Origin of the sequence: Enterococcus raffinosus (genome assembly GCF_001886185.1) — a bacterium.
GTDB lineage: Bacteria > Bacillota > Bacilli > Lactobacillales > Enterococcaceae > Enterococcus_A > Enterococcus_A raffinosus.
The window spans coordinates 1-57,671 of sequence record NZ_JXLA01000025.1; the positions used below are offsets into that span (position 1 = coordinate 1).

General features: G+C 37.0%; 58 protein-coding genes (1 of these 58 running past the window's edge). 53 read left to right on the forward strand and 5 right to left on the reverse strand.

The genetic code is table 11. The features are described from left to right. From RV13_RS13425 to RV13_RS13440, 4 genes are all read left to right on the forward strand, one after another. On the forward strand, window positions 1–427 hold a 427-nt coding region (locus tag RV13_RS13425; protein WP_211276172.1), incomplete at its 5' end, for a hypothetical protein. 59 nt (window positions 428–486) lie between these two features. Further along, window positions 487–720, forward strand: a complete 234-nt coding sequence (locus RV13_RS13430; protein WP_060789470.1) for a hypothetical protein — start codon at window positions 487–489, stop codon at window positions 718–720. A 180-nt stretch (window positions 721–900) separates the two neighbouring features. After that, complete coding sequence (locus RV13_RS13435; RefSeq protein ID WP_060789471.1) at window positions 901–2,289, forward strand: recombinase family protein; 1,389 nt, start codon at window positions 901–903, stop codon at window positions 2,287–2,289. Beyond that, window positions 2,276–3,970 (forward strand): recombinase family protein, encoded by a 1,695-nt coding sequence (locus RV13_RS13440; protein ID WP_060789472.1) that lies wholly within the window; start codon window positions 2,276–2,278, stop codon window positions 3,968–3,970. Before RV13_RS13435 ends, RV13_RS13440 begins: the two co-directional genes overlap by 14 nt. A gap of 219 nt (window positions 3,971–4,189) precedes the next feature. Here RV13_RS13440 and RV13_RS13445 read toward each other — a convergent pair whose 3' ends face one another. The 3 genes from RV13_RS13445 to RV13_RS13455 form a co-directional block, all read right to left on the reverse strand. After that, window positions 4,190–4,900 (reverse strand): GntR family transcriptional regulator, encoded by a 711-nt coding sequence (locus tag RV13_RS13445; protein WP_060789473.1) that lies wholly within the window; start codon window positions 4,898–4,900, stop codon window positions 4,190–4,192. A 16-nt stretch (window positions 4,901–4,916) separates the two neighbouring features. Further along, entirely contained in the window at window positions 4,917–5,786 is an 870-nt protein-coding gene (locus RV13_RS13450; protein WP_060789474.1) for an ATP-dependent 6-phosphofructokinase, read from the reverse strand. Between the two features lie 134 nt (window positions 5,787–5,920). Continuing rightward, window positions 5,921–6,937, reverse strand: coding sequence for an SIS domain-containing protein (locus RV13_RS13455; protein WP_060789475.1), 1,017 nt, complete (start codon window positions 6,935–6,937; stop codon window positions 5,921–5,923). A gap of 173 nt (window positions 6,938–7,110) precedes the next feature. On the opposite strand from RV13_RS13455, the gene RV13_RS13460 reads away from it, so the two are divergent. From RV13_RS13460 to RV13_RS13575, 24 genes are all read left to right on the forward strand, one after another. Further along, window positions 7,111–9,834, forward strand: a complete 2,724-nt coding sequence (locus RV13_RS13460; RefSeq protein ID WP_060789476.1) for a sigma 54-interacting transcriptional regulator — start codon at window positions 7,111–7,113, stop codon at window positions 9,832–9,834. 131 nt (window positions 9,835–9,965) lie between these two features. Then, window positions 9,966–10,388, forward strand: a complete 423-nt coding sequence (locus RV13_RS13465) for a PTS sugar transporter subunit IIA (RefSeq protein ID WP_071875970.1) — start codon at window positions 9,966–9,968, stop codon at window positions 10,386–10,388. Window positions 10,389–10,407: 19 nt separating this feature from the next. Continuing rightward, window positions 10,408–10,878, forward strand: a complete 471-nt coding sequence (locus tag RV13_RS13470) for a PTS sugar transporter subunit IIB (protein WP_048720666.1) — start codon at window positions 10,408–10,410, stop codon at window positions 10,876–10,878. A 17-nt stretch (window positions 10,879–10,895) separates the two neighbouring features. Then, window positions 10,896–11,678 (forward strand): PTS mannose/fructose/sorbose/N-acetylgalactosamine transporter subunit IIC, encoded by a 783-nt coding sequence (locus RV13_RS13475; RefSeq protein ID WP_065423080.1) that lies wholly within the window; start codon window positions 10,896–10,898, stop codon window positions 11,676–11,678. Then, window positions 11,665–12,492, forward strand: a complete 828-nt coding sequence (locus RV13_RS13480) for a PTS system mannose/fructose/sorbose family transporter subunit IID (protein WP_048720665.1) — start codon at window positions 11,665–11,667, stop codon at window positions 12,490–12,492. Before RV13_RS13475 ends, RV13_RS13480 begins: the two co-directional genes overlap by 14 nt. Before the next feature lie 27 nt (window positions 12,493–12,519). Further along, on the forward strand, window positions 12,520–13,518 hold the full coding sequence (locus RV13_RS13485) for an SIS domain-containing protein (protein WP_060789478.1): 999 nt from the start codon (window positions 12,520–12,522) through the stop codon (window positions 13,516–13,518). 16 nt (window positions 13,519–13,534) lie between these two features. Continuing rightward, window positions 13,535–14,398, forward strand: a complete 864-nt coding sequence (locus tag RV13_RS13490) for a PfkB family carbohydrate kinase (RefSeq protein ID WP_060789479.1) — start codon at window positions 13,535–13,537, stop codon at window positions 14,396–14,398. Window positions 14,399–14,838: 440 nt separating this feature from the next. After that, the gene (locus tag RV13_RS13495) at window positions 14,839–17,499 is read left to right on the forward strand and encodes a sigma 54-interacting transcriptional regulator (protein WP_071875967.1); all 2,661 of its coding nucleotides are present in this window, start codon (window positions 14,839–14,841) and stop codon (window positions 17,497–17,499) included. Between the two features lie 69 nt (window positions 17,500–17,568). Further along, complete coding sequence (locus RV13_RS13500; protein WP_048717770.1) at window positions 17,569–18,045, forward strand: PTS sugar transporter subunit IIB; 477 nt, start codon at window positions 17,569–17,571, stop codon at window positions 18,043–18,045. 13 nt (window positions 18,046–18,058) lie between these two features. Next, window positions 18,059–18,847, forward strand: a complete 789-nt coding sequence (locus tag RV13_RS13505; protein ID WP_060789481.1) for a PTS mannose/fructose/sorbose/N-acetylgalactosamine transporter subunit IIC — start codon at window positions 18,059–18,061, stop codon at window positions 18,845–18,847. A gap of 1 nt (window position 18,848) precedes the next feature. Then, window positions 18,849–19,646: a PTS system mannose/fructose/sorbose family transporter subunit IID gene (locus RV13_RS13510; RefSeq protein WP_060789482.1), complete on the forward strand. Its 798-nt coding sequence runs from the start codon at window positions 18,849–18,851 to the stop codon at window positions 19,644–19,646. An 18-nt stretch (window positions 19,647–19,664) separates the two neighbouring features. Beyond that, window positions 19,665–20,060, forward strand: a complete 396-nt coding sequence (locus RV13_RS13515) for a PTS sugar transporter subunit IIA (RefSeq protein ID WP_060789483.1) — start codon at window positions 19,665–19,667, stop codon at window positions 20,058–20,060. A 1-nt stretch (window position 20,061) separates the two neighbouring features. Continuing rightward, window positions 20,062–21,183: a glycoside hydrolase family 172 protein gene (locus tag RV13_RS13520; protein WP_060789484.1), complete on the forward strand. Its 1,122-nt coding sequence runs from the start codon at window positions 20,062–20,064 to the stop codon at window positions 21,181–21,183. A gap of 19 nt (window positions 21,184–21,202) precedes the next feature. Further along, window positions 21,203–22,072, forward strand: a complete 870-nt coding sequence (gene scrK, locus RV13_RS13525; protein ID WP_060789485.1) for a fructokinase ScrK — start codon at window positions 21,203–21,205, stop codon at window positions 22,070–22,072. A gap of 193 nt (window positions 22,073–22,265) precedes the next feature. Further along, on the forward strand, window positions 22,266–22,511 hold the full coding sequence (locus tag RV13_RS13530) for a DUF4279 domain-containing protein (RefSeq protein ID WP_010747022.1): 246 nt from the start codon (window positions 22,266–22,268) through the stop codon (window positions 22,509–22,511). A 689-nt stretch (window positions 22,512–23,200) separates the two neighbouring features. Beyond that, window positions 23,201–23,977 carry an acetoin reductase gene (locus RV13_RS13535; protein ID WP_010747021.1) on the forward strand — a complete coding sequence of 259 codons (777 nt, stop codon included), beginning with the start codon at window positions 23,201–23,203 and terminating at the stop codon, window positions 23,975–23,977. 87 nt (window positions 23,978–24,064) lie between these two features. Continuing rightward, the gene (locus RV13_RS13540) at window positions 24,065–24,550 is read left to right on the forward strand and encodes a PTS sugar transporter subunit IIB (protein ID WP_010747020.1); all 486 of its coding nucleotides are present in this window, start codon (window positions 24,065–24,067) and stop codon (window positions 24,548–24,550) included. Window positions 24,551–24,563: 13 nt separating this feature from the next. Next, window positions 24,564–25,358, forward strand: coding sequence for a PTS mannose/fructose/sorbose/N-acetylgalactosamine transporter subunit IIC (locus RV13_RS13545; protein ID WP_010747019.1), 795 nt, complete (start codon window positions 24,564–24,566; stop codon window positions 25,356–25,358). Window positions 25,359–25,360: 2 nt separating this feature from the next. Further along, window positions 25,361–26,215 carry a PTS system mannose/fructose/sorbose family transporter subunit IID gene (locus tag RV13_RS13550; protein ID WP_010747018.1) on the forward strand — a complete coding sequence of 285 codons (855 nt, stop codon included), beginning with the start codon at window positions 25,361–25,363 and terminating at the stop codon, window positions 26,213–26,215. A 4-nt stretch (window positions 26,216–26,219) separates the two neighbouring features. After that, window positions 26,220–26,627 carry a PTS sugar transporter subunit IIA gene (locus tag RV13_RS13555; RefSeq protein ID WP_167325167.1) on the forward strand — a complete coding sequence of 136 codons (408 nt, stop codon included), beginning with the start codon at window positions 26,220–26,222 and terminating at the stop codon, window positions 26,625–26,627. 3 nt (window positions 26,628–26,630) lie between these two features. After that, a complete protein-coding gene (locus RV13_RS13560) occupies window positions 26,631–27,764 on the forward strand; it encodes a mannitol dehydrogenase family protein (protein ID WP_010747016.1) in 1,134 nt (377 codons plus the stop codon). Window positions 27,765–27,878: 114 nt separating this feature from the next. Next, entirely contained in the window at window positions 27,879–28,277 is a 399-nt protein-coding gene (locus RV13_RS13565; protein ID WP_010747015.1) for a PTS sugar transporter subunit IIA, read from the forward strand. After that, window positions 28,270–28,698: a PTS sugar transporter subunit IIB gene (locus tag RV13_RS13570; RefSeq protein ID WP_010747014.1), complete on the forward strand. Its 429-nt coding sequence runs from the start codon at window positions 28,270–28,272 to the stop codon at window positions 28,696–28,698. The genes RV13_RS13565 and RV13_RS13570 overlap by 8 nt, the downstream gene beginning before the upstream one ends. 15 nt (window positions 28,699–28,713) lie before the next feature. Beyond that, window positions 28,714–31,398, forward strand: coding sequence for a PRD domain-containing protein (locus RV13_RS13575; RefSeq protein ID WP_010747013.1), 2,685 nt, complete (start codon window positions 28,714–28,716; stop codon window positions 31,396–31,398). A 1,222-nt stretch (window positions 31,399–32,620) separates the two neighbouring features. Here RV13_RS13575 and RV13_RS13580 read toward each other — a convergent pair. Continuing rightward, complete coding sequence (locus RV13_RS13580; RefSeq protein WP_010747012.1) at window positions 32,621–34,522, reverse strand: BglG family transcription antiterminator; 1,902 nt, start codon at window positions 34,520–34,522, stop codon at window positions 32,621–32,623. 226 nt (window positions 34,523–34,748) lie between these two features. On the opposite strand from RV13_RS13580, the gene RV13_RS13585 reads away from it, so the two are divergent. Genes RV13_RS13585 through RV13_RS13610 form a run of 6 tightly spaced genes read left to right on the forward strand, consistent with a single transcriptional unit; the run spans window position 34,749 to window position 39,197 of the window. Then, on the forward strand, window positions 34,749–35,177 hold the full coding sequence (locus tag RV13_RS13585; protein ID WP_035015713.1) for a PTS sugar transporter subunit IIA: 429 nt from the start codon (window positions 34,749–34,751) through the stop codon (window positions 35,175–35,177). 43 nt (window positions 35,178–35,220) lie between these two features. Further along, on the forward strand, window positions 35,221–35,712 hold the full coding sequence (locus RV13_RS13590) for a PTS sugar transporter subunit IIB (protein WP_010747010.1): 492 nt from the start codon (window positions 35,221–35,223) through the stop codon (window positions 35,710–35,712). A gap of 29 nt (window positions 35,713–35,741) precedes the next feature. Further along, entirely contained in the window at window positions 35,742–36,497 is a 756-nt protein-coding gene (locus RV13_RS13595; RefSeq protein WP_010747009.1) for a PTS mannose/fructose/sorbose/N-acetylgalactosamine transporter subunit IIC, read from the forward strand. Continuing rightward, a complete protein-coding gene (locus RV13_RS13600; RefSeq protein ID WP_010747008.1) occupies window positions 36,497–37,351 on the forward strand; it encodes a PTS system mannose/fructose/sorbose family transporter subunit IID in 855 nt (284 codons plus the stop codon). Before RV13_RS13595 ends, RV13_RS13600 begins: the two co-directional genes overlap by 1 nt. Before the next feature lie 31 nt (window positions 37,352–37,382). Continuing rightward, window positions 37,383–38,531, forward strand: coding sequence for a mannitol dehydrogenase family protein (locus RV13_RS13605; protein ID WP_010747007.1), 1,149 nt, complete (start codon window positions 37,383–37,385; stop codon window positions 38,529–38,531). A gap of 9 nt (window positions 38,532–38,540) precedes the next feature. Further along, window positions 38,541–39,197: an HAD family hydrolase gene (locus tag RV13_RS13610; RefSeq protein WP_010747006.1), complete on the forward strand. Its 657-nt coding sequence runs from the start codon at window positions 38,541–38,543 to the stop codon at window positions 39,195–39,197. Window positions 39,198–39,840: 643 nt separating this feature from the next. Here RV13_RS13610 and RV13_RS13615 read toward each other — a convergent pair. Next, entirely contained in the window at window positions 39,841–40,587 is a 747-nt protein-coding gene (locus RV13_RS13615) for a DeoR/GlpR family DNA-binding transcription regulator (RefSeq protein WP_249024483.1), read from the reverse strand. 225 nt (window positions 40,588–40,812) lie between these two features. Between RV13_RS13615 and RV13_RS13620 the strand changes: the two genes are divergently transcribed. The 19 genes from RV13_RS13620 to rpe (RV13_RS13710) all read left to right on the forward strand — a co-directional run. Beyond that, window positions 40,813–41,331, forward strand: a complete 519-nt coding sequence (locus RV13_RS13620) for an RpiB/LacA/LacB family sugar-phosphate isomerase (RefSeq protein ID WP_010747004.1) — start codon at window positions 40,813–40,815, stop codon at window positions 41,329–41,331. Between the two features lie 31 nt (window positions 41,332–41,362). Further along, the gene (locus tag RV13_RS13625; RefSeq protein WP_010747003.1) at window positions 41,363–42,727 is read left to right on the forward strand and encodes a PTS galactitol transporter subunit IIC; all 1,365 of its coding nucleotides are present in this window, start codon (window positions 41,363–41,365) and stop codon (window positions 42,725–42,727) included. 38 nt (window positions 42,728–42,765) lie between these two features. Then, window positions 42,766–43,056, forward strand: a complete 291-nt coding sequence (locus RV13_RS13630; RefSeq protein WP_010747002.1) for a PTS sugar transporter subunit IIB — start codon at window positions 42,766–42,768, stop codon at window positions 43,054–43,056. Between the two features lie 9 nt (window positions 43,057–43,065). Beyond that, entirely contained in the window at window positions 43,066–43,515 is a 450-nt protein-coding gene (locus RV13_RS13635; protein WP_010747001.1) for a PTS sugar transporter subunit IIA, read from the forward strand. A 61-nt stretch (window positions 43,516–43,576) separates the two neighbouring features. Continuing rightward, the gene (hxlB, locus tag RV13_RS13640; protein ID WP_010747000.1) at window positions 43,577–44,116 is read left to right on the forward strand and encodes a 6-phospho-3-hexuloisomerase; all 540 of its coding nucleotides are present in this window, start codon (window positions 43,577–43,579) and stop codon (window positions 44,114–44,116) included. 296 nt (window positions 44,117–44,412) lie between these two features. Further along, window positions 44,413–46,476 (forward strand): BglG family transcription antiterminator, encoded by a 2,064-nt coding sequence (locus RV13_RS13645; protein ID WP_143142295.1) that lies wholly within the window; start codon window positions 44,413–44,415, stop codon window positions 46,474–46,476. Between the two features lie 215 nt (window positions 46,477–46,691). Next, on the forward strand, window positions 46,692–47,159 hold the full coding sequence (locus RV13_RS13650) for a PTS sugar transporter subunit IIA (protein ID WP_010746998.1): 468 nt from the start codon (window positions 46,692–46,694) through the stop codon (window positions 47,157–47,159). 14 nt (window positions 47,160–47,173) lie between these two features. Further along, entirely contained in the window at window positions 47,174–47,470 is a 297-nt protein-coding gene (locus RV13_RS13655) for a PTS sugar transporter subunit IIB (protein ID WP_010746997.1), read from the forward strand. Between the two features lie 166 nt (window positions 47,471–47,636). Next, window positions 47,637–48,890: a PTS transporter subunit IIC gene (locus RV13_RS13660; RefSeq protein WP_010746996.1), complete on the forward strand. Its 1,254-nt coding sequence runs from the start codon at window positions 47,637–47,639 to the stop codon at window positions 48,888–48,890. A gap of 42 nt (window positions 48,891–48,932) precedes the next feature. Beyond that, window positions 48,933–49,577 carry a ribulose-phosphate 3-epimerase gene (gene rpe / locus RV13_RS13665; protein ID WP_010746995.1) on the forward strand — a complete coding sequence of 215 codons (645 nt, stop codon included), beginning with the start codon at window positions 48,933–48,935 and terminating at the stop codon, window positions 49,575–49,577. A gap of 54 nt (window positions 49,578–49,631) precedes the next feature. Beyond that, on the forward strand, window positions 49,632–50,384 hold the full coding sequence (locus RV13_RS13670; protein ID WP_010746994.1) for an SDR family NAD(P)-dependent oxidoreductase: 753 nt from the start codon (window positions 49,632–49,634) through the stop codon (window positions 50,382–50,384). A gap of 16 nt (window positions 50,385–50,400) precedes the next feature. Beyond that, window positions 50,401–50,955, forward strand: coding sequence for a 6-phospho-3-hexuloisomerase (hxlB, locus tag RV13_RS13675; protein WP_010746993.1), 555 nt, complete (start codon window positions 50,401–50,403; stop codon window positions 50,953–50,955). A 130-nt stretch (window positions 50,956–51,085) separates the two neighbouring features. After that, window positions 51,086–51,703, forward strand: a complete 618-nt coding sequence (locus RV13_RS13680) for an HAD family hydrolase (RefSeq protein WP_010746992.1) — start codon at window positions 51,086–51,088, stop codon at window positions 51,701–51,703. Window positions 51,704–51,793: 90 nt separating this feature from the next. Next, complete coding sequence (locus tag RV13_RS13685; RefSeq protein WP_010746991.1) at window positions 51,794–54,232, forward strand: sigma-54-dependent transcriptional regulator; 2,439 nt, start codon at window positions 51,794–51,796, stop codon at window positions 54,230–54,232. 199 nt (window positions 54,233–54,431) lie between these two features. Beyond that, complete coding sequence (locus tag RV13_RS13690; protein ID WP_010746990.1) at window positions 54,432–54,857, forward strand: PTS sugar transporter subunit IIA; 426 nt, start codon at window positions 54,432–54,434, stop codon at window positions 54,855–54,857. Further along, complete coding sequence (locus tag RV13_RS13695; RefSeq protein WP_010746989.1) at window positions 54,857–55,330, forward strand: PTS sugar transporter subunit IIB; 474 nt, start codon at window positions 54,857–54,859, stop codon at window positions 55,328–55,330. Before RV13_RS13690 ends, RV13_RS13695 begins: the two co-directional genes overlap by 1 nt. A 15-nt stretch (window positions 55,331–55,345) precedes the next feature. Then, complete coding sequence (locus tag RV13_RS13700) at window positions 55,346–56,104, forward strand: PTS mannose/fructose/sorbose/N-acetylgalactosamine transporter subunit IIC (RefSeq protein ID WP_010746988.1); 759 nt, start codon at window positions 55,346–55,348, stop codon at window positions 56,102–56,104. 22 nt (window positions 56,105–56,126) lie between these two features. After that, the gene (locus tag RV13_RS13705; RefSeq protein ID WP_010746987.1) at window positions 56,127–56,951 is read left to right on the forward strand and encodes a PTS system mannose/fructose/sorbose family transporter subunit IID; all 825 of its coding nucleotides are present in this window, start codon (window positions 56,127–56,129) and stop codon (window positions 56,949–56,951) included. Between the two features lie 117 nt (window positions 56,952–57,068). Beyond that, window positions 57,069–57,671 carry the 5' portion of a ribulose-phosphate 3-epimerase gene (gene rpe / locus RV13_RS13710; RefSeq protein WP_010746986.1) on the forward strand. The gene runs 69 nt beyond the window's last position, so the window shows 603 of its 672 coding nt (coding positions 1–603); the start codon lies at window positions 57,069–57,071; its stop codon lies off the right edge, out of view.

Below are 57,671 nucleotides of genomic sequence, written 5' to 3' on the forward strand. Positions count from 1 at the left end.
AAAAATAAAAGGATGGGAAGAAACAATGGTAGCGAAAACGTCTCCACGATCAGTAAGAACGCTTAACCCAAAGTCTATCTCTTGGCGCGTACACGAAGTAATTGCGAATTATGCAGAACAACCAAATCTTGAATATTTACCAACAATAATCAACGATCAGCTGAAAAGCGAGCATGGATTAACAGATTCCGATATCAGTAGCTATTACTATGCCAAAAAGAAATCCGGTTATTTGGACAATCGCGAACTTAGTCCTAAGGAATCCGAAAAAATGAAAAAGTCTGTTCGGGTTTGGTGGACAACGGATCTTTTCTGGGATGTTTACGAAGCAACAAAGGAGCGGATCGCAAGTGAAAAAACTAAACAATCTTCTGTTTTGACCTCGGTTGTTGAAGAATCGGCAAGTACAGATGAAGAAAGCGAGTAATGCATTCAACAGGTTTTCCAGTATCAAGTAATCAAAATAACTGTAAAGGCGGTAATTAAATGAAAAAAACAAATGATCAAAAAGTCTATGAATATGTGTATAGGGTGTATGGGGAGAATCCCTTCACTACAGAGCAGATTTACAATTCAGCAAACGTTATTGGTATTAATCCAGCAAGCATAGGTGCAGCATTAAGTAGCCTAAAGAAAAAAGGATTGCTGAAGAACTATGGTAAACGCGAAACAAAAAATGGTCATATCCAAAAGACTTGGAGAGTCGTAACAATTAAATAGAAAGTGGTGATTAAATGAAAACAGAAAACAGCCATCATCTTCCACTAGATGAGGAGTATACCCAACAGTTTGAACCTTTGGCAAAGGAATTGGCCAAAGGGCTAATGTACTACTTACAACCATAGAACAAACGTGAAAAGGGGACAGATAGTCCTCTTTTTTTGTTAGGAGGGAACCAGGATGAACGTCGCTTATTGTAGAAGCTCTGATTGGAAAAAGGGAAAAGTATCCTTACAATCTCAAAAAGGTCTGTGCGAAACAGAAGCAAAAAAGTCCAACTTGATCATTCCGAAGGAGAATTTCTTGTTTGAAAAAGGACAATCTGCACGAAATTTGAATCGCCCAAAAATGAAGATATTACTAGACTGGATTCGCTCAGATGTATTGGATCATGGTCATTTGTTCGTTCCTAGTTACGATCGGCTGACTAGAGAAATAACCGACTTAAACTATTTACTCAATCTATTTGATCAACATGCTATTACCGTTCATTCGGTGAAAGAAAAAATCCCTGATACAATGTCACGCTCAACACGTACATTCTATATCTATTCGCTAGGTGCAGTGGCCCAAGCACATTTAGAGACGAGTCGGCAACATGCTTTACGTAATAGTGATCGACGAAGAAAAGAAGGAAAACCGATTGGGAGTGCCCCTTTTGGATATACCTATACGAAAGAAAAATTGATTCTCGTTCCTGCAGAAAGCGGCGTTGTGAAAGACATATTTGACCTCTATCTTTCTGGTTTGGGATACAAGAAAATTTGCCAAGTACTAACCGAGAAAGGATTAACTATATATGGAAGATCCTTTTTAGATCTAGATATTTCTAGAATACTGAAAAATCAAACCTATGCAGGATTTTTAGGAAAAGGAAGTACCACTTACAAAGGCAATCATCAACCGATTATTTCACTCGAAGCGTTTGAACGGGTTCAGAAAATCCGTAAACAACGACAACAGCCTAAGAAACATGATGCTCAGTATCCTTTAAGAAGGAAATTATTTTGCTCATGTGGGTGGCATATAGGAGTGCATAACTACGCAAGTAAAAATGGAAAAATAAGGCGTTATTATGAGTGTGCGAATCCCATTCATCGTGAAAAGAAATTGGCTATCCGTTTGTCAGCAGATCATTTGGAAGAGACGGTTTTACAGACAACAAAAACTTTTTTGTCCAATGTAAAGTTTTTAGATCAACTTCTTCGCCAAATAAAGCGTCAGCAAGCATCCAAGCAGAAGCAGGAAGAAAAACAACAAGAATATCTTCAACGCCGAAAGAAAAAACTGTTCTTACAATACGAAGGGCAACATATTGATGCGAAAGAATTTACGCAGCAACTATCACAATTGAATGAAGAAAAAGTACTGATTAACAATCGCTCAACTATTACGGTGAGCGAAGTCAAGGGTCTATTCGTTACGGACAGCAGTTTACCAGATGCATTTTTCTTTCAATTGATTGATCATATTCGATTGTCTGATTTGAATGAGCTACAAGAAATTTATCTTACTAAATTACCAGAGCACAACCTACTAGAATGGAGTGAAGAAAATGAAAGAAAGTAAATTATCACCTAATCAGCCACAACTACTTAACCGACAACAACGCCGAAAGCTTGGAGTGAAAGTTGCTGTAGGATATGTGCGCGTATCCACAGATCGCCAGAAAAATTTTGGAATCAGTTTAGTGACCCAAGAGACAGAAATTAAAGAAAAGGCTGAAAGTTTAGGCTATGTTTTCGGTCAAACCTATGTAGACGGTGGGATATCAGGAGCAGATATTGATCATCGTTTGGGAATGCTTCAATTATTAGAGGATGCAGCCAAAGGATTATTTGATGCTGTTATTATTTATTCGGTATCGCGAGCGAGTCGCGATTTGGAAGATTTTCTTTTAATTGTTAGCACGCTAGAAAGTTATAATATTGAGTTAATCAGCATTACGGAACAGTTAAATGAAGAAGGCTCATCTGGAAATTTGACGAGAAACCTGTTTGCGATTGTAGCACAGTTCGAAAGAGAACGCGGCAGTGAGCTAACTGCTGAGGGGATGAATACGCTAGCAAAAGAAGGTCGGTTCACTGGCGGGAAAATGCTGGGATATAAGAGTGGCATAGACGAGCAGGGAAGGAAAACATTGCTCATTGTGCCGGAAGAAGCGGAGATTGTAAAATACATCTTCTCTACATTTGCATCAGGAAAGGGCTATCTAGCAATAGCTAACGATCTTAACAAACGTGGTGTTAAAACTGTTAAAGGAAACAGCTTTAGTGCCGATTCAATCAAAACGATCTTGAAAAATCAAAAGTATGGCGGTGTTATTCAATACGGAAAGTATCGACAGTGGAAGAAAAAACGCCGACGTGGTTTGAGCAATGACGTGATTGTTACAGATTCTATTCACGAAGCAATCATAGAAAAAGAACTTTTCGAAAAGGTCCAAGAACGATTGGAAACAGAGTCGATCCAGCCAACATGGAACCATAGGGGAGAGAATCTTCTCACGGGTATTCTAAAATGTCCCCGCTGCTCTGGCCCTACTGCAGCATCCAATGTAACAAACACCTTGAAAGATGGCACGAAGAAGAAAATCCGCTATTATTCATGTGCGAATTTCAGAAGAAAAGGGAAGGCTGGTTCGGGATGTAGTGCTAATTCTATTCGCGCTGATTTTATTGAAAAGTTTGTGGCTGATAGATTAGTTGAAATTATTACTGTACCTGGATTTTTAGATGTTCTAGTGAGGGAAATCAATGCAAGAATTCGTGAAGAAATCAAACCTTTGGAACAAGAATTAGCAGTGCTTGAAACAACTATCCAAGATATTAGTGAGAAGCTTGAAAGCTGGAAGCAATTTGAGGCCATTGCAAATGAGTTCAGCGAGGATATCAACCAAAGAAAGGAAGAATTGACTGAACAGTTGATTTTTTCTAAGCAACGAGAACGGGAGATACTTTCGGTCTTAGATCATCAAGATCAACTAGTAGAAGTTACTGATGTCGAGAAAATACTGAAGGCTTTAAAAGAGATGCTAGAGCATGCAGAGAAAGCGGTAATCAAACAAGTCTATCGTTCCTTTATCGAGAAGGTAGAGTTTGATCCATTGAACAAAGAAGATGTCAGAATTACCATGAGGTTTGACGAAAATGTCATCCAACAACTAAACCAAATATACCAAGAGGCTGTATCCAATCCTATGGATACAGCCTTATTTGTGCTTAATCGTCCATTTACGTTGATTGTCTAACAACTCGCTATGTAATTAGTTTGTTCCGTAACGAACCCCTAGCTATTCTATGTAGCTAGGGTGATTGTTATGGAGGGGCGTAACATCAACATGGATACTTGTAACTCTAAGCCAATTTTTTTTCCATCAAAAACACCTAAAGCACTAATCCTTTTTATATAGACGTGATGACTTGGTGTAACTATCACTAAGCTTTCTTGCATGGGTTATTGATATTCTTTATTTTGAAACAGTGCTTTCAAATTTTGTTTTATACGCTGGATATTTAGAAATTTCATACTCAAATGGTTTATGTTCTTTAGTAAACCCAATACTAGTAAAAACAAAAACGGGTTCGTGATCTTCTAGTTCAAGATAGAGATTTTCCAGATTATTTGGTGGAGTGACCTCGATAGAACGCTTAGCGAAAGCCAAACTGATGCCTTTATCCTCTAAAACTGAGAATAATGATTCTTTAGAAAAATCATGTTCGACGATTTCAGGTAGTACTGCTAAAGGGATGCATGATTTTGCAATACAGGTTGGAAGATAATCGATATAGCGGATTCTTTCCAAAACTAAAATAAGATCTCCCGGATCAATTTCTAAATAAGCACTAATCGTTGAGTCTGCTGGTACGACTGTTTGCTGGAGAATCTTTGAGCTGATTTTTCTTCCTTGTTGAATAGCATCTTGAAAGAAGCCGATAAACGAGTCTAGTTCATGGTCAATATATTTGTCCGGAGCAGCTTTCGTTTTGATAATGTAGCCGCGTCCTTCACTTTTAAAGATCTGTCCTTCTTGTTCTAAAGTCGCTAGCGCTTTTCTGACAGTAGGACGACTCACTGAAAATTCCTTCGCTAATTCACGCTCCGAGGGTAATAAATCGGAGGTTTTACCAGTTGTAATATACTTTTCTTCTATTTTTTCCTTTACTTTATCAAAAATCATTATCATTCATCCTTTTTTACCAAGGTATGATGATAATTTTACCATTCTTTTGACTTAAAATCCCAAATTTATTTTCTAAACTAGCTGTTATGGCTAATTTTCCCCATCTATATCCCATATAGCGATCGTAGTAACTAGGCGAAGCACCGCGTTGAAGATAAGCCATGTTCATATATTTAGTTTCCATTGGTAAGTTTTTTGTGAGGAATTCGACTGTTTTTTGTTTGTTGGGCAATCCCTCGGGTAGTAGTAGGATAGGAGAATACATTGATGAGTGATACTTTTTGCATAATCCGTGTAAGTATTCTTTATCGCTGTTTTTGATCCATAAGGTAGAAGTCGCAATTGCCGCATTTTCTGCTAGAGCAAAGCAGTTTCTGCCCATCACTTCTACGATCATGATCCGATTATGCGAGTTGGCAGTGGTTGTTAGCTCGTCAGTTGCTTTGATCAATGTATTCAAAGCGGTATCGAATCCCAATGTATAGTCTGTCTCAGGAAAATCATTATCGATTGTACCGGCTATGACAGAAATATTCATGTCTGATTCCTCTTTTAGTAATGCAGCACCTTTGAGAGAACCATTACCACCTATAACGATCAATGTCTCTATCCCTTGATTTTTCAGATTTCCGATGATTTTTCGTCTAATTTCAGCTTCTCGCATTTGTTCAAAACGAGCGGTACCGATTGCGGTTCCTGCTTTACTCATATCAATAGTATTCGTCTCAATGGAGATCGTATGATTCTCATAGATCCCTTGATAGCCGTTTTGAAAGAATACTTCTTCTAAATTCCTATTTGCTTCAATCGTTTGCTTTATTCCTAAAATGGCAGCATTCATCCCAGGAGAATCACCACCGCTGCAGATTACGCCAATTTTCATAACCAATACTCCTTGTTTGTCTTAGTTTATTTGTTACTTGTGCCTAGAAAATATAGGTATTCTCTTTAAATTTAAAAAGAGTCACCACAAGGATAAAGACTTTGTGGTGAACACCTAAATTTCTGTTTGCTTATTTAATATTCCATCTTTTTGTAATAACGACGAGTTGTTAAAGGATGATTTCTTTCATCTTCTAAGAAGGCGCTGATACGCTCAAATACTGTGGCCAAGACAATAGAAGAGATGATTTTTCTTGTATCTGTAGAAATACCTGGTAACTCATAATCTTTGGTGTCAATCACAATAGAAGTATCAGTAAATTTAGGAACAAAGTTTTTAACGCGTTCGGAGAGCACACGAGAGTCATCTTCACCTTCAGTGATAATCACACTGACACCTTTTTCGATCAATTCAAGTGTTCCGTGGAAAAAGTCAGCTGCGTGTACAGGTCTTGTTTTGATCCATTGCATTTCTTCCAGGATACACATGCCATAGTAGTAGGCTTCAGCGAAGCTATCTCCAGCACCCGTCAGGATATGATAAGGGGTATCTTTATGCTGTTTAGCGAAGTCTTGGGCCATAGGTTCTGCCTGTTTTTTCGCATGAACTAATGCTTCTGGTAGTTTTTCAAAATCTGTTACATAGGTATTGTACATAGCCTCATCGATTTCATTCCTTTGCTTCATCATGTATAAAGCAATCATCAATCCCTGTAAGTAATAACTTTCTGAAGAAGTATCATCTAACACATCGTTGTAGACAGAATAAGTTGCAGCCTCCTCAAGTGGAGTATTAGGGCTTCCAACAAGAGCAAGAGTGTCAACATTTTTTTCGTTACAATAAGCAACTAGTTCAAGTGTTTCTTTGGTAGTTCCTGAGAGTGAGGGGATCACAACTAATGATTTTTTAGAAAAAGTTTTGTTCGGATGGAGCATAAACTCTGCTGCGATTACGCGATGAAAAGCGAAGCTACTTCTCGTACGGGCAAATTCTACTGTAGAATCAAATAAAATACCAACTCCGCCAGAGCCAATGAAGTAAATCTCATCTAAATCAGTAGCTAAGGAATTCAAAATCTCTGTGATTTCTTTGTTTGCTGCGACTGCTCCTTTTTGTGTCTTCAAAAATCGTTCTTGATCAAAATTAAACATGTAAACCTCTCCTTTTTTACCATTGGTAATTTATTTTGCAAGATAAAAATACCACAGGTTAAAATATGTGTCAATGGTAATTTTATAAAAATACCTTTGGTTTAAAAAGGACAGCATTTTTTTTCAGAATCAAGTATATTAGAAGTAAGATGATTCAAGAAGGAGGGATCGCTATGAAAAAAAACATTTTAAAGGAACTGTCTTCTTTATTGGAGAAATGTGATTTTCCACGAGAACTACCTGAAAATTGCAATGCTCAATATATTGCGCAAACGTTTGGAATCCAGCGTAATACAGCGAGTAAACATTTAAATGAACTTGTTGAGCAGGGAGAAGCAATCAAAATTAATAGTCGTCCTGTCTTGTTCATTCCGATGGAATTTCTGAATGAACAGATCAATTATTCAAGTATCGAAAAAGAATTCGCAACAGTTGATGATTTTAAGAAAAAGCTGATCGGTGATCCGAAAAAGAAAATTTTTTCTAATTTAATTGGTTATCAGCAAAGTTTAAGAGAGCCAATTCAACAAGGAATATCAGCTATGAAGTACCCAGAAGGCTTGCCGATTATGTACTTTGGTCCTTCCGGTGTCGGAAAAAGCTTCTTAGCAGAGAAGTTGGCTGAGTATTGTCGTGCAACGGGGATTATTGCGGAAGATGCCCCGTTTATGGAACTGAATTGCGCGCAATATTTTAACAATCCTGAGCTTTTAACGAGCCAGCTGTTTGGGCATATGAAGGGGGCTTTTACTGGTGCCGAAAATGATCATATAGGAATTATCGAAGCCGCTGATGGGGGAATCGTATTTCTCGATGAAATTCATCGCTTGCCTCCAGAAGGGCAAGAAAAACTATTTACTCATATGGACAAAAGTGTGTTTCGACGGGTAGGAGAGAGCGGTCCTTGGCGCAAATCTAAGGTTCGTTATATCTTTGCGACAACGGAGCAAAAGGAGGATCTGTTCTTAGATACCTTTAAACGTCGAATTCCCTTTATTTGTACTTTACCAACTTATCAGGAACGCAAAGCAAACGAAAGAAAAGAGATCATTTTTCATTTATTGGAAAATGAATCTGCTCTGATTCAAAAAGAAATTTTGGTATCAGAGGCGGCGTTAACCTATTTGATTCGGCTGAAGCTGTTAGGGAATATTGGTGAGCTAGCCGGTTTGATTAAGCAAACCATTGCCGGAAAGATCGCTTATGATGATGGTAAAAAATACATTGAGATTCATATCGCTGATTTACCCAAGAGATACTTAACCTTTGACAATCAACAGTATCCAAATCGTGTGTATAGTCAACGATTCTACATTTTTAGCAATGGGAACTATGTACATGATGAAGAAAATACATCCACTTTTGCGAATCACTTGCAGAAATTGTTTAATAAAATTTTTACTTGCTATGAAAGTAGTCAAACATGCAGCATCTCCGACGAGGAGTTTCGCCAAATCACCAGAAATTATTTGTCTGAGTTCAATGAACATTTTATCTATGAAAATAAAACGGAACTTTTAACGAAGTATTATTTACCAGAATTGCAAAAGGTCGTTCAAAAAATTGCCCCTAGTTTATTCATTCATTTATCTGGGTATACTGTCCAATCGATTGCTAATTATTTAGCCATGCGAGATCCTTGGGAGAATGCATTACCAGATGAGACAGAAGCGTATATCGAAAAGTTGTTAGAAAATCTTAAACAAAAGTACTTAAGAGACCTAGATATTTTTCTGGTATTCTTTGAAAATTCGTTAGACACTAAATTGACCGTGTGGGATCAGCTGTATATCACGCTTTGTATTATCTGTGATACGAAAAGCGATAACAATAAGATCAATGCAATTATCTTGGCTCACGGTTTTGCCACTGCTAGTAGTATTGCGAATGTCGCAAATCGTTTAGTGGAACAGTTTGTTTTTGATTCAATCGATATGCCATTAGATATTTCGGTCAAGGAAGTAATTGAGCGCTTGATGCACTATATCGAATTCCGTAACCCAAAAGAGGGTCTAGTGATATTTGTAGATATGGGAAGTCTTGTACAAATCAGAAAAGACATTGAGAATTTGGTGGAAGTTCCGACAGTCATCATAAATAATGTGACGACAGAAATGGCCATAGAAACAGCTAATTTGATCCAACAATCCGGTGATATACAAAAAATTGTCAAAGAACTACCTTTTTCTCAATTTGAAAAGCAGGTGATCTTTCCAACTAAATCACGAAAACGTACAATTCTAGTTTCTTGTAGTACCGGACTAGGGACAGCAATTAAAATTAAGGAGATGCTGGAAAGAAATTTACCAAAGCAATTAGGAATCGAGTTCATACCTTATGAAAATGATTCACTAACAGATAGCAAACAAGTAGATTTTTTGCTTAAGACCAAAGAGATTATCGCAATTATTGGTACTGACGATCCCAAAATCGAACACATTCCTTATATCACGTTAGAAGAACTATTTGATGGTGAAGTCGGAAAGCTTTACGAAGTACTTTTGCGTTTGTATGGTAAAGAGACTGCCAATTCGATTAATGAGAATATTGTCAAAAACAGTACATTGAATCGCTTGATCGATAGTCTGACGATTTTAGATGCCGAAAAAGTTGTCAATCAAATTGAGGATTGTTTGAATGAGTATCAGTTGTTTTCCGGTAAACAGCTATCATCAATGAGCAAAATCAATCTGTATGTGCATATTAGCTGTATGATCGAACGTTTGATCCGGAATCAGGGAGTTAGCAGTTTTCCAGAGCTGGAGATTTTTCTCAAGAATAATGAACAGGAAATCAAAGCAGTGAAGCGTTCATTAAAAAATATCGAGGGTCTCTATAATATCAGTATTCCGATAGAAGAGTTAGCCTATGTGAGTAATATCGTGATCAACTATTAATTGAAATTTTAGAGTGACACTGTTTGCAATTATTAAACAGTGTCACTTTTTGTTTTACAAACCGCTTGAAAACAGGGGTGACAGATTTTGGCACAGTCATTGCATTTATCAAAGTGAAAGGAGTAGAAAGGATGAGAAGAATTTTATGTATGAGTCACGGTCCACTAGCAAAGGGGATGTTGGAAACATTAAAATTTATTGTTGGCGACGTGGAAAATATCGATACTCTTTGTGCGTATGTGGATGGAAATAACGATGTTGAGCAAATGATTGATCGCTATTTATCCCAAAATAGTGAAAATGAATTGATCGTTTTGACAGATATTTTTGGCGGAAGTATTAATAATGAGTGGCTGAAACGTTTACCAAAGTTGGAGAATGTTTACTTAGTTTCTGGTGTGAACTTAAGCCTGTTAGTAGACATCTATCTGAAGAGCCAGACAGCTACCACATTCAAACTACCAGAAGTCATTGATCACGCGATTCACTCATCATCGGAGGCGATGAAGTTTTGTAACCGTCTTAATTATGAACAGGTCGCAGATGAGTTTTAACTCGAGAGGAGGTGGGGAAATGATCAAACTAGTGAGAGTGGATCATCGATTGATTCATGGACAAGTGGCATTAACTTGGACAAATGCTATCAATGCGGATTGTATCCTAGTTGCGAATGATGACATTCTTGATGATCCAGTTCAGAAAACGACACTCAAGCTTGCTGCACCGCATAATGTAAAGGTGGTCATAAAATCGATTGAGGATTCAATTGAAGCGATCAATGACGGAAAGACCGATAAATACAAACTATTTATTGTGACAAAGACTATCGCTGATGCACATCGATTGGCTCAAAAAGTAGACCAAATTAATAAGATTAATATCGGGAGTGTGAAAGAGGCACCAGGTAGTTCCGCGTTAACCCATACGGTTTTTGTTTCAGACGAGGACAGGTCGGAGCTTAACTCGATGGTTGCTGAAGGCTTTCACGTCTTTGCGCAGCAGGTTCCAACGGATAAAGCAGTTGATTTAAGCAAATTATTATAAAAAAAGGAGGGAATATCATGGATAGTCTTTTGGTACAAGCCATTCTATTGGCCATTTTGACTGCTGTGATTGTCATCGACTGGATGACTGGTACAAACAATCTTTCTCGTCCGATTGTAACATCAGTTTTCGTCGGTATGATCATGGGAGACCTGAAGATGGGTATCATGATGGGGGCAACGTTAGAGTTGGCCTTTGTTGGTGCGATAACAATTGGAGCAGCTCGTCCGCCAGATATCGTTTCAGGAGGGATATTAGGAACTGCTTTTGCAATTGCAACAGGTAAAGGAGCAGAATTTGCTTTAACTTTAGCTTTTCCAATAGCTGCTTTGTTCCTATTAGTCGATAACTTACTTACCTTACTCGTTTTACCGATGATTGCCCGTAAAGCAGATACTTTTGCTCAAGAAGGAAATCTAAAAGGTATCTCTAGAATGCATGTTTTAGGATTTATTTTAGTTAAAAGTTTGCCACGAGCACTTTTTATTGGATTCTCATTTTATTTAGGAAGTCCTGTGATGGAACGTATTTTAAATGCGATTCCACCGTTTGTTCAAGATGGAATTAACATTGCAGCAGGAATCATGCCAGCCCTTGGGTTCGCGATCTTACTACAAATGTTGCTTAAGAAGGATGTTTTGGTTTATTTCGTTATTGGTTTTGCGATGTTCAGCTACCTGAATGTACCTATTCTCGGCATTGCAATCTTTGGTGTATGTTTGGCCTATATCATCGTAACAATGGAGAACAAAAATAAACAAACCGTATCTAAGGAGGTGTCGATCGATGATGACTTCTAATGATGGAGTACTTACGAAAGATGATTTAAAGAAGATCTGTATTCGTTCCTGTGCCCTTGAGGCTTCTTGGAACTTTGAACGTCAACAGCACATGGGCTTTGCCTTTGCTATGATGCCGGCATTAGAAAAAATCTACGGAAACAATGAGGCTGGAAAAAAAGAGGCAGCTCAACGTCATCTGGAGTTCTTTAACACGGCACCACCACTATCAACATTTATCATGGGAATCGTTGTTTCAATGGAGGAGGAAAATGCGAAAAATCCTGAGAATTTTGATACAGCAACAATCACATCGATAAAAACTGCTTTAATGGGACCATTAGCTGGGATTGGAGATTCCCTTTTTTGGGGTACACTTTTAGTGATTGGTATTGGTGTGGGTGCTTCTTTTTCAAAAGAAGGGAATATTTTAGGTCCGATTCTATTTCTATTAATCTTCAATGTGCCTAATTTTCTATTACGTTATTTTGGTGTGATGCAAGGCTACAAGTTCGGGACAAAGCTCTTGGAAAATATTGAATCCTCTGGTGTCATGAAAACATTGACCCATGCGGCTTCTATTTTAGGATTGATGGTAATCGGTGGTATGTCTGGAAGTATGGTTTCAATTCAAGTAGCCGGTTCGATTGGACAAGGGGAGGAAGCGACTAAAATTCAAAGCATCATTGATGGCATCTTACCAAACATGCTTTCACTCCTTTGTGTACTACTTGTTTATTGGATGTTAAAAAAAGGATTTAAAACGACACATGTACTATTTGGAATCTTTATTTTTGGGATAGTAGCAGCTTTCTTTGGCTTCTTAACTACTTAATTAAAAATCAATTGAAGGAGAGAGAAAATGTTAAACTTTGATGCAACAGAAATGGAAGAAAAGGGAAAGCGGATCTATAGTATCCGTACAGAGGTCGAGGAGATTGCTAAAAAGGTGCATGAAGCTGGTATTAGCAACATTTTCTTTACGGCATCAGGTGGTTCAGTGGCTGTCATGCAGCCATTTGAATATATCCTAACGACAAAATCAACTATTCCCGTTTTTTCAATGACGGCAGCTGAGTTAGTTTTAACGGGACATAAACAATTGAATGAAAAATCACTGGTTATTTTGTATTCAAAATCTGGAGACACAAAAGAAACAATCAAAGCAGCAGAATATTTAAAGGAATCCAATATTCCAACAGTAGGCATCGTTAGTAAAGAAAAGACACCACTAGAAGCACTGACCACGTATTCAATTAATTACTTAGATGGACGTCCACAGGAGATGCCTTTATACTTCCTGATTATGTCGATCATGAACTTGAACGGTGAATTTCCAGAGTATCCTCGCTTTGTAGAAGAGTTGAAGCAATTACCTAAAGCGCTGAATGCTGTTCGGGAACAGGCGGATGAAAAAGGGAAAATATATGCAGAAGCGTTTCAAAATGATCCCTATCAAATCTGGATCGGAAGTGGAAACTTATGGGGAATTACCTATTCGTATTCCATGTGTGTATTGGAAGAATCACAATGGCTGCGAACAAAATCAGTCTCATCTCCAGAATTTTTCCATGGTACGCTAGAATTGGTAGAAAAAGATGTTTGTGTAACTCTATTGAAGACAGAAGGAGAAACACGATCTTTGGATGAACGCGTTGAACGTTTTGCGAAACAATATACGGATAAGTTCACTGTTTTTGATACGAAAGAGTATGATTTACCAGGAATTAGTACCGAGTTTCGTGAATTCTTCTGCGCCCCAGTGATGTGGGCGGCGTTAGGCAGAGTGAGTGTGCATTTAGAGCACATTCGCAATCATTCTCTAGATACTCGTCGTTATTATCGGGTTGTCGAGTACTAAAAGTAGGTGAAAAGATATGTCCCAATATGTAGTAGGTTTTGGTGACAATGTTGTCGATTATTATATTAACCATAATGTAAAATATCCCGGAGGTAACGCAGTAAATTTTGCAGTCAATGCACGAAAAAGCGGTGTAAAATCCTATTATGTCGGCAGTATTTCTTCAGATACAGATGGGGAATTTTTGCGGCAGACCATTGAATCTGAAGGTGTAGATATTTCTTATTGTGATACCGCCTCAGGTCCAACGGAACAAGCTCACGTCATCATCAAATCAGGCGATAGAGAATTTGTGGATGGTGTGCGTGGTAAAAGAGAGACACCCGCGCTAACAAAAGAACTTGTAGAATTACTAAAAAATAGTGCTCTGGTCCATACGAGCTGCCACAGTCGAACAGAGGAAAAAATAAAAGAATTGAAAGTTTTAGGCGTTAAACTTTCATTTGATTTTTCCGATGTTGATAAATACCGGACAAATGACTATTTAAAATTAGTTTGCCCATCCATTTATATGGCGCAATTTTCAGTAGCTGGAAATGACGAAGTAGAGATCAATCGTTTGATTAGTACCTGTCAGTCCTTAAAGGTGCCGTATCTTTTACTTACAAGAGGTAGTAAGAGTCCCATTTTTATTGATAATAAAAAGAACAAGACTTATCAAGGCTTTATAAGAAAAATTGATTCTCCTCACGATACAATGGGCGCAGGAGATGCATACTTTGCGGCGTTTGCCAGTCATTTTGTCTTGGATAGTGAAGACAGAACGGATGAAGAACACATTATCAACTGCTTCCAAAAAGGAGCGGATATTGCTTATCAAACGCTAATGGTCGATGGTTCCTTTGGATATGGGAGAAAAATTGATCCTGATTTGAATTAAAAGAATATCTTGATCGTGATCTGACTATTAAAAAAGTAGTTGGATTACGATTTTTTTGTTTGTATAGTAGTATATACTGAATCTATTTGTTATACAGAAATCGTTGCGATTTAGAGTATAATGTTATGGAGTTAGATGCTCCATATTTAAGTATTTAGAAAGTAGAAAATTTGTAAGAACCCTTATTATAAGTTATGTCCTTGACCATAGCATTTTTTGTACAGATAACGATAAGGATGGAGTAAAAATCTGAAGACCAGCGAATTAAATATATTTCAAAATGTTAATGACTGATTTATAAAAGATATTTTAGTCTAAGTATGGGGGTTCATTTTTGTTTCTATAATGTGTCCTACTAACTATAAAATAAAGACTTTTTAGCAAATCATATTTGTGATAAAATACTGTCGACGAAATTAAAATAGTGTCGAGGAGGTGTTATGATGGAAGAATTAAAAGAACGCATTGTCAATTATGTCACAGAGAACTCTGAGATTAAAAATAAATGGGGGAACAATACCGCACAGAAAATATCTGAAAAATTGAATGTTAGTCGTAATATTGTCTCTCAATATTTGAATGAATTCGTAAAAGATGGAGAATTTGGAAAAATCAATACCCGTCCAGTAATCTTCTTTTCTTTACCGGAGAAAGTTTCAAATCAACAAATTTTTAGCTCTTCAGAGGAAGCGGAAAAATGGTATGATAGCTCTTTTAGGTTTGGAATAGAAAGGGTTATCGGAAGTCAAGGAAGTCTGCGAAATATAATTGCTCAAATTAAAGCAGCAATCTACTATCCGCCAAATGGCTTACCCATTTTACTTCATGGCGAGACTGGAACTGGAAAAAGCTATTTAGCAAATTATGTATATAAGGATTTGTTGGCCAATAATTATATAGAAGAGAAGGCATCTTTCATTTCAGTTAATTGTAGTGAATATGCCAATAATCCAGAACTTTTCTTGTCCAATTTTTTTGGGCATGTAAAAGGTGCATATACAGGAGCCGAAGATGGAAGAAAGGGTTTAGCAGAATTAGCCAATAATGGAGTCTTATTTTTAGATGAAATTCATGCATTGAGCAATGAATGTCAGGAGAAACTTTTTCAGTTTATGGATACGGGGAAATTTCATCGGATGGGTGATAATGAAAACTGGTACACATCAAGTTGCTGGATTATATTTGCAACATCAGAACCACCTGAGGATAAACTATTATCAACTTTGTTGAGAAGAATACCTGTAAAGCTGACACTTCCAACATTAGACAGTCGTTCTCTTTATGAAAGAAAACAGTTAATCAAGATATTTTTTAAATCAGAAGAAGAAAGACTAGCAAAGAAAATACTGATATCTCAACAATTATTAGATTTTTTATTAAACTATCGCTTTAGTGGAAATGTTGGCAATTTGAAAAATATCATTCAATTGACCTGTGCCAATGCCTTTTCTTTCTTAGATGATTTGGAAGAACTTTATATTCAGATGTATCATTTACCACAATGGGTGAATTTCAACGGCATGAGGGTTATGAAAAGACAGAATGAATTAAAATATATTCAAATGGATGATTTGGAAAAAGTAGACGAAGTTTTTAATATCAACGAACTTATAGAGTATCTTTATCAAACGTGGAAGAAAGACACTGATAAGCAGCAGCTTTTTGAGAAATATGATAGATATTTTAGACAAAAGAATGTTGATATCCAAAATAATTCAGCTTTAACATATCCCACCTATCAAGAAATTCGATTTAGACAGTATGTTAAGGAAATAGAGAGGGATTTTCAAATAGAATTTGACTATTATTATCTTCAAATAACGTCGATTTTTTTGAATTCTTGGATTTATCAAATTCAATTAACATCGGACGATAAATTATATTCCTTCATCAATGATATTAATAGTTGGTGTAGTCGAGAAGTTCAATTAGTCAATCGTTTTATTCAAATAGGGGATATTTATTTAACAAAAATTCAAAAAAATGTTTTGGTTATTTTATTTAAGTTAATGTGTAGTAAAGAATTTCAGCAAAAACGTTTAGCACTGATTTTGGCTCATGGAGATCTAACGGCAACCTGTATAGCAAGTACTGCTAATAGGATCGTTGGGAGATATATATACGACGCCATTGATATGCCACTAATGACTTCAAGTAGTGAGATTGCAGATAAAACTAATAGATACTTACAAGAGTGTACCGGATATGAAGAAATTATTTTACTTGTTGATATGGGTTCACTAGAGAAAATTTATCTAAATTTGGAACTAGACGCTCAAAAAAAATTCGGACTACTAAACAATGTTTCAACAAGAATGGCTATTGATGTTGCAAATCAGATATTATTAGATTTACCGCTTAAACAGATTCTTGAACAAGTAAAAGAAAATCAAAATGTGGATTATATTTATGAATCATCAAATATTAAGAAGGATATGATTGTCTGTTCTTGTGCAAGCGGATTAGGCACTTCGTTTAAATTAAAAAAGATACTTGAAGATAGCTTTCCAAGGGATACTGATCTTGTCATAGAAACGTGTGACTATTACTCTTTAGCAAATGAAAACTATTTATCGGAGCTTCGTAAAGAGAACAATATTCTTTTTATTGTTGGAACACTAAATCCACATCTAGAAGATGTAGAATTCTTTTCAATTGAAGATATGATTTTAGGAATGAATATAAGTAAATTCTCCAATCAATTGAATAGACACTTTAATGATAATGAACTGAAAGTTTTAAACAAGAATATTCTGAAAAATTTTAGTCTAACGAATTTAATGGAGCAATTGACCATATTAAATCCGACTAAATTATTAGAACAGGTTTCAGATGCTATATACATCTTACAAAATGATCTAGGAATTTCATTTGATAATAATACGTGTTTCGGATTATATGTTCACATAAGTTGCTTAATTGAACGATTAGTAAAACAAAATACTTTGGAAGATGAAATTTATTTCAATGAAACGAGTGAAGAATTTCAAAAATTTCAGACATATTTTAAGCAATCTTTCAGTGTCGTTGAACATTATTATAGTGTCGACATCCCAATCCATGAGGTTAAATACGTTTATGATTATGTAAAAAGAGCTTGATTTATCAAGCTCTTTTTTTTGGCATGGTAATTGCTTGTAAAAAAATGAAAGATAAAGGAGGAAGTATTTATGAGTATTGTTATGTCGAGAATTGATAACCGTTTATTGCATGGGATTATTGTCACGCAATGGGCACCAATGTCTAAAGCAAATAGAGTGATGGTGATCGATGATTCTGTCGCAAATGACGACATCCAAAAATCAAGTATGCGTTTAGCTAGACCTGCTGGAATGGCTGTATCAATTATCACTGAAGAAACAGCGATTGCGAATTTTAAAAAGGGAAAATACGATCAGGAAAAAGTATTTGTCATCGTGAAAGAGCCGGAAACAATCCTTCATTTAGTAGAGAACGGTATTAGAATTGACCGACTAATTGTTGGCGGTACTGTTGTTAAAGATAATGCATTACAGCTATCTTCTAGAGCCTATGCCTCAGATGAAAATATCAGCACGTATAAAAAATTGTTGGATTCTGGTGTAGAAATTGTTACACAATTTGTTCCGGCGGATAAGGCACAGGAAATTCAATCAAAATTAGGATAAAGGGGTAAGGATAATGCATTTTACTATTTTTCAAATTATTATGCTGACTGTATTAGCATTTATTAAACATGTTGATTATTATGGGATTCCGATGATCTTTGTAAATTACGCAGTTTTTTGGGGATTATTCACAGGGATTTTGATGGGTGATATAAAAACAGGTTTGATAGTTGGCGGTACAGTTCAATTGATGTCATTAGGAGTTGCCGGTTTTGGTGGCTCATCTGTACCGGACTATGGAACGTGCGCAATTATTGCAACGGCATTTGGTAGCCAGCTTGGAGTAGAAGCCGGATTAGCAATAGGACTACCTGTAGGTATGTTAGGGGTGCAACTAGATGTAATTGTCAAAATCTTAAATGGTTTTGTTGTTCGCAAATCACAGGAATATGCGAATAAACGAGAATTTAAGAAAATGAATAGTGTTTTGTGGTTGGGGCCAATTTTCTTTGGTTTATCTGCAGCAATTCCAGTATTTATTGCCGTTACTTTAGGACAGTCTGCTGTTAATTACGTTTTGGATGTTTTACCTAGTTGGTTTATGGATGGGCTAACATTAGCCGGAAAAATGTTGCCCGCTGTTGGTATTGCGATGTTGTTACGCTTTATGCCTACAGGTCGATACATTAGTTATTTACTTGTTGGATTTTTCTTAGCCGCTTTTTTGAAGGTACCTATTATTGGAGCGGCGATCATAGGATTCGCCTTAGCATTTAATGTGTATCATCGAGCTGAAAAAGATGCACAAATCACTGCTTCTGCGGGAGCTTCTGATGGTGGGTTTATTGGGGAGGATGAATAAAATGAGCGAAAAATATCAAGTAACGAAAAAGGATCTTAGGAAAGCGAACTATCGTTGGTTGATGTCAGTTTGTACCTTTAATTATCAAACACAGCAAGGTGCATCTGTGACTTACGCATTGTCACCTATTTTAAGAAAATTATACAAAGATGATGATGAGTACATCGAAGCTTTAAATAATCACTTTCAGTATTACAATACACAGCCTTGGCTGGCAGCTATTATTTTAGGTGCTTGTGTTGCAATGGAGGAAAAGCAAGGATTAGAAGCAAAAGATGCGATTAATGACTTTAAAGTTGGCACGATGGGTCCAATTGCTGGTATTGGGGACTCTCTTTTGATGACGATGATCCCAACTATCATGGGATCAATTGCGGCTTATATGGCTTTAGAAAATAATCCTGTAGGAATCTTTTTATGGTTCATTTTAATCATGGTAATCTTCTTTTTCCGAATGAGAGGCTTTGAATTTGGTTATAAGCAGGGAATGAAGATTGTTACTGAATACGGTGAAAAGATTAATTATTTAACTGAAGCTGCTTCAGTATTGGGGCTAACAGTAGTTGGATCATTAATTGCTTCAGTTATCAGTGTTTCAACGCCACTTAAATTCACTTTTGGTGAAGTTAGTATGAAAATCCAACCAATGTTGGACAAAATTTTACCAACATTAATTCCAGTAATGATTACTGCTGCAGCATATTATCTACTTAGTAAGAAAAAAATCAGTATGACCATTTTGATTCTACTCGTTATTGTTTTTGCAATGGTTATGGCTGCATTTGGAATATTAGCGTAAAGGAAAAGGATTTGAATTATGAGAAGATTGATCATTGCTAGCCATTCAACACTAGCTGAGGGTTTTAAAGAGACACTAGAGTTTTTAACAGGTATGCATAATCAAATTAGTAGCTTATGTGCATATGTCGAAGAAACTGATGATATAGATGAACAAATTAAAGAGTTAGTGGAGACTACAGACGAAATAATTGTTTTAACTGACATGGCTGGAGGAAGTGTAAATCAAAAGTTTTTTACCTATATTTCTGACAGAGTACACGTAATTTCAGGAATGAATCTTCCCTTGGCAATGTCAATCGCTTTGCAGTTAGGAAATGATAATTTAGATATTGCAGCAATTATTGCGGAGGCACAACAACAAATCATCTATATGAATAATCAAAAAAGTGAAGAAAAGATAGAGGACGAATAAAATGAATTATTTAAATAATGTATGGCTCCACAAGGGAGAGGAAAGTAGAACTATTTCACCGGAAAATAAAAATGGTGAAAAAGGGAAAGCGGCAATGACAGCGAGTCATCTAGGAATCGGGAGAAAAGGGTCACCTTCTGTTCCGATAAATGCTGGAGAGACAATTACTTTAGCAGAAATGGAAGGCCCTGGAATTTTACGTCATTTTTGGATGACAGTGACAGACAAAACAATCGCTGGGAGTTTCGTCTTACGTGATTTAATTTTGCGTATTTATTGGGATGATGAAGCTACTCCTTCTGTAGAAAGTCCATTAGGAGATTTTTTTTGTAATGGGTTTGGGACAAGATGTGAAGTGAATTCCTTACCAATCGTAGTGAATCCAACATCAGGGATGAATTGCTATTTTGAGATGCCATTTCGAAAAAAAGCTAAGATTACTTTAACAAATGAACATCCTGAGTTTATTAAGCACATTTTTTATACATTTAATTATGCATTGACTGAAGTACCGGATGATGCGATGTATTTTCATTCTAAATGGAACCGTGAACCTATCACGACAAAAGGAAAAGATTACACCCTTATTGATGGAATCAAAGGCACTGGGTATTATGTAGGAACCTACTTTGCTTTGTGCGCATTGGAAAGATACTGGTGGGGGGAAGGAGAATTTAAGTTTTATATAGATGGAGATGAAGATTTCCCTACAATAACATCTACAGGAGCAGAAGATTATTTTGGCGGCGCTTGGGCTTTCCATAAAAAGAACTTTGGAGAAAGGGCATATGCTCAAAATTTTAATACGCTATTTATGGGCTATCCTTTTCAATCTAAAAGAGATCACACCCGGGATTATTTTAGTGCTGGAAAACCTAATCCAAATCCAGTTCATGGTTTTGGCGATGATGCTTTACCGATGCATGGGTTGTACCGCTGGCATTTACCCGACCCCATTAGTTTCAAAGAAAATTTACGTGTTACTTTCCAAACTCTAGGAAATGATGACATCAAGCTTTATGAGCGTCAAGACGATATTTCTTCTGTTGCCTATTGGTACCAAAAGGAACCACATGAGTCTTTCGAAAAACTATTAGACAGGGAAGAACGAATTCCTAGATAAAAGGACGGTGGGGTAAGAAATGTATGGCTCAATAGAAGCAGGTGGGACTAAATTTGTTTGTGCCATTGGCAATGATGATTTAAAGGTTTTAGAAAGAGTGAGTTTTCCTACAACTACACCGGATGAAACAATGAGTTTGGTAATTGATTTCTTTAATCACTATAAAGAACAATTAGAAAGCATTGGAGTAGGGTCATTTGGACCGATTGATATCCATCGTGAATCAAAGACTTATGGACATATCACCTCTACTCCAAAAACTGCTTGGAAAAATTTTGATTTTGTTGGAACGTTGAATAAGCATTTCGAAATTCCAATTGCTTGGACAACCGATGTGAATGCTGCTTGTTACGGGGAGTATGTTTCAGGTCATGGAAAAGGTTTATCCAGTGTTGTTTATTACACTGTTGGAACTGGAGTTGGTGGAGGAGCTATACAAGATGGGATTTTTGTTGAAGGGTTTAGCCATCCAGAAATGGGGCATACGTTAGTTAAGAGACATTCAGGAGATACTTTCTCTGGTGCTTGTCCTTTTCATCATGATTGTCTCGAAGGGTTGGCATCTGGACTCGCTATCGAGATGCGTACGGGAACCAAGGGACAAGATCTTTCTATAGAAGATCCGTTCTGGGAAATCGAGGCGGATTATATTGCACAATGTGCCTATAATACGACTCTGACGCTTTCACCAGATATTATAATTTTTGGTGGTGGTGTCATGCAACAAGAACATTTGAAAAAGAAAGTACAAAGACGTTTTTTAGAACTAATTAACGGCTATGTCAATACGCCAAATATCGAAGAATACATTGTCACACCTAAGTTAGCAGATAATGCAGGAACTATAGGATGCTTAACTTTAGCAAAAGATGTTAGAATCAATTCTTAAGCAAAAAGTATTAGTCAATAAAATGCTTATGAAGTCTGATCAACTTAATGTGGTCGGGCTATTTGTATTCAGTAATATCATTCACTTACGATACGGGGAGCCGTATCATAAATGATGATATTTTTTGATTTTCCGCGGTATGATAGGCTTTATAGCACATTAAATAGATAAAAATGGATCGAAAAGGTAGCTTATGACAGAAAAAACGAGATGCTATACTTGTTTCAGCATTAAAGAAAATTTTGAATCTGATGATATCGTGAGCTATTTGAACTTGCAGCCATTCGAGCAATGGCGGATCGGTGACGAGAAAAAGAATGGAAGAAAATTTGATTTTGTGGCATGGAAATTTGGACTTTGTGACGAATACGATGTTTTTGTCGAAAATCAAATGCATTGTACACTAAAAGAATTAAAACCTAAAAAAAATAGTTACTAGGGCGTGTCTGAAAAGTCGTTTGTAATAGAAATATATTCACGATTTCAATTTTTTTGCTTGAAGTTTATCCGTTTTAGAGAACTATAGAGAGAAACTGCTAATGGTGTTATAAAATTGTTATCTAAATTTTAGTTATCAGACACTCCCTAGTATTACAAGCATTACGAATATGGTATCATATTTAATTATTGAATGATTTATCATGTGATTTTTGTGAATCAATACTATATATGAAGGAATTTATTTAAGAGTTAAAATCCGTTATATATTTGATCCTATTGGACTAATTTTATAGTTCAATAGGATTTTTTCAATATTTCAACAGTTCAAAGAGAGACTATTTATTAATAGACTTCTTTCCAAACTGATAGCTGCTTAGCTCAATAATTCGTAATTATAAATACCCGCAATCAAATTCATTCGCAACGTAAATCTAGACCGTCGATTGCGAACCTTTCCTTTTATCGAAAGATAAAACACATCTTTAAAAGTTTTATTCTTTTTCACGTTATTCTTAAGTCATATGCAAAAGTGTAAATAGAATTAAAGGTAGTGTCATATTCACCGATAAAAGTGAAAAATTTCTTAGCTAGACTGTCTAATTGTCTTAACAAGCCCACCTTTAGTTGAAAATAATGGTAAAAAAGTAATTGTAAAGATGTTCTATAAAAAGCAAATAGGAGGAAAATATGAAAAAAAAAGTAGCGTTAATCACAGGCGGAGCACAAGGGATCGGCAGAGAAATTGCCTGCCATCTAAGTAAGGATGGCTATGATATCGCAATCGTTGACTTAAAAAGTCAAGCTGAGGGTGCGGAAGAAACAGTGAAATTGGTGAAGGAAAATGGACAAGAAGCGAAATTCTTTCCAACAGATGTAACAGATCAGCAGCAGGTATTTACAGCAGTTGATCAAACAGTGGCTCATTTTGGTACCTTAACAACGATGGTTAATAATGCAGGAATTGCCAAAGTGGATGAAGTTGTCAGTGTTGCTGAAGCTGATTTGGAAATGAGTTTTAAGGTGAATGTGTTTGGCGTATTGTATGGGATTCAAGCAGCTGGTAAAAAGTTTAAGGAATTAGGTATTCCGGGAAAAATTATCAATGCCTCTTCCATTGCGGGAATGAAAGCCTTTCCGATCTGGTCAGTCTATTCAGCAACGAAGGCAGCAGTTATTTCTTTTACCCAGTCAGCAGCATTAGAACTAGCGCCTGACAATATTACTGTTAACAACTATGCACCTGGCGTAGTGGGCACAACGGATATGTGGGAGGAGATTGATGCAAAAATGTCGCAAATTAATGGTAAGCCGATTGGACAGAACAAAGCCGATTTCATTAGTCAGATCCCGCTAGGCAGAACAGTAAGGCCAGAGGATGTAGCGAAGGTTGTTTCCTTTTTAGCCAGCAGCAAAGCGGATTATATTACCGGGCAGACAATCGTAGTGGATGGCGGCATGTCATAACTTAAGAATGAAGCAGCTATCGCTTTGATTTACTCGGTATTCGATAGCTGCAGCAGTACTTTATAGTAACTTTTGGAGGGGATTGAAATGATTACTTTATACAGAATTGATGATCGGGTTATTCATGGACAGACTATGATTCAACTTTTTCCTAATTATCCATGTGACGGGATTATTATTGTCGATGACAACATTGCACAAAACAGTCAGCTTTTAACCATTTACAAGCAGGTAGTACCGGATACCGTTAAGCTTTTATGCTTTTCGGTTGAGAAAGCAGCTAGGAAGCTTCCAGAGGCAGCAGCCTCCAACAAAAAATATATCATCATTTTTAAAAATATTTTGACGATTCAAGCACTGTTTGCTGCAGGGTATTCAATCAAAGAGACAATCAGCGTAGGAACAGCCAGTAAAAAAGCAGATGCTAAGGATGTAATTAAAGGATTTGCTCTTAATCAAGAGGAAGTGGCAGCATACAATGACTTAGATGATCAAGGTTACAAATTTTCAATCGTTCCGATGGGGGGACCAAAGAAGAGCAGTACATGGAGTGAAATCAGAAACAAAATGTAAAGGAGTGTAAACAATGACAGTTATACAGTGTTTGTTAATATCAATTTTCTGTGTCATCAGCGGGAATGAGTTTCCGCTATACGGCTCACAGTTTGGCTGGTATGTGTTGGGACGGCCATTAATTGGCGGATTTATTTGCGGCATTATTTTAGGTGATGTAGCGGGTGGTATTCAATTAGGGGTAGCTGTTCAATTGGTCTATTTAGCAGTGGTCACACCAGGCGGATCTATGCCGATTGATTTATCCTTTGTCTCCTACCCGGCTATGGCGATTGCCCTAGCTTCTAATATGGATAGTGGTTCTGCGATTGCTTTAGCCTCTACCATTGGTGTACTGGGCTCATTTGTTTGTCAGTTGGATTTTACAGTAACGTCATTTTTTCACAAAATGCAGGACAAAGCCATCGAGGAGGTTGACTACAACAAATACAATAAAGCCTACTTAGTCTATCCTCAGCTGCTTAAATTTCTAATCAGAGGAGTACCTTGCTTTTTGGCGGTTTATCTAGGTGCTAAATATGTTGGTAATTTTATTGATTCAATGCCGCAATTTGTCCAAGCAGGACTTCTATCCTTGGGCGCAGTTTTACCAGCTGTTGGGATAGCCACACTGTTAACTCAAAGTGTTCGGAAAAATGAATACATCTTGTTCTTTTTGGTCGGTTTTGTTGGAATTGTATTTATGAACCTGAATATTTTAGGTTTAACTATTTTCGGTGGAGCCTTGGCATTCTTATATTACAAATCAAGTTTCTCAGAAGGAAATGAAGCCCCAAGAGAAACCAACTTTGATGAGGAGGTATTGTAGCAATGGAAGAGACAAAAATTCAGACAGTTACTCAGGAAAAACTGACAAAAAAAGAACTCAATGCGATTTGGCGTCGATTTGCTTGGTCCTTCCCAGCAGCGGCTTCGTGGGAACGTATGCTAGGGATGCAGTATTCTTGGTCGTTAATCCCTTTATTTAAAAAGTTTTACAACAAGGCCGGTCAGGCTGACGGAATGCGCAGACATTCCACCTTTTTTAATACCGAGAGCGTGTTTGGCAGCGTCATCTGGGGTGTTATTACGGCGATGGAAGAGCAAAAGGCGATAAATAATAATGTCGATGATGATTTGATTGAAACAACGAAAATCAGTTTAATGGGACCGCTGGCCGGTGTAGGAGATGCGATGAATCCTGGCATGATTATCCCACTGCTGCTTTCAATTGCGATTGCTTTTTCAGAAGGTGGAAGTCCTTTAGGGGCAATCTTTTACATGGTGACTTATACCGCGATCGTTACAATCATTATGAAATTTCTATTTTTTAAAGGCTACGGTTTAGGTGTAAATGGCATCAATACGTTAATTGGCGAAAAAGCCAATAAAATCAAAAATGCCATCATCCTTTTTGGAACGATGATTATGGGTGGTGTCGCAGCTAGTTATGTCAATCTGTCACTTACCTTGGCTATTCCAAGCGGGAATGACCAGGTCATGGTGCAGGATCTTCTAGATGGTATCTTCCCTAAAATTGTTCCGTTGGCTTTGGTTTTGGGTACTTGGTGGGTTATGAAGAAGAAAAAAATCAGTACACTGCAAATGATTTTGATCTATTTAGTGGGGATTTTCGTTCTGTCCTTCTTCCGCATCATCGGCTATAGTACGGGACATCATGGGTGATCATATGACAAAAATTTTAGTATTATCCCATGGAAATTTAGCCCAGGAGCTGTGCAATGCCTGTTTCATGATTGCCGGAGAGCAGGAGTTTATTACGAGTATTTGTTTAAATGAAGAAGGGCTTGAATCCTTTGAAACCAAGTTGACTAGTTATTTCTTGGAAAACAAAGAAGAGCCCTTGATCATTTTATGTGATTTGCTTCATGGGACCCCCTACAATCAAGTGCTGATCAAGGCGTTGGATCTTGATCGTCTAAACTACCAATTGGTCAGCGGGGTCAATTTGCCGATGCTGCTTGCTTTATGTATGGCTTTGCCGCAGGAAGCAGATAGTTTCAAGTGTTTGGAGCAAGCAGTTGCTGAAGCGCATAAAGGAATTTCAATCAATCATTCGATAGAAACGAGTTGTTAATCAATGGAAAAAAAGCAGGAAGTATTCATTATTGGTGCCGGAAGATTAGGCAAAGGATTTATTGGCGAAGTATTTGAAGCGGCCAATTGGCGGGTCACGTTTTTAGACAAAGATCCGCAGGTTGTAGCGGCTTTAAACCAAGGCCCTTACCAAGTAGAAATCTCAACAACAGAAGAAATTTATACCCGAGAAGTAACCAATTATCAGACCTTTTTAACCGACGACAGTCATCCAGAAAGCGACAGCTTCTTAACAGCTGATGTGGTGATGGTTCCGGTTTACCCAGAAGATTTACCGGAAGTATTTTCCTATTTGCTGGCTGATTTTCAGCTGATGCGTCAACAAGCAGCTGACAAAAAGCTAGATATCATTTTGTTAACCAATCAAACGTATTTGGTACCGAAAATGTATCAATATTTAAAGGATCAAGTGGACGCTGCTTTCTATACTTGGATTGAAGACCACATTTTTATTAAGGATGCGATTATTCGCCGTTCTACTGATGGCACTTCGGCATCTGCAAGGAAATTATTCAGTATGGCAGCTGCCTCACTGTTAATTGAAACACCTTTACATGCGGACTTGGCTGCAGTGAACTGGATGGAGCCAGCAGAAAATGTTCCGTTGTTAAAGGAAATCAAAATTTATACCTTGAATGGTCCTCATGCGGCAACCGCATTTATCGGGCACTATACTGGATACAGTGATATTCCAAGCACGGAAGCCGATCAAGAGAACCTGCGTTTTATTCAGGAAGTAGCAGAAGAGATCAACCAAGCGTGTATAAAAGAATATAACTTAACGCAGGAAGAATTAACGCGGCTTTCAGCGATTCCGAAACTAAAAGGAGAGGTGCCAGACAGTATTAGACGCGTCGCCTTTGATCCGATTCGCAAGTTGTCCTTGAAGGATCGTCTGTGCGGCCCTATCTTACTTTGCGAAAAGCATCAACTCCCTCATTCAGCTTTGGACAAGGCGGTTGCTTTAGGCTTTAAATACAAGGACGAAGAAGATTCCAGCTCGCTTGAATTGCAAAAGCTTATTGCTGATTCAGGGATCGCCCAGGCAGTAGAGGAAATAACAGGGCTTGATCCTCAATTAGTGGCAAACATCGTCAAAGAATACGAAAAATTATAAGGGGAAGGATGGGACGTGATTTGTTCCATCCTGCACTCGTTTTTAGGGAAAGGTGAAGAATGGGCAAAATAGCTTTATAATAATAGTAGAATCTATCAAGTTTGGAGAAGGGCTATGGAAAACTATTTAATCGCAACCCACGGAAATTTGGCTAAAGAACTGATCAATACCTTGAAGCTGCTGTCAGGCGAAGCGTTGGAAAACTGTCAGACTCTTTGCGCCTATACTGAAGATCGAGACCCAGAGACTACCATTCGAACCATGATTGAACAATTAGGCGATGAGCAGCAACTAGTTGTTTTTGCGGACATGTTCGGCAGCAGTGTCAGTAATTTTTTTATGGAGTATCAAACAGACCCGCGCATTTTCCTAATCACTGGAGTGAATGTTGATTTGTTGATCAATGTGATTTTACTGAATCAGGAGCTACCGCTAGTGCAGCGTATTGAAGAGGCAATCCAGCAAAGCAGGGATCGGATGCTGCTGATTATGAAGGGGAAAAAAGATGAGTAAGTACATTTTGGTTGATTATCGGCTGATTCATAGCCGGATATTTATTAAATGGCGCAAAAAAATCGGCTTTAATGAACTGGTTGTCTGCAATGATCAGCTGGTGTCCAACTTTATGAAGAAGGCGACGTTTCGAGCGATTGTACCAAAGGATCTTAAGGTGACCTTTGTTAGCCATGAGGAGTTGAAGACCTATGAACTTGATGAGGACAGTGTCTTGCTGGTGGCAACCTTCAAAGAAGCAGTAGACTGCTGTCAGCTTTTTCCTGAGCTTGAACATATGGCTCTTTTAGCTGTGAAGGAAGAACAGTTATGCGAAAAAAATGTTGAGGAACTGGAGTCGCTAGTTACGGAAAAATTAAAAGCTGTGCTGGGGAATAGAGAAATGGTACTTTGTTTTGATTTCGATGACCAGCTTTATTGATTGGGGGGAAGAAACGTGGCAGATGTAAGGCAAGAAATATTAGAATATTTAAAAGCAAAAGAGTATAAATTGGATAAGCTGGGAGCCGAGGATTTAAAAGATTTCACGACAATTCATATCGCTAATTCCTTGTGTATCAGCCGTGGATTGGCCTCGCAATACTTGAATAGTTTGTTTAAAGAGAAGAAACTGGTAAAAATTCAATCAAAGCCGGTGTACTTTTTAGAGGTTTCATCGGTTGAGCAGTTCTTCGGTCTGACTGTCAAAAAGAACATTTTCGATGGGATTGAGGAATTTGTCGACTATTTAACCAATGAACGAGATGCTAAGGAAGATTTCTACGAAGCCATTGGACATGATCTCAGCCTTGCTTATCCGCTGTCCCAGTGCAAAGCGGCGCTGGAATATTCAGAGGAGGGAATTCCCTTTATTCTGCATGGCGCTAGAGGGACAGGTAAAAGCTTCATCGGTTACCTTATCTATAAATATTGTCTGATCAAAGAACTGATTCCCCCCAGCAGCAAGATGCTCATCGTCACCTGTAAAAACTTCGACAAAACCGCAGCTACGATCGGGATTGAAGAAATCTCCCCAACGTTAAAACGAAACGCGAAGCTGAAAAAGGTTTCGGAAATAGCCCAAAATTTGTCTGAGCATACGCTGATTTTCTTTGATGATTTGGACTACTTGGATCACTTTACTCAATATTTGCTGCTGAATCAGTTTACGAAACAATTTCGCATGTTTGCTTCAGCCCTTCAAATTGAAACCATGAACGAAGCTGTACGGAATCAATTCCCCATTTCCGTTGAACTGCCGTTGCTGGAAAATCGTTCACTGGTAGAAAAGAAGCAATTTTTACGGACAGCGATGTTTAACGAGGAACGCAAACTGAAAAAAAGTCTTAAGATTACGCAAAGTGCCATGAATTTTCTGCTGCAGGCCGCCTTTGAAGGAAACCTGATTGACTTTAACAATTTGCTTATTTCCAGTGCCGTGTTTTCTAACAGTGACAGCAGCCAGGAGATCATCATCAATCGCATGTCTTTACCCAATGAACTCCCGATCAATGAAGCACTCGGTATTTCTCCGGGTAATGAAGAGGTGTTGTTAAGTCCCAATGACATTGTCGTGGATAATTTTGCGGAAGTGCTCAGCAGCTTTAGTAAAAAGCTGTTTCGGCAACTGACTCAGCAGTTGAATCACAGCTTTGATGAAGAAGCGTTTGTCAAACAAGCCTATGGCACTTATGCCGAGCTGGCGGATTATTTGATTTACGAGCAAAATTATAATAATGGTAAAATCAATGCGCTTCAGCATGCGATTACTGAACTGTTTACTCAGTTCAGTACCGCCAACCGAATCATGATTCCGGCCAATTTTATGGTTGTACTAGCTAGGTATCTTTTTTCAAAATATCAATTGAAAAGCTCTGAGGCCGGGGGTTTTACTGATGAGCAAACCAATCAGATAAATTATTATCTAGAGATTCATTTCAAGGATCAGAGTTATCTAGCAGAAGAATTGCTGATTAAGCTGGAAAGTGCCCTGAATCTAACGTTGGATAGTACCGATAAATTATTGCTGTTCATCAATATTGCCCGCTACAACACTAACATGGTCATCAACCGGAATTTGTGCTTCATCATCTGTCATGGCTATTCGACCGCTAGTTCGATAGCAGATGTAACCAACTCAATTTTAGGAAAAAAAATATACACCCCTATTGATATGCCAATTGACAGCAATGCCCAAGACATTTTAAAAAAATTGTATGATTATTTGTCGAAGTATCAACAGCTTTCCTATGAACGCATTGTCGTTTTAATTGACATGGGGTCTTTGTCCGAAGTAGGGGTAATGCTGAAGGATTTCGCTGACGCTAATATTTATCTGATTGATAATGTAACTACTTCGCTGGCTTTGGAAATTGGACTGCATGTTGGACAAAACACGCTGATGGATAAAGACATGGAAGAAATCTGTGGAGCTTGTACCTGTAAATATGTGAAATTTGAATCTGGCAAAAAGAAGGATGCTGTATTGTTTATTTCCGACATCAACAGCAACATGGCCGAAGAGTTCTCGCTGCTGTTCAAGAAAAGCCTGCCAGTATCCAGCGATATAACCATTGCACCGATTGACAGCCGGGTGGTCAATGACCGAAATCTTTGGAATGAGACGAAAGAAGAGTACAATGTTCTATTCATTTCAGGAATGAGCAATCATAAGATTAATGATGCTGAGTTTATTCCGATTGAAGAAGTAATCACGCAAGAAGCGCTAGAAAAGGTAGAGCAGATCTTTCAAACTAAGTCCAGTATGTCAAATGAAGAAATTGAAATTTTCCAAAAGAATTTGGCGAAATCCTTTTCCTTGGAAAATATTATTGAGAGTATTACATTTCTCGACCCTATCAAATTGTTTCATTTGGTTGAAGATTCTATTTATCAGCTGGAAATTCATTTGGCACAGAAATTTTCAATTGGAACTAAGATGGGACTGTACATTCATGTAAGCTGTTTGATTGAAAAGCTGGTAACTAAGCAGCGGGTTATTTCATATGAAGGCATTCCTTCACTAGCTGATCCGGCGATGGAACAAAAAATAATGGATAGTTTTATGAATATCAAACGAGCCTTTGATATTGAAATCCCAAAAAGCGAGATTGATTACATCGCTTATTACATTTATGGTTGATGGAATAAGCAAACTTTAACAAGATAAATGTTCATCTTAGTTTATATTTTAGGTCTCAAAATTCTATCAAGGAGAAAGAAGAAAAGGGGATTTTGGATCTAGTTCAAATGAATATTAATATTTCACAATGTAATAATCATCACTGGTAGGAATCTTGAAATGAGAAATCTACTTTTTTCAGCTCTTTGGCATATAGGACTTATAGAACAAAAGAAGAACATCTAAGGTAGGATTGCTTTTCTACTTTAGATGCTTTTTATTTAATAGACATTCGAGCCAATTTTATAATTCGACAACCAGAGATTAAATACGAATTATTTCGCTGATTAACATTTTTTAGTTTATTCCATCACTGTATGTTCGATTTATTGTCATTTTTTTAAAGCTTATGAATTCGTATGCGAAGCGCTTTAACGCTTTAATATGAGTGCACATTTCTATTTCGACATTTGAATAAGGTAACTCTAGGGCTAATAGAATGATTTTCCCTCAGACTTAGAAATTATAGTGCTCTTTTTCCAATAGTTTTAAACTAGAGCTCAATAAAGCTTCTCTAATATTGTAAAATCTATTTCAACAAAATTATGTCTATCAGTAAAAATGGCTGTTTTGCTCTACGGGGCCTTATTACTTCTCAAGACGTTCTTGCTATAATATGATCAGCCCCAGTGTCATTATCTCCTAAATGGTTAATTAAACTTTTTTGAAATTTTCCATCAGAAAATGAATCATCATATTCTCTTACTCCTATTAAGAATGTCCATTCTAATTGTAAAGATATGATAATCATGGGTGATATTACCGCTTGTAAATACTTATATAACGTTTAGTTTATTTGCTTTGAAAAACATTCGAAAATTAGCGATTAAGCCCACAACTCAACTGAAAGTTGTTTCTTAACTACTCATTTTAAATTAAAAGGAGAAGATTTCTAGAAATTCTTGAAGCAGATCCATACATGACTATTTCTATCTGTCATTTGCACCATTATATTTGTTAGTTGAGTCATTTGTGCTGATTATTCGAAATCTAAATACAGATTAACTTGTTACATCAATTCTAAATAAATGCAAAACAATCAGAAGAATCGTAAATATATTTGAAAAATAATAGATAAGTATGTCACACTAGCTGTATTTTTCCAATTGATCATGTATAGATATTTCTATAATTGTTTATGGTTCTAATTCATTATCATTTATGACTAAAGTTTGCTTTGTTTTTACTCAAACTTATTTTTCAGAGACTCCTTCATGGTAGATAAAAAACAGGAAAACGTAGGATTTTCAATTACTTTGTTAACCAATTTTTCACTTTGTAAAAAGGTCGTCAAGTAATCCCAAAACTGTAATTCTTTCGGATTATTTTTTGCAATCGAAACTAACAGTATGATTCGAACAGAGTTTTTTTTATCCCATAGCACATCATTTTTCAAAACAACAACAGAAACAAATGTTTCATCCGAATTAGGTGTTAAAGTATGTGGTGTGGCAACTCTATTTCCAAAATAAGTGCTGACCATCTCCTCACGAGCATGAACAGACTCGCCAAAACTCTTATCCAATTGATATTTGTCTACTGCCTTTTCAATTACTATCTTTAAAGCTTCTTCTTTAGATGAAGCTTCTCCATAAAAAAAACAATCCTTAGTAAATTTGCTCAAAATAGAATTATAGTTTGTATACCCTTGAATTGCCAATTCTATTTTGCGTAAATCTTGTTCGGTGGGAAATATATTGATGCTAGGTACGATATTCTGATATTTTTCAAGATAATCTTCAGTAGTAAATACAGCATCATATTCATTGACTTTAATAGTAGAATCGATCATTTGTGGAGCAACGAAGTCGATCACTTCTAATTGATTGGGCAGCCAATTAAGTATTTTATGCTTCAATAGAATAGTTTCTGACTTTCGTAATGAAGTTAGAATCAATATTTTCTTTCCCACAGAAATAGATAAGTAGTTTTCCATTCCATAATTAAAGTAGAGTGTTAAAAACGACGTTTCATCTTTAGATACTACAAAATTGAATTTTTCTTTGATTAATAACGAGAAATAGAGTGCAATATCATATGCTTGAGGAAACGACTTTTCTATTTCTGAATGAAGTGGATTTTTCAATTGAGTGCCAGATTGAATTCGATAAAATAATGGAACTAAATGCAACGCTAGTAACAACCTTAAATTATCTACAGAATCAAAATTAATTGAGAATTTCTGATAAATGGATTCAAAAGCAATATCAATAAACTGATTTATATCTTCTTGAAGACGATTATTTCCTGTGTAATCGAGTTTCCCTAAAATAATTTGTGTTAAAAGATTGACTTCGTTTATGTAGTATTCATCTTTCATTGTATGAGTTGGAATGAAGGATGAGAGAATTTCATCTGCAATGGTATACTCATCAGTTGAAGATAAGTCTTGATCGAATGTTTGCTCGATGAAGTGAAAACTTTGTGTCCTCTGCAAAGATCGAGATACATGAGCAGTAATATTTAACAAGGTTTCCTCGTTAATTCGGTATTTATACTTAATGAAAGTGTCGGCTACAATTGTATAAATTTCATTTGTTTTTTCAGGGAAACGTTGCCCTAATTTATAGTCAAGTCCGATTTTTGCGATACAAGTTCGTTTATTCAATTCACTTCCCTTAATTTTGTATCCTAAATTTGTTTTGTATTCAAGTTTTAACTGATATTTTGCAAGAATTTTTTTCGCTTCAGTTATATGATTATAAAGAGTGGTCTCACTAATGAAAAATTTTTCTGTTAAATAATATTTACTCACATAGTCAGACTGATCCAGTAAAAATTTAATAATTGAGTTAGCACGATTATATGTATGATCATTTGAAAGCGGGGGCCTTTTTTTTATAAGAGCTAAGTCTTCCTTAAATTGTGTTCTATCTAAAATTGTTAATTTCGTTCCTTTACTAGGTAAGGTTTCTAATTGAAAAGAAGGGTGCAATTGGCTAAACTCTTTTATCGATTTTAACTCAGTCAAAATAGTTCGGATGCTGACATTAAAATTTTTTGCTGTTTTTTTTGCAGTAATATAATTGTCTTTATTATGAGTATAGTACTCTAAAATTTGAGCTTGTCTCGTTGAAAGTTTCATTGTTTATCTCCTCCACTTCTTATTCATAGTATTAGTATATAGTATTTTTTTCTTTTAGAATTCATTAAATTGCAGGAATATTCCTGCAATTTAATGAATTTTTTTTTGGTATTCTTTGCAGGAAGTCCATGCAAAAAGAATGAAGAAAACTTGATTTGTTGAATGATATAGTAGGTCTATAAACCAAAGCGGTTATTATAAAGCATCTAATAAAAGTAAAGGAGGTATGACATTGTTTCCGATAGTAATTGCAACACATGGAAATTTAGGAAAAGAGCTTATCGAAACATCAAAATTGATTATGGGCGAGCAAGAAAAGTTGTTTTCTCATTGTCTTCATCAAGGAGATGACTACACACTTTGGAGACAAGAACTACAGGCCATTTTGAAAAAATTAAATAAAGACAAAGGAGTACTCGTACTGACAGATTTATTTGGAGGGAGCCCTTCCAATTCGGTCGCACGCTTTTTAGAAGATCCCAGTATTGAATGTGTAACTGGTGTCAATTTACCAATCTTATTGGAAGCTTTAAATACTCGTGAACAAACTAATAATTTGGAAGAAGTTAAACAACAGTGTATTGATTCAGGAAAAAATAGCATTTTTGATTTGTTTCTTTTTTTAGATCAGCGTATCACAGAAAGTAAGAAGTAAGTATATTGGGATTTATTCTTACAATGGAAAAGAGGAGAGAACATTGGGAAATATCAAACTTGTACGTATTGATAGTAGACTGATTCATGGGCAAGTAATCACTAAGTGGATTCCTATTACAGGATCAAAGACGGTGATTATAATTGATGATGAATTGTACAAAGACGATTTTATGGGACAGATTTATGCATCAGCAGCTCCTAAAGGAGTGAAATGTTCAATTTTAAGTGTTAATGAAGCAATAAAAAGACTTCAAGAAGACCGATTGAGTGAAGGGAATACTATGATTCTATTCCAAGATATTGAAAATTGCTATCAAGCGTTTAAAAAAGGCTTTACATTCAATGATCTTCAATTAGGAGAACTTCCTAAAAAAGGGGAGAGAATAAATGTTTTTAAAGCTATTTCTTTCGATTTGAGCGAAGCGCTAAAACTGAAGGAAATTTCAGATTCTGGAGTGGATGTTGTACTTCAGCCAGTTCCTGAATTATCAAAAACAAAACTAGAAAAAGTTCTTAAGCAGTTCAAATTGTAATAAATAAGAAAAATGGGGGGGGAATTAGCATGAAATTGGTTATGTCAATTATTGCGGGATTATGGTATTGGATTGGTCTTTCTAGACCAGGATACACATTACAGAATTTTATTATCCAACCGTTAACAATGTCTGTAGTTTTTGGTCTGATTTATGGTGATGTAAAATCTGCTTTAATCATTGGTGCAGGAATTGAAATGGTATATGTAGGATTAGTTCACACTGGGGGAAATGTTTCTGTAGATGAATGTTTGGCAGGAGTTATAGCTATCCCATTGGCATTAACTTTAAATCTCAGTGCTGAAACAGCAATTGCGCTTGCCGTTCCATTTGGACTTTTGGGAAGCTTAATGGATCAGCTGAAACGATTTATTAATGGTTATTTTACAACGTTAGCTGATAAGTATGCTGCTGAAGGAAATGCCAAAGGAATAAGAAATTGTGCATGGGTTTATCCAGTTATTGTCGGTTTCTTTTTGAGATTTCCACCAGCTTTTATTATCAATTTTTTTGGAGCCGATCTTGTTCAGAGTGCTCTTGACTCGATGCCAGTATGGTTAACTAATGGAATGAGCGTTGCTGGTGGTGTGTTACCAGCACTGGGCTTTAGTATTTCCATGATTGTTATTGGGAAAAAGAATTACATTCCATTCTTTATCGTCGGTTTCTTTTTAATCCAATATTTCGAAATCTCGATTATCGGGGCAGCAATTTTCGGGGTCTGTATTTCATTGTTAATCGTATTGCTACGCAGAGAGAGCAATCTTAAGGAAGGTGAGGCATAATGAAAAATCAAGAAGCTGAAGTATCAACACAAAATGATAGTGGGAAGGTGGATAAACTTGACAAAAAAACTTTGAATCGAGTATTCAATCGTTGGTATATGACTTGTGAAATGTCAAACTCATTTGAGAGGTTACAAACTGTTTCTTTTTGCTATAGTATGATTCCAGCACTAGAAAAATTGTTCACTACACCTGAAAGTTTTAAAGAAGGTTTGATTCGACATATGAATTTTTTCAACACGGAGGCTATTTGGGGGACCCCTATCCATGGAATTGTAGTAGCGATGGAAGAACAAAAATCCAACAATGAAGATATTCCAGATCCGGCGATTATGGGTTTGAAAACAGGATTGATGGGACCATTAGCAGGGATTGGGGATACACTGACTTGGGGAACAATCAAAACCATAATTTATAGTATTGCCATTACATTCGCAATGGAAGGGAATATACTAGCTATCTTTATTGCTGCGCTCTTCCCAATTGTCACTTACTACATCTCTAAAGTCTTATTTCACTTAGGTTATTCTGTAGGAAAAGATTCTGTAAAAAATCTTTTGCAAAGCGGATTAGTTCATGAGTTGATATCTGGAACAGGTATTTTAGGATTATTCATGATGGGGGCTTTATCAGCGCAATATGTTCACTTGGAAACCCCCTTAAAATTTAATGTAGGGAATGGTAATTCAATAGTACTACAAGATATTTTAGATAGTATCGCTCCTGGAATTCTGCCTATCGCTGTCGTATTTGGTCTATTTTTTCTTGTAAAAAGTAAAAAGGTCAATTACAGTGTGATTTCGCTAGGTACTATTGCAATTTGTATTTTAGGATCTTTTATAGGAATTTTTTAGATTATTAATAAAAAAATTGGAGGAAACATAAATGAAGAAAAGTCTTGTCATTGTAGGTGCTGGCAAAGAAGGTAAAGGAACGCTTGGGGATATGTTTACAGAAGCAGGAAATTATCAAATTACTTTTTTGGACAAAAACCCCGACGTGATTACTTCGTTAATGAATAATAACAAATATACTGTTGAAGCTTATTATTCAGATCGAAACGAGAAACGAGAAGTATCAAATTATCAGTCCTACTTACTTGATCAAGATCATGCGTGTGAAGATGTTTTAGTTGAAGCAGATTTAGTAATGTTAGCCTTGTATCCAGAAGATATTCCAGAAGCAGTGAAATTTTTAAGAAAAGCTCTTAAAATGAGAATCTCAAAAAATCCTGAGAAACTATTGAGCATCGTCAGTTGTACGAATAAAAACCATATTATGCCAGAAATATATCAATATTTTGTTGAGGGATTAACCGAACTTGAAAAGAATTGGTTTGACAAAAATGTTGCTTTAAGAGATATGATTGTGAGACGAAGTTCTAATGCAAAAACAACTGCTGATTTATTCCTGACAACAAAAGTTCTTGAGACATTATTGATTCAAAAACCATTAAATGTCGATATTAGTGATGTAAAATGGATTCAACTTGTAGATGATTTAGAAGATTTAAAAGATATAAAACTTTTTACTCGAAACGGGCCTCACGCTACTTCGGCTTACGCTGGGTATTACAAGGGGTATTCGACAATTGGAGAAGCTAAAAATGACCCAGAGATTGCACAACTAATGGATACTGTACTAGAAGAAACAAAGAAGGCTGTAATGGCCGAATATAATAATCCAGAAGAAAAGCTTGATATTTTTCTTGGTCACCTTGATTTACCTAGTGAAGAAGAGCCCGAATTAATTAGTAGAGTAGGGTTTGATCCTTTGAGAAAATTATATAAGGGAGACCGCTTAACCGGAGTGGCTCAAATTTGCGAGAAGCACAGTTTATCTTATGATGGAGTTGCTAGGGCAATCGCATTTGGCGTGCTCTACGATGATCCAGAAGATGAAAGCGCAACAAAAATGAAGAGATTACTAGAAAAACAAGGAGATGAAGAAGGAATAAGTCAAATTTTAGGATTACCTGCGACAAGTCCTATTACCAAAAAAGTCGTCAACCTTTATCAAAGTCTAAAAAAATGAGCAGACAATATGGATGTTAAAGGGATAATTTTTGATATGGATGGTGTACTGATTGACAGTGAGCCTTTAAATAAAAAATTTAGCGAATTATTTTTCACTGAGAAAGGTTATGTTATTCCTAAGGAAATAGGAAATACTTTTTTAGGAGCTACCCAACAAGAAATTTGGCGTAATATTAAAACTTTGTTTCCCGAAGTTGATACAGACGAATTACAAAGAGAAATGGAAGAAGCTAAAGATAGTTTAAATATTAATTATGAAAGTTTAGTATTCGAAGGGCTACATGAGATGCTGTATTTTTTTAAACAAAAAGACTTGAAGTTAGCAGTTGCCTCATCCACATCAAGTAGTAAAGTAGTTGAAATTTTGTCAAAATGTCAACTACATGATTATTTTGATGTTATAGTTGGAGGGGACACCGTTAGTAGAAGTAAGCCTCATCCTGATATATTTAATTACACAGCAAAGCAATTACAACTCTCAACCAATTCTTGTATAGTTATTGAAGATTCAACTAATGGGATTACAGCAGCTCGTTCGGCAGGAATGCTAGTGATAGGAAAAAAACATGATGTGATTTCTCAAGATATTTCTCAAGCTAACTTTATTTTCAAAAGTTATTTTGAATTATTGAACAAGATTAAAAGTGATTTGTTCAAAAAATAGTTTCGGTATGAATCCTGATAAATTTTATTATTTTATTGTGTTAACTTAAACGAATACATCAATTATCCTATTGTCGAGACAATCTATACACATATCATATATAGTAGAATCTTTTACTCGAAACATCTAAACACCAGATGTTTCGGGTATTTTTTATGATTAGACAGTTAAAAAAATAGAAAAAACTAGGAGAATATGAAATGCTCCCTGTTAAGTAGACAGGTAAAAAACAAAAATAATATTGTTCAGGAATCGAGTTTATCGATTTCTGTTTTTTATGCGGCTTGCTTTCTGAACTCATTTGGTGAAAGCTCATTCAGTGTTTCAGAGTAGCGATAATTATTGAAGTATCACACATAGCTACACACAGAACTCTTTAACTCATCAAAATTCTGATAACTTTCTTGATAGAATTTCTCTTCTTTAAACGTGCCTCAAAAACGTTCAATTGGTTGATTTTCCAGACAACGTCCATCCATGACTTCTGAAATGACTTGATATATTTCTTTTGGAGAACACAGACTTCTCTTAGTCATACAAAAAAATCCCTATAAAGTAGATTTGGAATTTTTGTTTTTTTCCTTGTCCACTTAATAGAGAGCATATCAATACCTTATATCTTTCTATCTTTTCTTTTTACTTATCAGCAGGTAATTATTTTTGTGGAGGCGGATAATTTATTCAATGCGCTTTCTTCAGCTTCTTTATTGGTGATCAAAGCGGTGATTTCTGACCAATCACAAATTTTGTATAAGCTTTTACGCTCAAATTTTGTGTAATCACCTAAGATATAACGCTTCTCAGAATGGTTGATAATCGCCTGATCGACAAAGACATCTGAGGAAGAAGGACTAGTCGGTCCATCTAAATTACTAAAGCCGTCCGTTCCCAAGAAACACAGGTCCACTTGGATTTGATTGATCTGAGAGACAGTCCATCCGCCAAAAACGGAAGAGCTTCGTTCTCTTAATTCTCCGCCGAAAAGGAAGACCTGATTTTTTGATTTGATCAATAAACTCGCTACAGGGATAGAATCAGTAAAAATCTTATACCCAGATTTGGATGCCAAGAGCTGTGCTAGCTCCAACGTAGTGCTGCCAGTGCCGATGATGATTGAACTGTTATCAGGAATAATCTCTAACGCTTTTTGAGCAATCATTTTTTTGTATTGAGCATTTTCTTTTTCCCGAACCTGAAAGGAATGTTCAATCGCATTTTGTTTTAACGTTGCACCTCCATGACTTTTTACCAATAAGCCTTTATTCTCTAAATATGTAAGATCCTTTCGAACAGTCTCATATGTAACAGAATATTTTTCAGCTAGTTTGCTAACATGGACGGCTCCTTCTTTCATCAATTCTTCTAGAATCAATTCTCTTCTTTCTTCCATTAACAACAATTGAATCACCTCGATTTTATTCTCTACAAGAAATAGCATATCATAAAACCAACTAAAAACAATCTGAAACACAATTAGGTTGGTTTAGATTGGTATTATATTGGCTAATCAAGCGAAAAAACTAATTAAAACCAATAAAAAAGCATTGACACCAATTAAAACCAATTGTATGATGTGTTTGTAAATAAGTAAACGGATTCAGGAAGGGGTTTTATCATGAAAACCAAAATTGCACTCGCTTGTGATGATTTAGGCTTTGATACAAAGGAGGCGTTAAAAAAATATTTGATTGAGGAAAAAAATGCAGAGGTGGTCTATGATCCAGTTCAGGTACCAGAGGACGGAATCAACACATTTGCAAAATTGGCAGATGAAATGTCTGTCTTGATTCAAAAAGATGTCTGTCGCTTAGGGATTTATATTTGTGGGACCGGTATTGGGTTTACTTGCCAAGCAAACAAGCATTGGGGCATTCGTTCAACAGCAGTAACGAATCCATATTCTGCGAAACGCGCACGTTTAAGTAACAATGTTCAAATCATTGGTTTAGGTCTGCGGGTAAATGGGTTAGAATACATGAAGCAGATTGTGGATGCTTGGTATGATGAGCCGTTTGATTTTGAAACTGCTCGAGAAAACTCAAAAAACAATTTGTTGGAAGCAGAAAAAAATGACAATCTATTATTGAAGAAACCAGATCATGTCGCATGGAACATGGGATTCAGACCAGATTAAAGGAGGGAAGCTAGTTTACTAGCGCAAAAAAATGGAATTTATTACACAGTTTATCAATGACTTAGGCAATTTTATTTTCATTCCGATCATTTTTCTAATCTTCATGGTAGCTTTAGGCAGACCATTAGCTGAAGCCATTCAATCAGCGATGAAGGTTGGAATTGGTTTTATCGCTTTATCAATGGTTATTGGTTTTATGTTAGAGAAGATGGAACCGGCAATTACTGGATTAGCAGGCAAGACTGGTTCTTCTTTAGACGCAATTGATGTAGGTGGTGCAGCGACTGCTGTCATGGGCTTCGGATCGAATATGGGAGCCATCATCATACCGCTCTGTGTGGCTATCAATTTGCTATTGCTTGTATTTAAAATCACAGACTGTGTGAACGTTGATGTCTTCAATCTTCATCAGAATGCTTCGATGGGTGCAATCGTTGCTGTTTACTCAGGAAACTTCTTGTATGGTGTATTGACGGCAGGTTTGTTCCACGTTTGGGCATTGATCGCTGCTGATTTAGGTGCAAAAAACAATGAAAAATTCTTTGGTTTGCCACAAGGGGTATCAATTTCTCACCCGGTTGCGAACACCTATTTATTATTTGCGTATCCATTCAACTGGATTTTTGACCGTATTCCTGGGTTACGTAATTTAAACGTAACTGCAGAAACCATCCAAAAACGCTTTGGTGTACTAGGCGATCCAACGGTTGTCGGGTTTATGTTAGGAACATTGCTTGGATTGTTTGGGCTTGACTGGAACAGTCCTTACCACACAATTATTTCTAGTGTTCAATTGGGAATGTATTTAGCTGCTGTTATGCTGCTGTTGCCAAAAATGACATCGATTATGATGGAAGGGTTAGTACCATTATCAAATGCGGCACGTAAAAAATTAGTCAAACGTTTCCCAGACCGCGATATTACTGTTGGGATGGATACTGCGTTGATCGTAGGAAACCCATCAGTTATCTCTTCTGCTTTACTATTGATTCCAGTAATGGTCATTCTTGCCGTCGTATTACCAGGCAACCGCGTGATGCCTTTAGGTGATTTGTCACAATTTGTCTTCTTCATCGCTTGTATGGTACCAGTCTTTAAAGGGAACATCATCCGGACGTGGTTGTCTTCAGTTATCTTGTTCGGTAGCGGATTGTACATTGCTTCTTGGATGACACCAGCTACAAATGAATTATTCCAAAAATTTGGCGCAGGAGCACAAGAAAATGTGATGTATTCTTCATTGAATCCATCAGCCAATCCATTTACCGGCTTGTTTGCGGCAGCTTCTCATATTGGAATCTTCGGCTATATCTTGATCGGTTTACTGTTGATCTCGATCGGCTACCTTTTGAAAAAGAAAGAACGTTCACAGCTTCAAAATGATGTAACAGTGTAGTATATTAAAATAACAATTATAAGAAAGCGGGAATTAAAATGGATAAAAAAATCTTAGTCGTATGTGGAAATGGAATCGCATCATCATCAATCATGGTCTCAGTTTTGGAAGATTACTTAAAAGAACAAGGAATTAGTGGTGTGGATGTACAGAAATCATCTTTGATGGATTGCAACGCGGAAAAATACAATAGCTATGACTTGATCGTTTCTTCAACTAAAATCGATAACCCAGATGTGACCACCAAAGTAATCGTGGGTGCAGGATTACTTACCGGAATTGGTGAAGATGAGATTTTTGATGAAGTAAAAGCAGAAATGGCTAAGTAGGGTAAACGAATGGAAATTTTTGTGAATGATGCTGCGAATAATGTGAAGAGCTATCAGGAGGCTATCCAGTTGTCAGGGGGAAAACTTGTTGAGGCCGGCATGATCGACCCTCAATATATCGATGCTTGTATTGATCGGGAAGCGGATTTTCCCACTGGCTTGCTTTTAGCGAACGGTGAAGGGATCGCAATGCCTCATGGTAATTCAGACTTGGTAAAAAAAGACAGCTTGAGTGTTGTTCGAGCGAAGAATCCGATTGAATTTGGCAGAATGGAAGACAAGGATCAAAAGGTCAACTGTTCCCTAATCTTTAATCTTGCCTTAGCTTCAGGGCAACAGCATTTAAGTATTTTACGAAAACTGATTGGGTTATTTCAAGATGAAGCATTTGTCAAAACCTGTCAAACGGCTTCTAAAGAAGAAGTTCAATCATTTATCGCTAATCAATTAGCAGAATAATTTTTTGACGGATGGGGCATTTACCATCCGTCTTTCTTTAAGAAGGGGAGGATAATGAAAAATGAAATTTTTTAATGAGATTATTGATGAAGTCATGAAGGTTGGAAACGAAATAAGCGATCAGCAGGTTGATGATTTCCTAACGTCAATTCAATCGGCAAAGCATATTTTTTTAGCAGGTGCAGGCCGTTCAGGATTAATGATTCGTGGGTTTGCTAATCGACTACTGCATTTAGGCTATTCAGTGAGTATCGTTGGGGAGATCAGTTCGCCCCATACTAAACCAGGAGACCTTTTTATTATTGGTTCTGGTTCTGGCGAAACGACCAGTTTGGTTAATCAAGCGGAAATTGCGAAAGCGAACGGTGTTTTGATTGGTCTTGTCACTGCGAATGCTGAATCGACTTTAGGGAAATTAGCCGATAGTATCATTGTGATTCCTGCTCAATCTAAACAGTCTGATGCCGCAACTTTGCAACCAATGGGTTCTCTGTTTGAACAAACAAGCTTGTTCCTATATGATAGTTTGGTTTTAAATTTAATGGAAAAAACAGGTGAGACAAACCAAACGATGAAACCACGTCATGCCGATTTAGAGTAATTTTTGTATTTATTATCTGAAAATCCAGTTGCTTGGTTTCTATCAAAATGCCTTGTTTAGTCATTTTGTCGGAGATATTCTAAGTGCCTGGATTTTTTAACTGAGAAATTTTACTTTAAATACTGTTCTTTTATATGATGATAAAGTTTAATATAATGAATATACAGATTGTATTGCTTGTTATTGATCAATGGCAATTTGTAGTTCATCCCAATCGGTAAATTTTTTTTAACACTTTTTGGGAGAAAAAGAATAGCTTTAAGACGTGAAAGCGCTTATTATTTTTGTGAAGGGAGATGATATCGTTGAGTGATCGTAGTTTAGACATTCTGCAGCAATTAATTAAGCAAAGAAGCATCCAAGAAACGGAATTATCAAAGATGTTTGATCTTTCAGCCAGACAGTTATCTTATAGTATTGATGCTATCAATGAAAAATTGATGGAGAATCAGCTGCCTGTCATTGAAAAGCGTCAGGGTTGCTATTATGCGAAAAATGAAGCGGCAGAATACTTAACGATCCAACAATCCATTCAGGATATTATTTTTTCTAAAGAAGACCGCGTTTTTTTACTTCTTATTATGATTCTGACACGAACCGAAGAATTATCATTGGATCATTTTTGTATTGAAATGCAAATCAGTAAAAATACTGCTTTGGCAGATATCAAAAAAGCCAAAGAGCTTTTAGCCAAGCATCAGCTGAAAATTGAGTTCTCTCGTAAAAAGGGGTATGTCATTGATGGAAATGAATGGGATAAGCGCATTGTTCTTTTTCATGCTATCACGAGGATCTATAAGTATTATGGCGAAAAAGTGACGGAAGAATTACTGGAAGGCTCAAAAAAGTATCTAGAACAGGTCAAAAATGATGTCCTAAAAATCGAGAAATACATTGGTGTGAAGTACACCGATGAAGATTTTTATCCGTTGATTTATTTTATCGCCTCATTGTTTATTCGGATCGAACGAGGGCAATTAATTGATGCCGCTAGAATAAGTGAACGTGAAGAGATCGAACGCACTAAGGAATATCAGTCGCTTTCCTATATTACAACAGACTTTCCGGATTTACCTGAGGATGAAAAGAATTTTATCGCACTGCAATTATTGAGTTCAAACGTCCGTAATAAAGGAATGGTCTCAGAAAAAGAACTGCCATTACTGGCAAACTCTTTATGGGAATTCTTGATCGAGTTTGAAACGAATACCTTTTTAGTACTATCTGATAAGAAGGATTTATTGAAAAAGCTGTTGAACCACTTTAAACCTGCTTATTATCGAATCAAGTATGATCTTTCAACTGAAAATGTCTTGTACGACAAGATTCGCTCAGAATACAAAGTCCTGCATGACTTTGTTCGTCAATCGATCAGACCATTGGAGGAGTTCTTTGAAACAGAAATTGCGGATGAAGAAATTGCCTACATCACATTATTTGTCGGCGGTCACTTGATTGGCAACGATCACAATGATCTGGAAGAAAAGATTGTTAAAGCGGTGATCTTGTGCCCAAATGGTATTTCCATGTCCAAACTGATTGAAAAGAAATTGAAGGATATTTTCCCCGAGTTCTTATTCTATCCAACCAATTCAGTGAGAGAATATAAGACCTTTGTTTTGCCTCATGATATTGTATTTTCAACGGTACCAGTGGAATCAGAAAAAAAAGTGTATTTGATCAGTGAGATTCTCAGTAAGGGTGAGCAGTTAAGGTTGCGCCAAGACGTGATCAAAGATTTGTATCACTTGGACTTTTCTGGTGTTCGCTCGACTGACATTCTGACTGTCGTTAAACAATACGTGACATTGGATAAGAAAGTTGAGGGAACGATCTTAGAGGCTCTAGATTCTCTTTTACTAGGAGAACAAAAGGGCGCTAAAGCTGACGAGATGATTTCTAAGAATGAGTTATCGCAAGTCATTAAGGAAGAAAATATTCTATTCATGGAGGATGACGTCTCGTGGGAAGCCATTTTACGCAAAGCGAGCCAATGCTTGATCGATCAACAAATCGTTACTGACGAATACACATCCGCATTACTAAAGGAATATCGCGATCAGCCGGCGTATATCATGCTGCGGCAGCGAATCGTATTGCCTCACTTAGACCCAATGCTGATCGAACAAAAATTGGGCGTATGTATCGTTGTGTTGAAACAAGGGGTGCAATATCAAGATAAGAAAATTCATGTCGTCACTGTCTTGACCACACCAGATAAGACGAGCCATTTAACGATTTTGTATCATATCAATCGAATGGCAAAGGATGCAGAATTCATTGAACAGCTAATCGCGCTGGAGGATGAAGGTAAAATTAAAGAAGCAATCCAAGGATTTTCTTCAGAGCAAGAAGATTAATTGAGATGAATAAAAGATGCGAGAAATCGTGTCTTTTTTGTTTGCTTTTCTCGAGAAGAAAAGCTCGATAAAGTCGAGAATAAGCTTCATCACAATGGCACTTCTCAAACCGACATTTTTTGGACAAAACGCAGATAGAATTATTTGTTGAAAGCGCTTATGATTTAGACAAGGAGTTAGCAACTAACTCGAATAACTAAAAAGGAGTAGGGTTCATGTTAAAAGATTATGTGAAAGAAGAATTGGTTTTTCTTAATCTAACTATTTCTGATCGAGCTGAATTGTTTAAAAAGCTTTCAACATTTTTTCTCGATAAAGGATATGTCAATGAAGGCTTTTACGATTTCATCGTTGAACGGGAAGAAAATTATCCAACAGGGTTAGATTTAGAAACCCACACCGTTGCTATCCCACATGGCAATCCAGAATTTATCAAACAGTCGTTTATTTCAGTCGTTACGTTAACACAGCCAATCAAAATGAAGAAAATGGAAAATGCTGATGAAGAAATTGAGGTCGATTTGTTCTTTGTCTTAGGATTAAATGATGGGATGCAACATTTGCAGATTTTGAAACAAGTCATTGGATTGATTCAGCAAGAAGAATTTGTTCAGGCAATCAAGGAAGCGCAGACAACTGAAGAAGTAATGGAAAAAATCAACGGCATGGCCGTAGAAAAATAATGGAGGAAATAAAGATGAAAAAAGTAAATATTTTAGTAGCATGTGGAAGCGGCGTTGCAACATCAACAGTAGCAGCAGATGAGGTCAAAGCATTATGCAAAGAAAATGATATTCATTTTAGCTTAAGTAAATGCAGTATGGTGGAATTACCAACGCAGAGCCAAAATGCCGATATCGTATTGACAACCAACAATTTCAAAGGTGATTTGGATGTGCCAGTTATGAGTATTATGGGCTTTGTCACCGGGATCAATGAAGCGAAATTAAAGAAAACATTGCTGGAAAAACTGCAAGAAATCCAAAATGCATAAAAAAGTATACGGTTCCACTTTTGCCTGAGAAACGAAGTGGAACAGTATACCTCATAAAACGTTTGAACTTATTTTAACATATAGAAATGAAAAAGTGATTTTTCAACTATTGATTCAATTGAATGGATAAGAATATAAAGGGAACAGGACTTATTAGGAGGATAAAATGGATAAACTTATTGAGATTGTACAGACAATTACCGGAATGGGCGCTTCGGCAATTTTACCAATCATTATCACTATTTTAGGATTGGTTTTCAGGATGAAGTTAGGCGATGCGATCAAAGCTGGGTTAACAGTTGGTGTTGGTTTTATCGGCTTGACGTTAGTTGTAGGACTTTTAAATACATCGTTAGACCCGGCAGTTGATTATTACTCAAAAATGGGTTCAGGGTTTACGATTACTGATATTGGCTGGCCAGCTGTTGGTGCAGCATCATGGATGGCACCCTTTGCCGGACTTGCAATTCCGATCGGCTTAGTATTGAATCTGTTATTGGTTCGTTTGAAGCTAACGAAAACCTTGAACGTTGATATTTGGAATTACATGCATTTTCTAGTACCAGGAGCTTTAGCGTACTTCATTTTCGATAATTTCTTTATCGGATTAGGTGTGACGGTTGCTTTATCAGTCCTTTCACTGTTCGTAGGAGACTGGGTAGCACCAATGTGGCAGGAATATTATGGCTTGGAAGGGACAACTTGTACGACGATTATTCATACAGGATGGACTTTTGTGGCTGCTTGGTTAATGAACAAAATTATTGATTTTATCCCAGGCTTGAACAAATTGGACATTAGTTTAGAAGGTGTAAACAAGAGAATTGGTGTGTTAGGTGAACCAGTTATTATTGGTACGATTGTAGGGGTACTACTTGGCTTGCTGACACGTCAAGGCATTACTGAAATCATTCCAATGGGGATGGGCGTTGCCGGTGTTATGGTTTTGATGCCGCGTGTAGTAAGTGTTTTGATGGATGGCTTATCTCCAATTGGAAAAGCAGCGAAAGACTATATGCAAAAACAAATGGGTGATGACGCTGACTTGAACATCGGGATGGACGTTGCGCTAGGGTTAGGGGATCCAACAACGACTACAGTTACAGTTATCTCTATTCCATTAGTAATGCTTTGCGCACTTGCTTTACCTGGTGTAAAAACATTTCCAATCGGAATTTTGATGTCGATCATTTACATGTCCGTTATGACTGTTATGGCAAGTAAAGGGAATATCTTGCGTTCGATCATTACTACAGTTCTCTTCTGTGTAATCGTACTATACTTGGGCGGATATGTAGCACCAGGAGCAACGGAAATGTTGAATGGTGCAGGCGTTGGTCTTAAGGGTCAAGGAACAGACTTCGTGTTAACTGGACCATGGAGTGTATTGATGTACTGGTTAAGTACCATCTTTGGATAATCATAAATCAGAAGAAGACAAGCTTAAAAAGGAGAAGAAAACATGACACAAATTTTACCTTCAATTTTTGGTGCAGATATTATGCATTTACAAGACGATATTGATTTTTTGGAAGCAGAACAAACAGAGATTTTACACGTAGACTTAATGGATGGCAATTTTGTTTCGAATATTGCTTTCGGACCAAACCAAATCGCAGCGATGAAGCAAAACTCAAAAATGGTTTTCGATGTTCATATGATGGTGGATCATCCGAAAGATCATTTGGATGATGTGATTGACACAGGAGCAGAAATGATCTCGGTTCATTACGAATCAACTCCGCATATCCATTCGATGTTACAAAAGATCCGCAAAGCAGGACGGAAAGCTGGCGTAGTCATCAATCCGGGAACACCGGAAGCTGTTCTAGAATATTTGTTGGATGATATCGACTATATTTTGATCATGACCATTAATCCAGGGCAACCCGGACAAACCTTTATTCGCAAAAGCTTAGAAAAAATTCGCAACACGAAAAAAATTATCGGTGATCGCAAGATTCAGATCGAAGTCGATGGCGGTGTGAATAAGGAAATCGCCAAGGAATGTGCTGAAGCTGGTGCAGAACTGATCGTTGTTGGCGGAGCATTATTCTCAAATGACAAAAAAGCACAATATGACGCGTTAAAAGACGCAGTTAAGTAATCTGTCTTGAGAAGAGAAAATATACAAAACACACATAAAAGGAGCAATTTTAAAATGGAAAACTTTGAAGGAAAAGTAGCGTTAATTACTGGAGCAGCACATGGGATCGGTAAAGGGATCGCTGAGAAATTTGCGGCGGCGGGCGCACACACTGTGATCGTGGATTACAACCCAGAAACAGGAACGAAAGCAGCAACTGAAATTACAGAAAAATATGTCAAATCTTTGTTTATCCAAGCGGATGTTTCGGATCCACAAGCGTTGGTAGATGCTCGTGAAAAAGTTTTCAAAGAATTTGGTCGCATCGATATTCTCGTCTTAAATGCAGGCGTGGCTTTTGCCAATAAGATGAATGACATTTCCTTTGAAGAATGGAACAAGACATTAAGCATCAACTTGACAGGTTTGTTCAACACAGTGAAAGCTTTTTACGATGATTTCCAAACGAATAACGGTTCAATCGTCTATATCAGTTCAGGTTCAGCGTTAAGCGGAACAGGTGGCGGGGTCTCTTATCCAGCTTCTAAAGCGGGTGGCGAAGGCTTGATCCGTGGGTTAGCTAAAGAACTTGGTCCGAAAGGCGTAAATGTTAATGCAATTGCACCACGTTTGATCGATACGGGTGAAATGATGCGAGTGAATTATCCAACTCAAGAAAGTCTAGATGCCGTATTGCAAAAAATTCCGGTTCGCCGTCTTGGTACGATCGAAGATGTTGCCAATCTTGCTTTCTTCTTAGCTGATCCAGCAAACTCATACATCCAAGGACAAACAATCTTGATGGATGGCGGCAGAACCATTGCTTAGAGGAGGGAATAACCGAATGAAAAACTACACACTGGATATACTGAATGAACTAACTCAAAATGCTAAGAAAATTGATCTCACTGAAATTGAAAATTTTGTTAATCAAATCAAAGCTGCGAACCACATCTTTTTAAATGGTGCCGGCCGTTCTGGTATCGCGATTCAAGCATTTGCAAATCGTTTAATGCACCTAGGTTTTTCTGTTAGCCTAGTAGGAGAAATCAGTTCCCCTCATTCTAAACCAGGTGATTTATTAATTATTTGTTCTGGCTCAGGAGAAACTGGTAGTTTGAAAAGTTTGGCAGAAAAAGCCAAACAAAGCGGAGTTGATTTGGCATTGGTCACAATGAAAAAAGAGTCAACAATTGGTAAACTTGCCGATGCTGTATTAGTCTTGCCCGGAACGACGAAAGAAGAAAATGAACGAAACGGAGATGATTTTGCTCAACCAATGGGTTCAGCCTTTGAACAGTTAGCATTTTTGATGTTTGATGGCATGGTCTTGAATTTAATGGAAGAAACTGGAGAAACATCAGAAAAAATGTTCGGTCGACATGCGGATTTTGAATAGTTGGTTGAAGGGTGAATCTTTTTTTTTAAACAGCTTCACCCTTTTATTTATAAAGAAGGCTCAGAATTGTTGCTGGAATTCAAAACTAGCTGAAGGGTTCATTTATCAAACGGCATTGGGGGAGAAATGAATGGAAGAAACGACTGTAAAGGCAGTGATTTTTGATATGGATGGCGTTTTACTTAATACTGAACCAATATCAAAGAAGGCACTTGAACAAGCGTTTAAATCAGTAAAAAAATTTTTGGATGAGCAAATATATCAAGAAATCCTTGGAAGAGTCCTAAGCGATATTAGTTATTTTTTATCTGATAAATTTACGGATATTAAGGTCGGAGAACAAATCATTCAGGAAAGAGATCGATTCTTTTCGAATTATTATCAGGAGAATCATGTCGAGGTTTTTCCTGGAGTATGCTCCTTTTTAGAATACTTAACTAAAAGAAAGTACAAGTTGGCGGTTGCGACTTTAGCTAGTAAAGAAACTGCAGAATTTCTATTGAAAAAAACCAATATTTTTCATTATTTCGACGCGTTCTCTTTTGGCTCAGATGTAGTGAATGCAAAACCAAATCCTGAGATTTTTCTTAACGCTGCGGAGAAACTTGAGATTAAATCAACGTCAGCGTACATTGTTGAAGATGCGGTCTCAGGACTAGTGGGTGCTATTTCAGGTGGATTTATTCCAGTCTATATTCCTGAAAAAGAAGTTGATCAAGAATACAGTCTGATTCATTCTTGGTGCTGATACTTTTTATCAGTGAGAACTTGATTCTTTTTCTCATTTAATTATAATCTATAGACGAGTCACGAATGAGAGTTAGAAAGAGGTGTTTTTATGGGGAGACGTGAAGAAGTATTATCTTTTATTAGTGAGTGTAAAGTTTCCAAAGTTACGACAGCAGATGTGTCTGAGCATTTGGTGATTAGTCGGACAGCGGCAAGTAGAGAATTGAATGCTTTAGTTAGAGAAGGCCTAATAGGGAAACAAAAAGGGAAGCCGGTACATTATTTTATGAATAGTGAATACCAGTTAGAGCAACCCAATGATTCTAAATCTCCTCAAAAACCGCATACTCCTAATTCATTGATAAAAACATCAGAAAAACTGAATGCGTTTTCTGGATTTATTGGTGCTGAAGGAAGTTTGAGCACACACATTAACTCCGCTAAAGCAGCGATAATGTATCCGCCTAATGGACTACATACAATCATTTTGGGTTCTACTGGGGTCGGGAAAAGCACCTTCGCCCAGATAATGTTTCAGTATGGTCAAGAAATCGGCAGATTTAGCAATAAAAGTCCCTTTATTCATTTTAATTGTGCGGACTATTCTAACAATCCGCAACTCCTCTTATCGATCTTATTCGGATATGTCAAAGGGGCCTTCACAGGTGCTGACACAGATAAAGCGGGGATTATCGAAAAATCTAATCATGGCGTATTGTTTTTAGATGAAATTCATCGACTACCCCCTGAGGGCCAAGAAATGCTTTTTACAATTATTGATACTCAGAAATTTCGCAGGCTAGGCGAAGCGGATACTGCGGCCAGAACGGTTAATGTACTGATACTATGTGCGACAACAGAAAATATTGATAGCTCCCTATTGCAAACGTTCAACCGACGTTTTCCGATGGTATTAACATTGCCGGATCTTAAGGATCGAACCTTCAAGGAACGGATACAATTGATTGACTACTTTTTTTGTATTGAATCCAAAAAAATTGAGCATGAAATTAAAGTTGAAAAAACAGTTATTGACTATTTAGCAACGTATTCATGTCCAGGAAATATTGGTCAATTAAAAAATGATATTCAAATTTTTTGCGCTAAGGAATTTGCACAGACTATGATACAGGGAAAAAGAGCGATTTACATCTCATTTGATCATTTAGAAGCTCGCGAGGTGATTGATCCTAAAGAAAATAACCATGTTCAGGATACAGTGTATTTTCAAGGTGAAAAGATGCGTTCTGATCAGTCCTCACCGATAACTATTCCAGAAGCAATCGGAAATGAGACATCCTTTTATCAATCCGTCTTGGAAAGGTACTCAACTCTGCTAAAAGAGGGGCGATCAATCAAGGAAATCCAACAAAAAATCACATCATTCATCGATGATTTCTTCCAGGTCGACTTAAAACCTGATCATGTGGATGTTCATTCGAATAAGGGAATCGAAAAACTAGTTTCCAAAGAGATATTGGATATTGTTGAAGAAATAATCCGAGAAATTTCAGTAGATTTAGAAGTTAAAAGTGACCCGCATATCACTTATAACCTGGCTCTGCATGTTGAGGCCTTGGTATTAAAACTTCAAACGAATAATAACCCTTATCGATCAAAAAAAATTGTTGAGCTTAGTTCAGAGACGTATTTCAAGAAATATGCAGATAAGTTGATCATTGAAATCAATCGAAAAATGGGCGTAGAAATACCGGTCGAAGAACAGGAAATCATCGAGCTATTTTTAGATACCATTTATCAAAATGTGCGACAAAACCCTATTGGAATTTTGATACTTATGCATGGCGTCGGTGTCGCCACTAATTTAGCGAAAATGGTTAATGACTTATTGGGGATAAGCCACGCCGTTGGAGTCGATATGCCGCTTGATGAGAGTGTTGAGAATGTGTATCACAAAGCTTTGCAGACTGTTAAGCGAATTGATCGCGGCTCTGGAGTACTCTTGCTAGCCGATATGGGGTCCTTCTCATCTTTTCCAAGTAAAATTGCAAAAGACACAGGAATAGAAATAATGGTCATTGACAATGTTACCTCGCCAATCATCATTGAAGCCACTAGAAAAGCTTTGTTTGCCAATATGGGTATGAAAAAACTCGTTAATGAGTTGTTAGAAGAAAGTACCTATTTCATGGGCAATAGGCGTGACTCGAATATTTTTGATTATTCAAGTCGCCGGCTGATAAAAAATAAGGATCATCTTTTTTATAATTCATTAGAGAAAAGCGTGATATTTTTGAATGTCTATAAGGCAACTGAAGCCCTCGATGAAATATTGATTTCACTGGCTAAACGAATGAATTTTGAAATTATTGATACCCTTGTCATAAAGTTCTATTTTCATTGTCTTGGAATGTTGGAGCGAGCAATTCGTAAGGAAAGCCTTGATTTTGAGGTAGAGGAATTGGAGAAGGATGCTGATTTTAGAGAAGTAAAAAGAGAAGTGGGTATTTTGGAAAGAATGTACGGAGCTGCTATTTCTGATAGCGAGATTTTATATGTGACCAAGATTATCAAGGGATTTTTATAAAAGGATCATCTGTTACAGCAGAAGTGTAACAGATGATCTTTTTCACTTTGCACACATTGGAAAAATAGTCATGTGTGACAAAAAGATGTTACACATCAGGAAGGTTTAGCGGAAAAGCTTATCATAAAGCGGTTTCCATGTGTGCGAGAAAACTGGCACGCTAGTTGCTTTATATTAAGTTGAAAGGAAGGGTGAGTGTATGATTGGAATTTTAGTGTTGAGTCACGGCAATCTTTCACAAGGGATTGTAGAAAGTGGGAAAATGATTGTTGGTACGAATGAGAAAGTTGATTATCTGGGTCTCTATGAAGGCAATAACATTGATGAGTTCTACGATCGAACGGCTGAAAAGATTCAAGCAATGGATGATGGAGATGGCGTACTGGTATTTTCAGACCTCTACGGGGCGAGTCCCTTCAAGGCCACAGCTTATTGTGTGAAAAAGCTGCCAGACACGAATTATCGTTCGATTTCAGGGGTGAATTTTTCCATGTTTATTGAGAGCGTTTTAGTGCGAGACTCAATGGGGTTAGATGAATTGGCTGCCCATATCATGGATACAGGAAAAACGAACATCAAGGAATTATTTACAGAAGCAAAAACACTTTCTAAGGAGGAAGAATAATGAGAAATATTGTATTTACTCGAATCGATGATCGTTTGATTCATGGTCAAGTAATGACTGCTTGGGTTCATGAAACCAAGGCAAATGAAATTGTGATTATTGATAACGAAGTAGCACAGGATGATTTTCTAAAAATGATTATGACTTCATCAGCGCCCGCCGGTATCAAGGTGTTGATTATGTCTGAGGAACAGGCCATCGATTACCTGACACAGGAGCCAGATGGAAACAAGCTGATTGTTTTAGCGAAGAATCCTAAAGTAATCAAAAATATCACTGATGGCGGTGTGAAGATCGAGGCATTAAATGTTGGCGGGATGGGTGCACGAAAAGACCGCACACAATTGTATCGAAATATTTCTGTCAGTGATGAAGAGCGGGCTTGCTTCAAACAACTCATCACAGACGGAACTTCTGTTTACGTTCAAGTAATCCCAGAAGAAAAAAGTGCAAATATCGAACAATACTTATAAAAGGGAGAGAAGAAAATGGAGATTAATGTCTTTCAAGCATTATTGATTGGGTTGATTTATTACCTGAGTATAAATGGGACACCTTGGCTCACATTATTGGGTAGTACCGTACTAGCACGTCCATTGATTTGCGGAACATTGGTAGGTTTGGTCCTTGGGGATGTTGTTCAGGGTTGTGTGATCGGGGCTGCGATCAGCTTGCCTTACTTAGCTTATATTTCTGCCGGTGGTACTGTGCCGATGGACCCAGGCTTGGCTGGAACATTAGGAACAGCTTTAGCTATGGCAGCGAATGCTTCACCAGAAGTAGCAGTTTCGATGGCAGTACCGATCGGCTTGTTGGGAACCGTTATTTGGATCGCTCATATGACGGTCGATATTTCGTTCCTACACATGATCGATAAGGCAGCGGATGATTTAAATTCGAAGAAAATTGATCGCATTCAGATGTTTATACCACAGCTCTTTTTAATGCTGATTTCAGTGATTCCAGTCTTTATTATTGCTTACTTTGGATCAGGTGTTGTGAAGGATATTCTTGATGCCTTAGAAGGAAAACCGCTACATGTGCTAGAAGTAATCGGTGGTGTGCTGCCTGCATTGGGGGTTGCGATGATTTTGAAATCGATCATGAGCAAGGATACTGCGGCGTTCTATTTCTTAGGATTTGTTTTGGCAGTGTATTTAGAATTACCCATCATTGCCGTTTCTATTTTAGCCTTTATCACGGCGTTTGTTTATACGCAATTATTCTTTAAGCCCAATCAAGTTTAAATAAGAGGAGTGTGACCGATCAATGGAACAAACAGTAGAAAAGAAACTCACTAAAAAGGAAATCAAAAAAAGTTTTTGGCGTTGGACGTGTTTTTCTCATTCAAATTATAACTATGAACGAATGCAATCATCTGGTTTTTTACATGCCATGCTGCCAGTCTTAGATAAACTTTATGGGGATGATGAAGAAGCTCTTCGAAAAAGTTATCATCGTCATCTGGAATTTTTCAATACGGAACCTCATTTTGGCGGAATCATCGGTGGTTTGACGATTGCTTTAGAAGAAGAAAAAGCCGCAGGTGCGCCAATTACTGGAGATGCGATCAATTCAATTAAAACAGGATTGATGGGTCCATTAGCTGGAATTGGCGACACGTTGTGGCAAGGAACCCTTGTACCGATCCTTTTATCCATTGCGATCAGTATTGGTTCAGAGGGCAATGTCTTTGGTCCGATTTTCTACATCGTGTCGATGTTTGCCACCATGCTGGGACTTGCGTATTACTTGTGGATGCAGGGCTATAGTTACGGAAAAGAAGGAATCCAGAAATTGATGGGTGGCGACCTACTGAAAAAAGTAATGCTGGGCGCTAAAGTAATGGGAGGTGTTGTTATCGGTGCACTGACAGCGAACTATGTCAGCTTGAGCACAAGTTTAGTGTTTAAGTTTAATGATTTAAAGCTAAATGTCCAAACCGATATTTTGGATAAATTATTAAAAGGCATGCTGCCATTAGCTGTAACGATGATCGCCTTGATTTGTTTGAATAAAAAAATGAAATCTACCACCGTGCTATTGATCTTAGTCTTGATCTCAGCTGTCGGAGCGATCATCGGAATTTTCTAAGGGGTTAGAAGCAGTCATCCGTTTTAGCTTGAAGCTGTAATTCTAAGAAAGAGAAACTTGAGATAGTCCTATCCAATTTGGCTATCTACTATAAAAAACAAAGGACGTGTGCAGTTCATGGGATTAAATAAATTTATTTCTCCATCAATCATGGTTCCAAAGATCTACGAATATGAAGAGTACATGAAACAATTTGAACAGTATAAGCTCTCCGTCATTCACTTCGACGTAATGGATGGTCATTTTGTACCAAACATCATGCTAGGGACATCTGTCTTTAGTGATTTGAAAGAAATGACCGAGATACCGATAGATATTCACTTGATGGTTAACGAACCAGAAAAATACATTTCTATGTTTACGACAAGAAAGGATGACTGGGTTAGTTTCCATCCAGAAACAACGAATCAACCCTATCGATTGCTTCAAACAATCAAAGATATGGGTTGTAGAGCCGGCCTAGTGATTAGCCCTGGGACGCCAATTTCTTATTTAGAAGAATGTCTTGATCAACTTGATTACGTGACCTTAATGACAGTAAATCCAGGATTTGCAGGACAGACATTAGTCCCTAATTCTTTTGATAAATTAAGAAGAATCAGGCAGCTGCTAGATTCTTTCAATCCTGAAATTGATCTCGTAGTGGATGGAAATACGACACCGGAGAACAGTAAAAAAATGTCTGAAAGTGGCGCAAACGGGTTTGTCGTTGGCAGTGCC

Bases quoted from the DNA above. Each gene is read 5' to 3' on its own strand.
- RV13_RS13535 (WP_010747021.1), top strand. From the start codon at position 23,201: ATGAAAAAAAAAGTAGCGTTAATCACAGGCGGAGCACAAGGGATCGGC.
- RV13_RS13555 (WP_167325167.1), top strand. From the start codon at position 26,220: ATGACAAAAATTTTAGTATTATCCCATGGAAATTTAGCCCAGGAGCTG.
- RV13_RS13600 (WP_010747008.1), top strand. From the start codon at position 36,497: ATGAAAAATCAAGAAGCTGAAGTATCAACACAAAATGATAGTGGGAAG.
- RV13_RS13465 (WP_071875970.1), top strand. From the start codon at position 9,966: ATGAGAAGAATTTTATGTATGAGTCACGGTCCACTAGCAAAGGGGATG.
- RV13_RS13605 (WP_010747007.1), top strand. From the start codon at position 37,383: ATGAAGAAAAGTCTTGTCATTGTAGGTGCTGGCAAAGAAGGTAAAGGA.
- RV13_RS13485 (WP_060789478.1), top strand. From the start codon at position 12,520: ATGTTAAACTTTGATGCAACAGAAATGGAAGAAAAGGGAAAGCGGATC.
- RV13_RS13570 (WP_010747014.1), top strand. From the start codon at position 28,270: ATGAGTAAGTACATTTTGGTTGATTATCGGCTGATTCATAGCCGGATA.
- RV13_RS13450 (WP_060789474.1), bottom strand. From the start codon at position 5,786: ATGAAAATTGGCGTAATCTGCAGCGGTGGTGATTCTCCTGGGATGAAT.
- RV13_RS13510 (WP_060789482.1), top strand. From the start codon at position 18,849: ATGAGCGAAAAATATCAAGTAACGAAAAAGGATCTTAGGAAAGCGAAC.
- RV13_RS13515 (WP_060789483.1), top strand. From the start codon at position 19,665: ATGAGAAGATTGATCATTGCTAGCCATTCAACACTAGCTGAGGGTTTT.
- RV13_RS13625 (WP_010747003.1), top strand. From the start codon at position 41,363: ATGGAATTTATTACACAGTTTATCAATGACTTAGGCAATTTTATTTTC.
- hxlB (WP_010746993.1), top strand. From the start codon at position 50,401: ATGAAAAACTACACACTGGATATACTGAATGAACTAACTCAAAATGCT.
- RV13_RS13680 (WP_010746992.1), top strand. From the start codon at position 51,086: ATGGAAGAAACGACTGTAAAGGCAGTGATTTTTGATATGGATGGCGTT.
- RV13_RS13545 (WP_010747019.1), top strand. From the start codon at position 24,564: ATGACAGTTATACAGTGTTTGTTAATATCAATTTTCTGTGTCATCAGC.
- RV13_RS13615 (WP_249024483.1), bottom strand. From the start codon at position 40,587: ATGGAAGAAAGAAGAGAATTGATTCTAGAAGAATTGATGAAAGAAGGA.
- RV13_RS13630 (WP_010747002.1), top strand. From the start codon at position 42,766: ATGGATAAAAAAATCTTAGTCGTATGTGGAAATGGAATCGCATCATCA.
- RV13_RS13475 (WP_065423080.1), top strand. From the start codon at position 10,896: ATGGATAGTCTTTTGGTACAAGCCATTCTATTGGCCATTTTGACTGCT.
- RV13_RS13660 (WP_010746996.1), top strand. From the start codon at position 47,637: ATGGATAAACTTATTGAGATTGTACAGACAATTACCGGAATGGGCGCT.
- RV13_RS13460 (WP_060789476.1), top strand. From the start codon at position 7,111: ATGAAAAAAAACATTTTAAAGGAACTGTCTTCTTTATTGGAGAAATGT.
- RV13_RS13700 (WP_010746988.1), top strand. From the start codon at position 55,346: ATGGAGATTAATGTCTTTCAAGCATTATTGATTGGGTTGATTTATTAC.
- RV13_RS13635 (WP_010747001.1), top strand. From the start codon at position 43,066: ATGGAAATTTTTGTGAATGATGCTGCGAATAATGTGAAGAGCTATCAG.
- RV13_RS13505 (WP_060789481.1), top strand. From the start codon at position 18,059: ATGCATTTTACTATTTTTCAAATTATTATGCTGACTGTATTAGCATTT.
- RV13_RS13495 (WP_071875967.1), top strand. From the start codon at position 14,839: ATGATGGAAGAATTAAAAGAACGCATTGTCAATTATGTCACAGAGAAC.
- RV13_RS13645 (WP_143142295.1), top strand. From the start codon at position 44,413: ATGATATCGTTGAGTGATCGTAGTTTAGACATTCTGCAGCAATTAATT.
- RV13_RS13500 (WP_048717770.1), top strand. From the start codon at position 17,569: ATGAGTATTGTTATGTCGAGAATTGATAACCGTTTATTGCATGGGATT.
- RV13_RS13565 (WP_010747015.1), top strand. From the start codon at position 27,879: ATGGAAAACTATTTAATCGCAACCCACGGAAATTTGGCTAAAGAACTG.
- RV13_RS13445 (WP_060789473.1), bottom strand. From the start codon at position 4,900: ATGATTTTTGATAAAGTAAAGGAAAAAATAGAAGAAAAGTATATTACA.
- scrK (WP_060789485.1), top strand. From the start codon at position 21,203: ATGTATGGCTCAATAGAAGCAGGTGGGACTAAATTTGTTTGTGCCATT.
- RV13_RS13490 (WP_060789479.1), top strand. From the start codon at position 13,535: ATGTCCCAATATGTAGTAGGTTTTGGTGACAATGTTGTCGATTATTAT.
- RV13_RS13560 (WP_010747016.1), top strand. From the start codon at position 26,631: ATGGAAAAAAAGCAGGAAGTATTCATTATTGGTGCCGGAAGATTAGGC.
- RV13_RS13550 (WP_010747018.1), top strand. From the start codon at position 25,361: ATGGAAGAGACAAAAATTCAGACAGTTACTCAGGAAAAACTGACAAAA.
- RV13_RS13470 (WP_048720666.1), top strand. From the start codon at position 10,408: ATGATCAAACTAGTGAGAGTGGATCATCGATTGATTCATGGACAAGTG.
- RV13_RS13695 (WP_010746989.1), top strand. From the start codon at position 54,857: ATGAGAAATATTGTATTTACTCGAATCGATGATCGTTTGATTCATGGT.
- hxlB (WP_010747000.1), top strand. From the start codon at position 43,577: ATGAAATTTTTTAATGAGATTATTGATGAAGTCATGAAGGTTGGAAAC.
- RV13_RS13690 (WP_010746990.1), top strand. From the start codon at position 54,432: ATGATTGGAATTTTAGTGTTGAGTCACGGCAATCTTTCACAAGGGATT.
- RV13_RS13580 (WP_010747012.1), bottom strand. From the start codon at position 34,522: ATGAAACTTTCAACGAGACAAGCTCAAATTTTAGAGTACTATACTCAT.
- RV13_RS13655 (WP_010746997.1), top strand. From the start codon at position 47,174: ATGAAAAAAGTAAATATTTTAGTAGCATGTGGAAGCGGCGTTGCAACA.
- RV13_RS13670 (WP_010746994.1), top strand. From the start codon at position 49,632: ATGGAAAACTTTGAAGGAAAAGTAGCGTTAATTACTGGAGCAGCACAT.
- RV13_RS13530 (WP_010747022.1), top strand. From the start codon at position 22,266: ATGACAGAAAAAACGAGATGCTATACTTGTTTCAGCATTAAAGAAAAT.
- RV13_RS13610 (WP_010747006.1), top strand. From the start codon at position 38,541: ATGGATGTTAAAGGGATAATTTTTGATATGGATGGTGTACTGATTGAC.
- RV13_RS13480 (WP_048720665.1), top strand. From the start codon at position 11,665: ATGATGACTTCTAATGATGGAGTACTTACGAAAGATGATTTAAAGAAG.
- RV13_RS13650 (WP_010746998.1), top strand. From the start codon at position 46,692: ATGTTAAAAGATTATGTGAAAGAAGAATTGGTTTTTCTTAATCTAACT.
- RV13_RS13540 (WP_010747020.1), top strand. From the start codon at position 24,065: ATGATTACTTTATACAGAATTGATGATCGGGTTATTCATGGACAGACT.
- RV13_RS13685 (WP_010746991.1), top strand. From the start codon at position 51,794: ATGGGGAGACGTGAAGAAGTATTATCTTTTATTAGTGAGTGTAAAGTT.
- RV13_RS13435 (WP_060789471.1), top strand. From the start codon at position 901: ATGAACGTCGCTTATTGTAGAAGCTCTGATTGGAAAAAGGGAAAAGTA.
- RV13_RS13455 (WP_060789475.1), bottom strand. From the start codon at position 6,937: ATGTTTAATTTTGATCAAGAACGATTTTTGAAGACACAAAAAGGAGCA.
- RV13_RS13595 (WP_010747009.1), top strand. From the start codon at position 35,742: ATGAAATTGGTTATGTCAATTATTGCGGGATTATGGTATTGGATTGGT.
- RV13_RS13440 (WP_060789472.1), top strand. From the start codon at position 2,276: ATGAAAGAAAGTAAATTATCACCTAATCAGCCACAACTACTTAACCGA.
- RV13_RS13430 (WP_060789470.1), top strand. From the start codon at position 487: ATGAAAAAAACAAATGATCAAAAAGTCTATGAATATGTGTATAGGGTG.
- RV13_RS13585 (WP_035015713.1), top strand. From the start codon at position 34,749: ATGACATTGTTTCCGATAGTAATTGCAACACATGGAAATTTAGGAAAA.
- RV13_RS13620 (WP_010747004.1), top strand. From the start codon at position 40,813: ATGAAAACCAAAATTGCACTCGCTTGTGATGATTTAGGCTTTGATACA.
- RV13_RS13705 (WP_010746987.1), top strand. From the start codon at position 56,127: ATGGAACAAACAGTAGAAAAGAAACTCACTAAAAAGGAAATCAAAAAA.
- RV13_RS13520 (WP_060789484.1), top strand. From the start codon at position 20,062: ATGAATTATTTAAATAATGTATGGCTCCACAAGGGAGAGGAAAGTAGA.
- rpe (WP_010746995.1), top strand. From the start codon at position 48,933: ATGACACAAATTTTACCTTCAATTTTTGGTGCAGATATTATGCATTTA.